The 53,987-nt window shown below is 65.4% G+C and carries 60 protein-coding genes and 1 tRNA gene (2 of these 61 cut by a window edge); 37 read left to right on the forward strand and 24 right to left on the reverse strand.

Annotation, left to right across the window (positions count from 1 at the left end; all coding sequences use genetic code 11):
* On the forward strand, positions 1-773 hold the 3' portion of the coding sequence (locus ACM61V_RS03325) for a tyrosine recombinase XerC (RefSeq protein ID WP_137786994.1). It extends 112 nt beyond the left edge of the window; the window shows 773 of its 885 coding nt (coding positions 113-885); its start codon lies beyond the left edge, outside the window; the stop codon is at positions 771-773.
* Positions 774-782: 9 nt separating this feature from the next.
* Here ACM61V_RS03325 and gshB read toward each other — a convergent pair whose 3' ends face one another.
* From gshB to rsmI, 3 genes are read right to left on the reverse strand one after another with little or no spacing between them, the layout of a single operon-like run.
* On the reverse strand, positions 783-1,745 hold the full coding sequence (gene gshB, locus ACM61V_RS03330; protein WP_137786993.1) for a glutathione synthase: 963 nt from the start codon (positions 1,743-1,745) through the stop codon (positions 783-785).
* Between the two features lie 51 nt (positions 1,746-1,796).
* Entirely contained in the window at positions 1,797-2,135 is a 339-nt protein-coding gene (locus tag ACM61V_RS03335) for a YraN family protein (protein WP_171007593.1), read from the reverse strand.
* An 11-nt stretch (positions 2,136-2,146) separates the two neighbouring features.
* Entirely contained in the window at positions 2,147-2,989 is an 843-nt protein-coding gene (rsmI, locus tag ACM61V_RS03340) for a 16S rRNA (cytidine(1402)-2'-O)-methyltransferase (RefSeq protein WP_137786991.1), read from the reverse strand.
* On the opposite strand from rsmI, the gene ACM61V_RS03345 reads away from it, so the two are divergent.
* Complete coding sequence (locus ACM61V_RS03345; RefSeq protein WP_137786990.1) at positions 2,988-4,175, forward strand: penicillin-binding protein activator; 1,188 nt, start codon at positions 2,988-2,990, stop codon at positions 4,173-4,175. The two genes, rsmI and ACM61V_RS03345, sit on opposite strands and share 2 nt — an antisense overlap.
* 2 nt (positions 4,176-4,177) lie before the next feature.
* Here the strand turns inward: ACM61V_RS03345 and hemW are convergent, their stop codons facing one another.
* Positions 4,178-5,329 (reverse strand): radical SAM family heme chaperone HemW, encoded by a 1,152-nt coding sequence (gene hemW, locus ACM61V_RS03350; protein WP_137786989.1) that lies wholly within the window; start codon positions 5,327-5,329, stop codon positions 4,178-4,180.
* Positions 5,330-5,341: 12 nt separating this feature from the next.
* On the opposite strand from hemW, the gene ACM61V_RS03355 reads away from it, so the two are divergent.
* The 6 genes from ACM61V_RS03355 to pdeM all read left to right on the forward strand — a co-directional run bounded on the left by ACM61V_RS03355 (position 5,342) and on the right by pdeM (position 12,499).
* Positions 5,342-5,917 (forward strand): CAP domain-containing protein, encoded by a 576-nt coding sequence (locus tag ACM61V_RS03355; RefSeq protein ID WP_137786988.1) that lies wholly within the window; start codon positions 5,342-5,344, stop codon positions 5,915-5,917.
* Between the two features lie 141 nt (positions 5,918-6,058).
* Positions 6,059-6,907: a helix-turn-helix domain-containing protein gene (locus ACM61V_RS03360; protein WP_171007589.1), complete on the forward strand. Its 849-nt coding sequence runs from the start codon at positions 6,059-6,061 to the stop codon at positions 6,905-6,907.
* 57 nt (positions 6,908-6,964) lie between these two features.
* The gene (locus tag ACM61V_RS03365; protein WP_419714241.1) at positions 6,965-9,355 is read left to right on the forward strand and encodes a ligase-associated DNA damage response DEXH box helicase; all 2,391 of its coding nucleotides are present in this window, start codon (positions 6,965-6,967) and stop codon (positions 9,353-9,355) included.
* Positions 9,356-9,397: 42 nt separating this feature from the next.
* Positions 9,398-10,339 carry an aspartyl protease family protein gene (locus ACM61V_RS03370; protein ID WP_137786985.1) on the forward strand — a complete coding sequence of 314 codons (942 nt, stop codon included), beginning with the start codon at positions 9,398-9,400 and terminating at the stop codon, positions 10,337-10,339.
* Between the two features lie 64 nt (positions 10,340-10,403).
* The gene (locus ACM61V_RS03375) at positions 10,404-11,801 is read left to right on the forward strand and encodes a M20/M25/M40 family metallo-hydrolase (RefSeq protein ID WP_137786984.1); all 1,398 of its coding nucleotides are present in this window, start codon (positions 10,404-10,406) and stop codon (positions 11,799-11,801) included.
* A 35-nt stretch (positions 11,802-11,836) separates the two neighbouring features.
* A complete protein-coding gene (gene pdeM / locus ACM61V_RS03380; RefSeq protein ID WP_137786983.1) occupies positions 11,837-12,499 on the forward strand; it encodes a ligase-associated DNA damage response endonuclease PdeM in 663 nt (220 codons plus the stop codon).
* Between the two features lie 9 nt (positions 12,500-12,508).
* Here pdeM and ACM61V_RS03385 read toward each other — a convergent pair whose 3' ends face one another.
* Positions 12,509-13,723, reverse strand: a complete 1,215-nt coding sequence (locus ACM61V_RS03385; protein WP_137786982.1) for a UbiH/UbiF/VisC/COQ6 family ubiquinone biosynthesis hydroxylase — start codon at positions 13,721-13,723, stop codon at positions 12,509-12,511.
* Positions 13,724-13,841: 118 nt separating this feature from the next.
* Here ACM61V_RS03385 and ACM61V_RS03390 point away from each other — a divergent pair, with 118 nt between their 5' ends.
* A complete protein-coding gene (locus ACM61V_RS03390; RefSeq protein WP_137786981.1) occupies positions 13,842-16,121 on the forward strand; it encodes an FtsK/SpoIIIE family DNA translocase in 2,280 nt (759 codons plus the stop codon).
* Here ACM61V_RS03390 and ACM61V_RS03395 read toward each other — a convergent pair.
* Positions 16,118-16,831: a dienelactone hydrolase family protein gene (locus ACM61V_RS03395; protein ID WP_419713804.1), complete on the reverse strand. Its 714-nt coding sequence runs from the start codon at positions 16,829-16,831 to the stop codon at positions 16,118-16,120. The genes ACM61V_RS03390 and ACM61V_RS03395 overlap by 4 nt on opposite strands.
* A 271-nt stretch (positions 16,832-17,102) precedes the next feature.
* On the opposite strand from ACM61V_RS03395, the gene ACM61V_RS03400 reads away from it, so the two are divergent.
* From ACM61V_RS03400 to ACM61V_RS03425, 6 genes are read left to right on the forward strand one after another with little or no spacing between them, the layout of a single operon-like run.
* Positions 17,103-17,336, forward strand: coding sequence for a DUF6489 family protein (locus tag ACM61V_RS03400; RefSeq protein ID WP_137786979.1), 234 nt, complete (start codon positions 17,103-17,105; stop codon positions 17,334-17,336).
* Positions 17,336-18,613: a tRNA uridine-5-carboxymethylaminomethyl(34) synthesis GTPase MnmE gene (gene mnmE / locus ACM61V_RS03405; RefSeq protein WP_137786978.1), complete on the forward strand. Its 1,278-nt coding sequence runs from the start codon at positions 17,336-17,338 to the stop codon at positions 18,611-18,613. The genes ACM61V_RS03400 and mnmE overlap by 1 nt, the downstream gene beginning before the upstream one ends.
* Before the next feature lie 8 nt (positions 18,614-18,621).
* Positions 18,622-20,334, forward strand: coding sequence for a tRNA uridine-5-carboxymethylaminomethyl(34) synthesis enzyme MnmG (mnmG, locus tag ACM61V_RS03410; protein ID WP_137786977.1), 1,713 nt, complete (start codon positions 18,622-18,624; stop codon positions 20,332-20,334).
* Positions 20,331-20,945 carry a 16S rRNA (guanine(527)-N(7))-methyltransferase RsmG gene (rsmG, locus tag ACM61V_RS03415; RefSeq protein ID WP_137786976.1) on the forward strand — a complete coding sequence of 205 codons (615 nt, stop codon included), beginning with the start codon at positions 20,331-20,333 and terminating at the stop codon, positions 20,943-20,945. The genes mnmG and rsmG overlap by 4 nt, the downstream gene beginning before the upstream one ends.
* Positions 20,942-21,724, forward strand: a complete 783-nt coding sequence (locus ACM61V_RS03420; protein ID WP_137786975.1) for a ParA family protein — start codon at positions 20,942-20,944, stop codon at positions 21,722-21,724. Before rsmG ends, ACM61V_RS03420 begins: the two co-directional genes overlap by 4 nt.
* Positions 21,721-22,617: a ParB/RepB/Spo0J family partition protein gene (locus ACM61V_RS03425; RefSeq protein WP_137786974.1), complete on the forward strand. Its 897-nt coding sequence runs from the start codon at positions 21,721-21,723 to the stop codon at positions 22,615-22,617. The genes ACM61V_RS03420 and ACM61V_RS03425 overlap by 4 nt, the downstream gene beginning before the upstream one ends.
* Before the next feature lie 4 nt (positions 22,618-22,621).
* On the opposite strand, the gene holA is transcribed toward ACM61V_RS03425, so the two are convergent.
* The 4 genes from holA to ACM61V_RS03445 are packed head-to-tail and all read right to left on the reverse strand — an operon-like array spanning position 22,622 to position 27,126.
* Entirely contained in the window at positions 22,622-23,644 is a 1,023-nt protein-coding gene (gene holA / locus ACM61V_RS03430; protein WP_137786973.1) for a DNA polymerase III subunit delta, read from the reverse strand.
* The gene (gene lptE, locus ACM61V_RS03435) at positions 23,641-24,141 is read right to left on the reverse strand and encodes an LPS assembly lipoprotein LptE (RefSeq protein ID WP_137786972.1); all 501 of its coding nucleotides are present in this window, start codon (positions 24,139-24,141) and stop codon (positions 23,641-23,643) included. The genes holA and lptE overlap by 4 nt, the downstream gene beginning before the upstream one ends.
* Positions 24,138-26,648, reverse strand: a complete 2,511-nt coding sequence (leuS, locus tag ACM61V_RS03440; RefSeq protein ID WP_137786971.1) for a leucine--tRNA ligase — start codon at positions 26,646-26,648, stop codon at positions 24,138-24,140. Before leuS ends, lptE begins: the two co-directional genes overlap by 4 nt.
* A 43-nt stretch (positions 26,649-26,691) precedes the next feature.
* A complete protein-coding gene (locus tag ACM61V_RS03445) occupies positions 26,692-27,126 on the reverse strand; it encodes a DUF3576 domain-containing protein (RefSeq protein ID WP_137786970.1) in 435 nt (144 codons plus the stop codon).
* A gap of 193 nt (positions 27,127-27,319) precedes the next feature.
* On the opposite strand from ACM61V_RS03445, the gene ACM61V_RS03450 reads away from it, so the two are divergent.
* Entirely contained in the window at positions 27,320-28,039 is a 720-nt protein-coding gene (locus ACM61V_RS03450; RefSeq protein ID WP_137787095.1) for a porin, read from the forward strand.
* 4 nt (positions 28,040-28,043) lie between these two features.
* On the opposite strand, the gene ACM61V_RS03455 is transcribed toward ACM61V_RS03450, so the two are convergent.
* The gene (locus ACM61V_RS03455; protein WP_137786969.1) at positions 28,044-28,553 is read right to left on the reverse strand and encodes a thiamine phosphate synthase; all 510 of its coding nucleotides are present in this window, start codon (positions 28,551-28,553) and stop codon (positions 28,044-28,046) included.
* 22 nt (positions 28,554-28,575) lie between these two features.
* Between ACM61V_RS03455 and ACM61V_RS03460 the strand changes: the two genes are divergently transcribed.
* Genes ACM61V_RS03460 through ribA form a run of 4 tightly spaced genes read left to right on the forward strand, consistent with a single transcriptional unit; the run spans position 28,576 to position 31,776 of the window.
* The gene (locus tag ACM61V_RS03460) at positions 28,576-29,250 is read left to right on the forward strand and encodes a YggS family pyridoxal phosphate-dependent enzyme (RefSeq protein WP_137786968.1); all 675 of its coding nucleotides are present in this window, start codon (positions 28,576-28,578) and stop codon (positions 29,248-29,250) included.
* Entirely contained in the window at positions 29,247-29,909 is a 663-nt protein-coding gene (locus ACM61V_RS03465) for an HAD family hydrolase (protein ID WP_137786967.1), read from the forward strand. Before ACM61V_RS03460 ends, ACM61V_RS03465 begins: the two co-directional genes overlap by 4 nt.
* A 38-nt stretch (positions 29,910-29,947) precedes the next feature.
* Positions 29,948-30,730 (forward strand): exodeoxyribonuclease III, encoded by a 783-nt coding sequence (locus tag ACM61V_RS03470; protein WP_137786966.1) that lies wholly within the window; start codon positions 29,948-29,950, stop codon positions 30,728-30,730.
* Positions 30,727-31,776 carry a GTP cyclohydrolase II gene (gene ribA, locus ACM61V_RS03475; RefSeq protein WP_137786965.1) on the forward strand — a complete coding sequence of 350 codons (1,050 nt, stop codon included), beginning with the start codon at positions 30,727-30,729 and terminating at the stop codon, positions 31,774-31,776. The genes ACM61V_RS03470 and ribA overlap by 4 nt, the downstream gene beginning before the upstream one ends.
* 464 nt (positions 31,777-32,240) lie before the next feature.
* Here the strand turns inward: ribA and ACM61V_RS03480 are convergent, their stop codons facing one another.
* The 5 genes from ACM61V_RS03480 to hemE form a co-directional block, all read right to left on the reverse strand.
* The gene (locus ACM61V_RS03480; protein WP_137786964.1) at positions 32,241-32,849 is read right to left on the reverse strand and encodes a LolA family protein; all 609 of its coding nucleotides are present in this window, start codon (positions 32,847-32,849) and stop codon (positions 32,241-32,243) included.
* A 66-nt stretch (positions 32,850-32,915) separates the two neighbouring features.
* Positions 32,916-33,638 (reverse strand): TerC family protein, encoded by a 723-nt coding sequence (locus ACM61V_RS03485; RefSeq protein WP_137786963.1) that lies wholly within the window; start codon positions 33,636-33,638, stop codon positions 32,916-32,918.
* Positions 33,639-33,886: 248 nt separating this feature from the next.
* Entirely contained in the window at positions 33,887-35,143 is a 1,257-nt protein-coding gene (gene rho, locus ACM61V_RS03490; protein ID WP_137786962.1) for a transcription termination factor Rho, read from the reverse strand.
* Positions 35,144-35,302: 159 nt separating this feature from the next.
* A complete protein-coding gene (locus ACM61V_RS03495) occupies positions 35,303-35,761 on the reverse strand; it encodes a CopD family protein (protein ID WP_137786961.1) in 459 nt (152 codons plus the stop codon).
* A complete protein-coding gene (hemE, locus tag ACM61V_RS03500; protein ID WP_283214561.1) occupies positions 35,761-36,780 on the reverse strand; it encodes a uroporphyrinogen decarboxylase in 1,020 nt (339 codons plus the stop codon). Before hemE ends, ACM61V_RS03495 begins: the two co-directional genes overlap by 1 nt.
* Before the next feature lie 303 nt (positions 36,781-37,083).
* On the opposite strand from hemE, the gene ACM61V_RS03505 reads away from it, so the two are divergent.
* The 11 genes from ACM61V_RS03505 to ACM61V_RS03555 all read left to right on the forward strand — a co-directional run bounded on the left by ACM61V_RS03505 (position 37,084) and on the right by ACM61V_RS03555 (position 43,827).
* The gene (locus tag ACM61V_RS03505) at positions 37,084-37,914 is read left to right on the forward strand and encodes a pyruvate, water dikinase regulatory protein (protein WP_137787094.1); all 831 of its coding nucleotides are present in this window, start codon (positions 37,084-37,086) and stop codon (positions 37,912-37,914) included.
* Complete coding sequence (locus ACM61V_RS03510; protein ID WP_137786959.1) at positions 37,911-38,501, forward strand: Maf family protein; 591 nt, start codon at positions 37,911-37,913, stop codon at positions 38,499-38,501. The genes ACM61V_RS03505 and ACM61V_RS03510 overlap by 4 nt, the downstream gene beginning before the upstream one ends.
* Positions 38,498-39,310, forward strand: coding sequence for a shikimate dehydrogenase (gene aroE, locus ACM61V_RS03515; protein ID WP_137786958.1), 813 nt, complete (start codon positions 38,498-38,500; stop codon positions 39,308-39,310). The genes ACM61V_RS03510 and aroE overlap by 4 nt, the downstream gene beginning before the upstream one ends.
* Entirely contained in the window at positions 39,307-39,900 is a 594-nt protein-coding gene (coaE, locus tag ACM61V_RS03520) for a dephospho-CoA kinase (RefSeq protein WP_137786957.1), read from the forward strand. Before aroE ends, coaE begins: the two co-directional genes overlap by 4 nt.
* 7 nt (positions 39,901-39,907) lie before the next feature.
* Complete coding sequence (gene dnaQ / locus ACM61V_RS03525; protein ID WP_137786956.1) at positions 39,908-40,600, forward strand: DNA polymerase III subunit epsilon; 693 nt, start codon at positions 39,908-39,910, stop codon at positions 40,598-40,600.
* Between the two features lie 54 nt (positions 40,601-40,654).
* Complete coding sequence (gene hpf / locus ACM61V_RS03530) at positions 40,655-41,239, forward strand: ribosome hibernation-promoting factor, HPF/YfiA family (protein ID WP_137786955.1); 585 nt, start codon at positions 40,655-40,657, stop codon at positions 41,237-41,239.
* Positions 41,240-41,255: 16 nt separating this feature from the next.
* Positions 41,256-41,726 carry a PTS sugar transporter subunit IIA gene (locus ACM61V_RS03535; protein ID WP_137786954.1) on the forward strand — a complete coding sequence of 157 codons (471 nt, stop codon included), beginning with the start codon at positions 41,256-41,258 and terminating at the stop codon, positions 41,724-41,726.
* Entirely contained in the window at positions 41,704-42,168 is a 465-nt protein-coding gene (locus ACM61V_RS03540) for a PaaI family thioesterase (RefSeq protein ID WP_137786953.1), read from the forward strand. The genes ACM61V_RS03535 and ACM61V_RS03540 overlap by 23 nt, the downstream gene beginning before the upstream one ends.
* Positions 42,165-42,494 carry a DUF1491 family protein gene (locus tag ACM61V_RS03545; protein WP_137786952.1) on the forward strand — a complete coding sequence of 110 codons (330 nt, stop codon included), beginning with the start codon at positions 42,165-42,167 and terminating at the stop codon, positions 42,492-42,494. The genes ACM61V_RS03540 and ACM61V_RS03545 overlap by 4 nt, the downstream gene beginning before the upstream one ends.
* Positions 42,495-42,653: 159 nt before the next feature.
* The gene (locus ACM61V_RS03550) at positions 42,654-43,295 is read left to right on the forward strand and encodes a cell wall hydrolase (RefSeq protein ID WP_137786951.1); all 642 of its coding nucleotides are present in this window, start codon (positions 42,654-42,656) and stop codon (positions 43,293-43,295) included.
* A gap of 19 nt (positions 43,296-43,314) precedes the next feature.
* On the forward strand, positions 43,315-43,827 hold the full coding sequence (locus ACM61V_RS03555; RefSeq protein WP_137786950.1) for an MmcB family DNA repair protein: 513 nt from the start codon (positions 43,315-43,317) through the stop codon (positions 43,825-43,827).
* Between the two features lie 22 nt (positions 43,828-43,849).
* Here ACM61V_RS03555 and ACM61V_RS03560 read toward each other — a convergent pair whose 3' ends face one another.
* Positions 43,850-44,446: an ankyrin repeat domain-containing protein gene (locus tag ACM61V_RS03560; RefSeq protein WP_137786949.1), complete on the reverse strand. Its 597-nt coding sequence runs from the start codon at positions 44,444-44,446 to the stop codon at positions 43,850-43,852.
* 63 nt (positions 44,447-44,509) lie between these two features.
* Here ACM61V_RS03560 and ACM61V_RS03565 point away from each other — a divergent pair, with 63 nt between their 5' ends.
* The 3 genes from ACM61V_RS03565 to ACM61V_RS03575 are packed head-to-tail and all read left to right on the forward strand — an operon-like array spanning position 44,510 to position 46,199.
* Positions 44,510-45,088 carry an SCO family protein gene (locus tag ACM61V_RS03565; RefSeq protein WP_137786948.1) on the forward strand — a complete coding sequence of 193 codons (579 nt, stop codon included), beginning with the start codon at positions 44,510-44,512 and terminating at the stop codon, positions 45,086-45,088.
* Positions 45,085-45,519 (forward strand): YcgN family cysteine cluster protein, encoded by a 435-nt coding sequence (locus ACM61V_RS03570; protein ID WP_137786947.1) that lies wholly within the window; start codon positions 45,085-45,087, stop codon positions 45,517-45,519. The genes ACM61V_RS03565 and ACM61V_RS03570 overlap by 4 nt, the downstream gene beginning before the upstream one ends.
* Entirely contained in the window at positions 45,516-46,199 is a 684-nt protein-coding gene (locus ACM61V_RS03575; RefSeq protein WP_137786946.1) for a M48 family metallopeptidase, read from the forward strand. Before ACM61V_RS03570 ends, ACM61V_RS03575 begins: the two co-directional genes overlap by 4 nt.
* Here ACM61V_RS03575 and ACM61V_RS03580 read toward each other — a convergent pair.
* The 7 genes from ACM61V_RS03580 to ACM61V_RS03610 all read right to left on the reverse strand — a co-directional run bounded on the left by ACM61V_RS03580 (position 46,166) and on the right by ACM61V_RS03610 (position 51,967).
* Positions 46,166-48,310, reverse strand: coding sequence for a transglycosylase domain-containing protein (locus ACM61V_RS03580; RefSeq protein ID WP_137786945.1), 2,145 nt, complete (start codon positions 48,308-48,310; stop codon positions 46,166-46,168). The genes ACM61V_RS03575 and ACM61V_RS03580 overlap by 34 nt on opposite strands.
* Positions 48,311-48,374: 64 nt before the next feature.
* Positions 48,375-48,767: a peptide-methionine (R)-S-oxide reductase MsrB gene (gene msrB / locus ACM61V_RS03585; protein WP_137786944.1), complete on the reverse strand. Its 393-nt coding sequence runs from the start codon at positions 48,765-48,767 to the stop codon at positions 48,375-48,377.
* Between the two features lie 47 nt (positions 48,768-48,814).
* Positions 48,815-49,339 carry a CAP domain-containing protein gene (locus ACM61V_RS03590; RefSeq protein ID WP_137786943.1) on the reverse strand — a complete coding sequence of 175 codons (525 nt, stop codon included), beginning with the start codon at positions 49,337-49,339 and terminating at the stop codon, positions 48,815-48,817.
* 79 nt (positions 49,340-49,418) lie between these two features.
* Positions 49,419-50,036: a L,D-transpeptidase family protein gene (locus ACM61V_RS03595; protein WP_137786942.1), complete on the reverse strand. Its 618-nt coding sequence runs from the start codon at positions 50,034-50,036 to the stop codon at positions 49,419-49,421.
* Between the two features lie 15 nt (positions 50,037-50,051).
* Positions 50,052-50,696 (reverse strand): PEPxxWA-CTERM sorting domain-containing protein, encoded by a 645-nt coding sequence (locus tag ACM61V_RS03600; protein WP_419713805.1) that lies wholly within the window; start codon positions 50,694-50,696, stop codon positions 50,052-50,054.
* Positions 50,697-51,016: 320 nt separating this feature from the next.
* A tRNA-Leu gene (locus ACM61V_RS03605) sits at positions 51,017-51,103 on the reverse strand.
* A gap of 114 nt (positions 51,104-51,217) precedes the next feature.
* The gene (locus tag ACM61V_RS03610; protein ID WP_137786940.1) at positions 51,218-51,967 is read right to left on the reverse strand and encodes a zinc-ribbon domain-containing protein; all 750 of its coding nucleotides are present in this window, start codon (positions 51,965-51,967) and stop codon (positions 51,218-51,220) included.
* Between the two features lie 162 nt (positions 51,968-52,129).
* On the opposite strand from ACM61V_RS03610, the gene ftsE reads away from it, so the two are divergent.
* The 3 genes in view from ftsE to ACM61V_RS03625 are tightly spaced (at most 2 nt apart) and all read left to right on the forward strand, a layout consistent with a single transcriptional unit that may run on beyond the window.
* Positions 52,130-52,834 (forward strand): cell division ATP-binding protein FtsE, encoded by a 705-nt coding sequence (gene ftsE / locus ACM61V_RS03615; RefSeq protein WP_137787093.1) that lies wholly within the window; start codon positions 52,130-52,132, stop codon positions 52,832-52,834.
* Positions 52,835-52,836: 2 nt separating this feature from the next.
* Positions 52,837-53,712, forward strand: a complete 876-nt coding sequence (locus ACM61V_RS03620) for a cell division protein FtsX (protein ID WP_137786939.1) — start codon at positions 52,837-52,839, stop codon at positions 53,710-53,712.
* Positions 53,709-53,987: the 5' portion of a YdcF family protein gene (locus ACM61V_RS03625; RefSeq protein ID WP_137786938.1), read on the forward strand. 255 nt of this gene lie beyond the right edge of the window; 279 of the gene's 534 nt are visible here — the first part of the coding sequence; it begins with the start codon at positions 53,709-53,711; its stop codon lies beyond the right edge, outside the window. The genes ACM61V_RS03620 and ACM61V_RS03625 overlap by 4 nt, the downstream gene beginning before the upstream one ends.

Here is a 53,987-nt window from a genome sequence, read left to right on the forward strand (position 1 = left end):
CGCAACATTGGGGCGGCCCGGTCGATCGCACCGCGCTCGCACGGGTGAGCGCGGCGGACCTGCGCGCGTATCTCGCACAGCGCCGCGCCGACGGGCTGTCGAACACCTCGACCGCACGGGAGCTTTCCGCGGTGCGCGGTTTCCTTGACTGGGCGAATGGCGAGGGTGCGGCCCCGCGCCTCAAGGGACCGCGCGTCAAGCGCGGGGTGCCGCGCCCCATCTCGCCCGACGAGGCGGTGTCGCTGGCCGAGGAAGTGGCGGAGGACGCGCGGCACGAATGGGTCGGCGCGCGCGACTGGGCGGTGCTGCTGCTGCTCTACGGCGCCGGGCTACGCATCGGCGAGGCGGTGGGGCTGACCGGCGCGGCGATCCCGCTGGGGGAGACCATCGCCGTCACCGGCAAGCGCGAGAAGACGCGGATCGTGCCGCTGCTGCCGCAGGTGCGCGCGGCGATCGACGCCTATGTCGCGCAATGCCCGTGGCCACTCGCGCGCGATCTGCCGCTGTTCCGGGGTGTGCGGGGCGGCGCGCTTTCCCCCGGGGTCGTGCGGGTCGGCGTGCGCGTCGCGCGGCGGCGGCTGGGCCTATCCGAGCGGACCACCCCGCACGCGCTGCGCCACAGCTTCGCGACGCATCTGCTGGGCCGCGGCGCGGACCTGCGCGCGCTACAAGAACTGCTGGGGCATGCGAGCCTGAGTTCGACGCAGATTTATACGGCGGTGGACGCGGCGCATCTGCTCGAAGTCTACCGCAACGCGCATCCGCGCGGGTAGCCGCTTCGCCTAAAGCGCGCTTGCGTGCGCGAGCCTGCGCTCCACCGCGTCCCAGATCAGGCCGGCGACATCGGTGCCGTCGAACCGCTCGATCGCCACGATCCCGGTGGGCGAGGTGACGTTGATCTCGGTCAGCCACTCGCCGCCGATCACGTCGATGCCGACGAAGATCAGCCCGCGCTTCTTGAGTTCCGGGCCAAGCGCGGCGCAGATTTCGCGCTCCCTGGCGGTCAGCTCGGTTTTCTGCGCCGATCCGCCGACGGCGAGATTGCTGCGGAACTCCCCCTCGCCCGGCAGCCGGTTGATCGCGCCCGCGACCTCGCCATCGACCAGCACGATGCGCTTGTCGCCCTTCGCCACGTCGGGGAGGAACGCCTGGATCATGTGGGGTTCGCGCCACGCCGTGTTGAAAACTTCCATCAGCGCCGACAGATTCTCCCCTTCCGGCCCGACGCGGAAGATCGCCTTGCCGCCGTTGCCGTGCAGCGGCTTCACCACGATCGCGCCATGCCGCTTCAGGAAGGCACGCGCCTCATCCAGCGAGCGCGTGACGAGCGTCGGCGGCATGAACCGGGCATAATCGAGCACGAACACTTTCTCGGGCGCGTTGCGCACGCTCACCGGATCATTGACCACCAGCGTGCGGTCCGCGATCCGCTCCAGCAGGTGGGTGGCGGTGATATAGCCCAGATCGAACGGAGGATCCTGCCGCATCAGCACGACATCGGCGTCATCGCCCAGATCGAGCCGCACGGGATCGCCGAACCGGTAATGATCGCCCACGACGCGCTGCACCGTCACCGGGCGCGCCTTGGTCCACAGATGCCCGTCGGACCAGTTGAGATCGCTCGCGGCGTAATGAAACAGGCGATGCCCGCGCGCCTGCGCCGACAGCATCAGCGCGAAGCTCGAATCGCCGGCGATGTTGATCGATTCCAGCGGGTCCATCTGGACGGCGACGGTGAGGGTCATGCGGTCATCCCAATGTGGTGCGAGCGGATTTAGGGGGCGGCGCCGAAGAAGTCACCCGATCCAGGCGTTTTCGATATGCCGGGGCCGCTCGCCGGGCGCGAGCAGGATCACGTCGACACGGATATCCTCGCCCCCGGTGGCATAGACGGGCATCAGCAGCTCGGCTGCCGCCGCGACGCGGGCGAGCCTGCGCTGATCGATCGCGAAATCGAGATCGGCGGCGGTGCGGCGCGTCTTCACCTCGACGAAGGCGACGAGGCCCGCGCGCTTCGCCACCAGATCCACCTCGCCCGCCGGCGTGCGCACCCGCTGCGCCACCACCCGCCAGCCCTTGAGCCGAAGCCACCATGCCGCCAGCCGCTCCCCGCGCCGCCCGGCGGCCTCGGCCATGCGGCGGTCACTCAACCCTTCATCTCCAGCGCCCGCGCGTACAGCGCCTTGCGATCCAGCCCGAGCCGCCTCGCGACTTCGCCCGCCGCTTTCGAGGCGGGCAAGCGGGTGAGCGCTTCGGCCAGGGCGGCGTCGCCATCTTCCGCACTGGCGGGAGGCGCCTCGCCGGGCGGGCCGACGACGATGACGATCTCGCCCTTGGGCGGCGCATCGGCATAGCGCGCGGCGAGCGTCGTCAGCGTGCCCGTCACCGCTTCCTCGAATTTCTTGGTGATCTCACGTGTCACCGCCGCGTCGCGGTCGCCCAGCCCTTCCGCCAGCGCCGTGAGCGCGCCGGACAGCCGCGGGCCGCTTTCATAGAATACCAGCGTCGCGCGGATCGCCGCCACTTCCGCGATCGCGGCCGCACGCGCCCCCGCCTTGGCGGGCAGGAAACCCATGAACAGGAAGCGGTCGGTCGGCAAGCCAGCCAGCGTGAGCGCGGCGATCGCGGCGCACGGACCGGGGATCGTCACCACCTGATGCCCCGCCGCGCGCGCATCGCGCACCAGCTTGTAGCCGGGATCGGAGATCAGCGGCGTCCCCGCATCGGAAACCAGCGCGATCGCCTCCCGCGCCATCCGTGCGACCAGGCCGGGGCGCACCGCATCGGCATTGTGATCGTGATAGGCCTGCATCGGCCGCTTCGCACCGATATGTCGCAGCAAGGTCGCGGTGACGCGGGTATCCTCCACCGCGATCAGGTCGGCGTGCGCCAGCACCTGCGCAGCGCGCGGCGACAGGTCAGCAAGATTGCCGATCGGGGTCGCGACGATGTACAGGCCGGGTTCTAGGGAATTCACGAGGGGTCTCATGGCAGAAGCGATGACCGTCCGGCAACGGGCACGCGGCATATTCCGGTTGACGGCACTCGCCGGCGCACTGCTGCTCGGCGCGTGCCAGACGATCGTGCCGCGCGGCCCGGCCCCTGCGCCGGAGGCGGTGAAGCCCCCGACCGTATCGGAAGCCGAGGTGCAGACCGGTCTGCCGCGCGACACCGCGCGCAATCGCGTCGCGCTGCTCGTGCCGCTGTCGGGCGCGAATGCCGGGGTGGGCAAGAGCCTCGCCAACGCGACGCAGCTCGCGCTGCTCGATTCACGCAACGACAAGGTGCGGATCACCAATTACGACACGGCGATCGGCGCCGCCGCCGCCGCGCGCCGGGCGATTGCGGAGGGTGCGCAGCTCATCCTCGGCCCGTTGCTCGCGGAGGACGTGCGCGCCATCGCGCCGATCGCGCGGGCGGCGAAGATCCCGGTGCTGTCGTTCTCGAACGATGCGTCGGTGGCTGGTGACGGCGTCTATCTGATGGGGTACGCGCCCGCGCAGTCGATCGAGCGGGTCGTCGCATTTGCGCGCAGCCGCGGCGTCACCAATTTCGGCGGGCTGATCCCCAATTCGCTTTACGGCACGCGCGCCTCGACCACCTTCCTGCGTGCGGTGGAGAATGGTGGCGGCAAGGTCGTGTCGCTGCAGACCTATGACCGGTCGGGCGCGGCGATGGCCGCGGCGGTCGGCCGCATGGCGAAGGACGCACCGTTCGACGGCGTGCTGATCGCCGACAGCAGCGGGGCCGCGGCGGCGGGCGCACCGCTGGTGCGCAGATCGAGCCCCTCGGCGCGCATCTTGGGCAGCGAATTGTGGAATTCGGACAATGGCGGCGGCCGCGAGGCGCTCAACGGCGCGTGGTTCGCAAGCGTCTCGAACGGTTTCTATCGACAATATGTGACCAAATATCGCGCGCGCTTCGGCGCGGCACCCTATCGCCTGTCCAGCCTGGGCTATGATGCGGTGCTGCTGACCGCGCGGATCGCGCGGGACTGGCGCGTCGGCGCGCCCTTCCCCGAATCGCGGCTTCGCTCGGGCGAGGGCTATGCCGGGATCGATGGCGCCTTCCGATTCGGCCGCGACGGCGTCGCGGAGCGAGCGCTGGAGGTGCAGGAGATCAGGGACGGCTCGACCATCGTGGTATCGCCGGCCCCGACCAGCTTCGACCGGTAGCGCTATGCCCCACCTGCCCGCACGATCGCGGGCAGGATCGCATCGAGCAGCAGCATGCCGGCGGGGCGCACGGCCAGCCGCTCCCCATCCAGTCGCACCATGTCGCCCAGCCGCGCGACCGCCGCGAGATCGATCAGCTCGGCGATCGGCCGGTTGCCGAGCCGTGCGATGCGCGCGACATCGACGCCCTCGCCCAGCCGCAGGCCCATCAGCAACGCCTCCTGCGCCTGGATCGCGGGCGGCAAGGCTTCCTCCACCTCGATACCGTGGCCGTTGCGCCCGATCGCGGCGAGCCAGTTCTCCGGCTTGCGCCGCCGCTGCGTCGCCTGGCCGAGCCGGCGACCATGCGCGCCCGGCCCGATCCCCGCATAATCGCGATACCGCCAGTAAGCGAGGTTATGACGGCTTTCAGCCCCGACGCGCGCGTGATTGGATATCTCATAGGGAGGCAGCCCCGCCCCGGTCGTCAGGGCGCGGGTCAGCTCGTAGAGATCGGCGGCCGCATCGCCGTCGGGAATCGCCAGTCGTCCCGCCGCCGCCTCAGTCGCGAAGCGCGTGCCCGGCTCGATCGTGAGCTGATACAGCGACAGATGCTCGGTGCCGAATGCAAGCGCCCGCGAAAGCTCGCGCTCCCACTCGCCCGACGCCTGCCCCGGCCGCGCATAGATCAGATCGAAACTGACCCGTGAGAACGCTCGCTGCGCGGTATCCAGCGCGCGCATCCCCTCCTCGGCATCATGCGCGCGCCCGAGAAAGCGCAGCGCTTCATCGTCCAGCGCCTGCAGCCCCAGTGACACTCGATTGACGCCTGCCGCCGCGATATCGCCGAAGCGCGCCGCCTCCACCGAGGAAGGATTGGCCTCAAGCGTGATCTCCACGCCATCGGCAAAGCCCCACGCCGCCTCCGCCGCACCGATCACCGCCGCCACCGTCTCGGGCGGCATCAGCGAGGGGGTGCCGCCGCCAAAGAAGATCGAAGACACGCGCCGCCCCGGCAGGGCGCGCGCTTCATGCGCGAGATCCGCAAGCAGCGCCGCGCGCCAATGCGCCTGATCCACCTGGGCGCGGACATGGCTGTTGAAATCGCAATACGGGCATTTCGAAACGCAGAACGGCCAGTGGACGTAGAGCGCGAGGGAGTTGTCGTCGGCCATTTGGGCGCCGATATGGCGACGATGCCAGCCAAAGGCCACCGTTTCGCGATTTGCCTGCTGCTCGCGCTTGTGCTCGCCGCCTGCGATCACGGGCCGCGGCGCGTCGTCGAGCCACGCCTGTCCGATGCACCCGCCCCACGCGGCGCGGCGCTGCTGCGCGATACGATGCTCGACGGACAGAATGCCGAGCGCGCGGCGCTTGGGTTGCCGCGGCTGACATGGGACGACGATCTCGTCGCTTCGGCGCGCGCCTACGCCCGCGAGATGGCGCAGACACGCCGCTTCGCCCACGCCGAACAACCGCAGGGGCCGGCGCGGCAGGGAGAGAATCTGTGGACGGGCACCCGCGCCGCCTATCGCTATGACGAGATGCTCGGCCACTGGCTTGCCGAACGTCAGGTATATGTGAATGCGCCGACGCCGGGCTTCAGCCGCACCGGCCGCTGGCAGGATGCCTCGCACTACAGTCAGATCGTGTGGCGGACGACCCGGCGGATGGGATGCGCCATGGCGTCAAACCGGACGGACGATTTCGTGGTGTGCCGCTATCTGCCGCCCGGCAATGTTATAGGCGAGACGGCCTATTAGCAGTTTGCGCAAGATAGTTTGCGGCAGCGCCAAAATAACAATAGATTGATTCGCATGGGGCTGAACCCGCGAACAGGGACATCGCACGACGGGAATCCCCTGTCGCTGAGCCGCACGCCGCCTGGCGATCTATCGCGATTCGTGGCCCGATTCTTCCTCGTCATCATCGAGCGTCCGGATGATTCGGTGCTGGAAAGCTTCCTGCTCCACGAGAACGCCTATATCCGCGTTCCCGTGATCGGCCATTGGGAGACGCAGGTCGGCGGGCGCTGGGTCGGCTATGAAGGGCCGATGATCTTCGGGGCGCAGCGGCGACGCTTCCCGGTGCGATGCGCCGGGCCCATGGTCGCAGCCGGATTTTTATTGCGTCCTGCGGGGTGGTTCGCGTTTTCGGACGCGCCCGCGCATCACATCGCAGACCGGCTGGAGGAGATCGACGGCGCCTGGGGCGAGGCGCTCCGGTGGGCCTGTGAGGATATCTACCAAACGGAACAGACGTTCGACCGGCTCGAGCAGGTCACCCGCGAGCGGATAATGGAGCGGCGCATCACGATCGATCCCGCGCTGGAACGGTTCGAGGCGATCAGCAGACTGGATCCGTCGCGCACGGTTGCCGATATCGCCAGCGAGCTGGGAATGATTCCGCGCCGCCTCGACCGGCATGTCCGCGCACACTTCGGCCATCCTCCGAAGACCGTTCTGCGCCGCAGCCGTTTTCTTGACATGGCGGCGTCGCTGCGCGGCCTTTCCGCCCCAAGCGAGGACGATGAGGCGGCATTACGCTTTTACGATGCCTCGCATCTCAACCGCGAGTTCCGCCTGTTCGTCGATATGCCGCCGAACAAGTTCCGCAACACCCCGACCCTGTTGTTCACGCCGGGGCTGGAGGTTCGCGAGCAGCGCAAGATGGCGGAACGGGCGGCCGGCGGAGCGGCGTTGCCGTGGATTGCCCCAGCTATCGCGCGCGGCGAAGTGGACGAGCTGGTGTAACCCCGCAGGGACACCCCATATTGGCCGGCAGTGGCCGACGACCCGCAACTTCCCGCCGTGCTCGCCGCCTGGTTCGCAGAACGCGGCTGGCAGCCGCGCCGCCATCAGCGCGCGATGCTGGCCGAAGCGCGCGCCGGCCGCCACGCGCTGCTCGTCGCGGCGACCGGGGCGGGAAAGACCCTGGCAGGTTTCCTGCCGACGCTGACCGAGCTGATCGAACGGCCGACCGATGGACTGCACACGCTCTATGTCTCGCCGTTGAAGGCGCTGGCGGTGGATATAGCGCGCAACCTCGTCACCCCGATCGACGAGATGGGGCTTGATATCCGCGTCGAGACCCGCACCGGCGACACGCCTTCCGATCGCAAGGCGCGCCAGCGCATCCGGCCGCCGCAGATATTGCTGACGACGCCCGAATCGCTCTCGCTGCTGCTCTCCTATCCCGACAGCTTCCTGATGTTCGCCAGCCTGAAGACGATCGTGGTCGACGAGGTGCACGCCTTCGCCAGCGGCAAGCGCGGCGATCTGCTCGCACTGGCGATGGCGAGGCTCCAGCGGATCGCGCCCGCATGCCGCCGCGTCGCGCTTTCCGCCACCGTCGCCGATCCCGACGATTACCGCGCCTGGCTCGCCCCCGATGGCGATATTGAGGCGGTGAGCCTCGTGAAGGGCGATCCCGGCGTCGATCCCGATATCGCGATCCTGCTGCCGGAGGACAAAGTGCCATGGGCCGGCCATTCGGGCCGCTACGCCGCACGGCAGGTGATGGCCGAGATCGAGACGCACAGGACGACGATCGTCTTTTGCAACACGCGCAGCCTGGCCGAGCTGATTTTTCAGGATCTGTGGAAGGAGAACGCGCTCCAGCTTCCGATCGGCATCCACCACGGCAGCCTTGACAAGGAGGCTCGACAGAAAGTGGAGGGCGCGATGGCGGCCGGGCGGCTGCGCGCGCTGGTCGCCACCGCCAGCCTCGATCTGGGAGTCGACTGGGGTGATGTCGATTGCGTGATCCAGATGGGCGCCCCCAAGGGATCGTCGCGATTGTTGCAGCGGATCGGGCGCAGCAATCATCGGCTCGACGAGCCGTCCGAAGCCATCCTCGTGCCCGGCAACCGATTCGAATATCTGGAGGCGCGCGCGGCGCTCGACGCCGTGGAAGCCGGCGAGCTGGACGGTGAGCCGTTTCGTGCCGGCGCGCTCGATGTGCTGGCGCAGCATGTGATGGCCTGCGCCTGCGCCGCGCCGTTCGACGAGGCGGCGCTGCTGGACGAGGTGCGATCGGCGCTGCCCTATTCGGCGCTCGATGCGCAAACGTTCGCGCGCGTGATCGGCTTCATCAGCGACGGCGGCTATTCGCTGCGCGCTTATGACCGCTTCCGCCGCCTGGTGAAGGAACCGGACGGGCCGTGGCGCGTGAGCCACCCGAAGTTCATCGCGCAACATCGCCTGAATGCCGGGATCATCGTGGAGGCGATGATGCTCCGCGTGCGCTTCAGGAACGGCCGCGCGCTGGGCAAGGTGGAAGAGGGCTTCGCCGCGACGCTGTCTCCGGGCGATACCTTCTTCTTCGCGGGGATGAGCCTGGAGGTGGAGAAGATCGACGGCGAGGATCTGATCGTCCGCGCTACCGCGCGCCCTGCGCGCATCCCCACCTATGGCGGCAGCCGCATGCCGCTCTCCACCAACCTTGCCGATCGCGTCCGCACCTTCCTCGCGTCGCCCGACGAGTGGAAGCGCTTTCCCGATGACGTGCGTATATGGCTGGAAATGCAGGAGCGTCGTTCCGCGCTGCCGCGGCCTGACCAGCTGCTGGTCGAGACATTCCCGCGCGAGGGGCGACATTACATGGTCGTCTATAGTTTCGAGGGGTGGAATGCGCATCAGTCGCTCGGCATGCTCATCACACGCCGGATGGAAACGCAGGGGCTGAAGCCGCTCGGCTTCGTCGCATCGGATTATGCGCTGGCCTGCTATTCGCTCGATCCAGTCACCGATCCCGCCGCGCTGTTCTCGCCCGATATCCTCGAACAGGAATTCGTCGAGTGGGTGCAGCAGTCGCATCTGCTGAAGCGCGCCTTTCGCGAAGTTGCGGTTATCGGGGGGCTGGTGGAGCGGCAACACCCGGGCAAGCGCAAGACGGGCAAGCAGGTCACCTTCTCCACCGATCTGATCTATGATGTGCTGCGCCGTTACGAGCCGGGGCATGTGCTGCTCGAGGCGGCATGGGCGGACGCACGCGCGCGGATGACCGACGTGGGACGCCTGGCGGACCTGCTGGATCGCGCGGCCGGCACGATGCTGCATGTCGACCTCCCGCGCGTGTCGCCGTTGGCGGTGCCGGTGCTGGTGCTGATCGGGCGCGAACGCGTGGCGACGGGGCTCGCCGACGACGCGCTTTTGCTGGAGGCGGAGGCACTGGCGCAGGACGCGATGCGGGCGGAGTGATTTCGCTTGCGAAAGGCCCGATTCGGGCGCACCCTCCGCACCATGAAACGCGTGCTCGCCATGCCGTTGCTGCTGCTTCTTGCTGCGCAATCCCCGGTGCAGCAACCAGCCCCGGCTGTTCCGCCCGCCACGGACCCCAACCCGCCGCTGGGAGACCTGCTGGCGTTCGGCGCCAATGGGGAGCGGATGACGGTGCCCGTCCACATCTCCGGGGCGGGGCCATATCGCTTCATCATCGATACGGGCGCGCAGCGCACTGTCGTCAGCCGCGAACTGGCGGGCTCGCTGCGGCTGTCGGCCGGGCCGATCGTGCGCGTGACGGCGATGACCGGCGTGAGCGAGGTTGCGACCGTCGTCATTCCCTCCATCACGGTCGGCGCGCTTGGCAGCGAGCGGATCGAGGCGCCAGCGTTCGAGGGGCGCTTTCTCGGCGCGCCCGGGATGCTTGGGATCGATTCGCTTCAGGGCCATGCGCTGGCGATCGATTTCGAGAAAGGGTCGATGCTCGTATCGCCGTCGCGGCGACGGGCATCCTCCGATCGGCATGAGCCGGACGAGATCGTCGTCAAGGCGCGCAACCTGTTCGGCCAACTGGTCGTGACCGAGGCCTATGTCGGGCGCGAGAAAGTACGCGTGATCCTGGATACCGGATCCGCAGTGACGATGGGCAATCGCGCGCTCGAACGCGCAGTCATGCGGCGCGGCAAGAAGGGCGTGCCGATCACGCTGACGGGCGTGACGGGCGAGGCGGTGACCGTGAACTACACCGCGCTCAATACGATCAAGCTCGGGTCGATGACGATCAACGACATGCCAATCGCCTATGCGGAAAACGAAGCGCCGCCCTTCAAGGCCTTTGGCCTGGAAAACCGGCCGGCGCTGATGCTGGGAATGGACGCGCTCAAGCTGTTTCGCCGGATCAACATCGATTTCGCCAATCGCGAAGTGCGGTTCATCATGCCCAGGAATGCGCTGTCGAGCTGAAGCAGTTGCGCCACGCGACTTTCGCTGCAACGATCCGCGCGTGATCGTCGCAGGGAGAAATTGAATGCGGGCTGTGCTGTTGGCCGGAATTGCCGTGCTGGGGCTCGCCCCTGCCATCGCCGAAGCGCAGGTGCGCCCGGACCAGAAGGCGTTCTTCTCGCTCTACAAGGAACTGGTCGAAACCAATACGGTGGTCGGTGTAGGCAGTTGCACCAAGGCCGCCGCGCAGATCGCCACACGGCTTAAGGCGGCGGGCTATACCGATGCCGACATCACCCAATTCTCCGTGCCCGAACATCCCGACGACGGCGGCGTGGTCGCCATCCTCAAAGGATCGGATGCCAGGGCCAAGCCGATGCTGCTGCTCGGCCATATCGACGTGGTGGCCGCCAAGCGCGAGGACTGGAAACGCGATCCGTTCAAGCTCGTCGAAGAAAACGGCTTTTATTATGCGCGCGGCACCGTGGACGACAAGGCGATGGCGGCGGTGTGGGCGGATGCGATGATCCGCTTCAAGCAACAGAATTATCGCCCCAAGCGCACGATCAAGCTGGCGCTGACCTGTGGCGAGGAAACCACCTACGCCTTCAACGGCGCCGACTGGCTGACCGCCAACCGACCGGAGCTGGTGAGCGGCGAATTCGCGCTGAACGAGGGCGGCGGCGGCCGCTTCGACGCCAATGGCAAGCCACAGGTGCTGGCGGTACAGGTAGGCGAGAAGGCGGCGCAGAATTTCACATTCGTCGCCACGAATCCTGGCGGCCACAGCTCCGCGCCGACCCCGGAAAATGCGATCTACGAACTGGATGACGCGCTCAAGGCCGTTCAGGGATATGATTTTCCGGTGAAGTTCACCGACACCACCCGCGCCTTCTTCGCGGCGACGACGAAGGCGGTGCCCGCGCCGGTAGCGGCGGCGATCAACCGGCTGCTCGCGAACCCGACGGACAAACAGGCCGATGCGATCGTCAGCCGCGACAAGGTGCTGCATTCGACATTGCGCACCACATGCGTAGCAACGCTCGTCAATGCGGGGCACGCCGAAAACGCGCTGCCGCAGCGCGCCACCGCCAACGTAAACTGCCGCATCTTTCCTGGCGAAACGGTCGACGGCACGCTCGCCAAGCTTCAGGAGCTTGCCGGCCCGAAGGTGACCGTCACCGCCAATCAGCCCGTCCGCCCGATCGCCGTTCCGCCGAAGCTCGATCCGAAGATCGTTGGCCCGATGAAGGCGCTGGGAGAAAAATATTTTGCCGGAATCCCGCTTGTACCGATGATGTCCACAGGCGCGACCGACGCCGTGTTCTTCGGCAAGATCGGCATGCCCGTCTATGGCGCGCCGGGCATTCTGGTGGAGCAGGATCTGAACGGCATTCACGGGCTGGACGAGCGGATTCGTGTCTCCGCACTCTATCAGGGCCGCGATTATCTGTTCGATCTCGTCAAGGCATATGGCGGCTAGTTGATCAGGCCGCGCGCTTCCGGCATGGCAGCGCAATGGTTCCCTTTTCGTTCGCCGGCCACAACCTGATCGCGCTGCAGGAAGGCGCGCTGTTCTGGCCGGCGCGCAAGGCGCTGCTGGTGGCGGACCTTCATCTGGAAAAGGCGAGCTCCTTCGCGCGCGCCGGGCAGATGCTGCCGCCTTATGATTCGATCGCCACACTCACCGATCTCACCGCGCTCGCCACCGCGACCGATGCGCGAGAGATCTGGTGCCTGGGCGACAGCTTTCATGACGTCACGGGCGGCGAACGGCTTACGGAAGGCGCGCGTGAGATGTTGGCGGGGCTGATGGCCCGCACGCGCTGGATCTGGATCACCGGCAATCACGATCCAGTCCACGCCGAGCGCCGTGGCGGCGAAATCCTCGCAGAAGCGATGGTCGACGGCCTGCTGCTACGCCACGAGGCCGATCCCGCCGACCAGCGCCCGGAACTTTCCGGGCATTTCCATCCCCGCTTGCGCATTCGCGTGCGCGGCCGGCTGGTATCGCGGCGCTGCTTCGTCGCGAGCCACCGCAAGATCGTGCTGCCCGCATTTGGGGCACTTACCGGCGGGCTGGACGCGACGCACAGTGCGATCGCGCGCGCACTGGGCGATCGGGGCGAAGCGCTGGTGCCGGTCGAGAACCGCCTGTTGCGCTTCCCGTTGGCGGCTTGACGCCAACGCCTAGATGTTCAGCCCCTGCAACAGCTTGGGCAGCGCCCCGCTCTCGCCGCGCGCCTCAGCCATGAAGCGCGCCTTCAGGGGCGGGATGCGGTCCACTGCGGAGATCCCGAACCGCCGGATGGCGCTCGCGGCGCGGCCCGGGATGCCGAACAGCCGGTTCAAAGCGTCGGTAGCCCCGGCTACCATCAGCGTATCGAGGCTGCGCCAGCGCTGATAGCGATCGAGCAATTGCGCATCGCCTGCCTCCAGCCCCAGCCGCCGTCCCTCGACCAGCACCTCGGCCAGCGCGGCGACATCGCGGAAGCCCAGATTGAGACCCTGCCCGGCGATCGGATGAATCCCGTGCGCGGCATCGCCGACCAGCGCAAGCCGCTCTCCGGTGATCCTCGCCGCGTGGTGAAAGCCGAGCGGATAGCTGGAGCGCGCGGCCGCGGCGGAAAGTTCGCCGAGGAATCCGCCCATCCGCTTCTGCGCCTCCGCCAGAAACGCCCGTTCGCCAAGCTTCAGCATCGCGGGCGCATCCGCCCGCTTCACCGTCCAGACGATCGCGGAACGGTGCCCGATCTCGTCATCGACCAGCGGCAGCAACGCGAACGGACCGGCCGGATAGAAAATCTCGTAGGCGGTATCCTCGTGCGATCGTTCGTGGCGGAAGGCTGAAATGATCGCGGTGTGATCGTAATGCCAGTGCGCGACATCGATCCCCGCCGCTGCACGGATAGGCGAATTGCGCCCTTCCGCCGCAACCAGCAGCGATGCCGTCACCGTCTCGCCAGACGACAGTGTCGCGGTGACGCCGCGTGGCCCACGCTCCACGCTGACGGCCCGCGTCTTCATCCGCAGATCGACCGACGACCGGCCAAGTGCCTCGCCCAGCGCCAGCCGCAACCGCCTGTTTTCGTACATCGTGCCGAGCGCGCCATCATCCGGATCGGGGATGAAATCGAGCTTCCCCGGCGCAAGCCCGTCGCTCACGCGGATATGCCTTATCTCGCAGCCGTGCCCGGCCAGCCCATCTGCCACGCCGATCGCCTCCAGCATCCGGTGGCTCGCGCTGGCGATCGCCGAGGCGCGTCCATCGAAACCGGCGGCAAGCGTGACGGCGGGATCCGCCGGATCGACGACGATCGTCGTCAGGCCGTGGCGATCCAGCGCGAGCGCAAGCGTGGCGCCTACCAGCCCGCCACCCAGGATAAGGACATCTGCGTGATCCATGCGACACGCTCTATCCGCGATCCGACGCGCTGCCAATCGCGGCGTCTTGACGCGAGACTCGGCGAGGCAGATGATTCCTGCGGGCTGATCTCAGGAAATCGTTGGGGGATTTTAGGCAATGGCGAGCCGGGCGGATGCGTCGCTGTGGCGCGAAACGGTGAAAGCGGGAGCAGTGCGCAGTGGCGCGCTGATCGTTGCGCTCGCGCTGCTGGTGGCAACCGTGCTGGCGGCACTGGCGCTGGCGACCTATTCGCCGGGCGATGCCGCGCTCAACACCGCGGCTGGCGACACGATCCACAATCTGATCGGAGCGCCGGGCGCATGGTTCGCGGATATCGCGCTCACGACCCTGGGCCCGGCGGTGTCGTTGCTTCTGCCGATCGGCCCGATCGTCGCGCTGCGGCTGTGGCGCGATCAGCCAGCGGGTGAATGGTGGCGGATGCTTCGCAATGCCGCGCTCGGCGTCTCGCTGATGGCGACCGCGCTCGGCTGCGTCGCGAACGGCGCGGTGCCGGCGCTGCCGTTCGGCTGGGGGGGCGCAATTGGCCTCGGCGTGGTTGCCGCGACGCGCTGGGCGGTGTCGTTCGCCGGGAATCCTGCCGTCACCTACTGGGCGGTGATCGTGATGGGGCTGCTCACCGGGATCGCCGGCGCCGCGTTGTGGGGGCGGAGCATCGATATCGCATTGCCGCGCGTATGGCGGGCCAGGCGTGATCGCCCCGCCGCGATCGACGACGAAGATATTCCGCTCGAGCTGATCCGCCGCCCAGTCACTCCACGCCCGGTCGCGCAGCCCGATCCCCGCCCCGGCCCGGTCATCAGCGACCGGACGCTGGCCCCCTCGATCGCACGGCCGAAATCGCAACAGCAGCAACGGCTTGACCTGCGCGACAATTACACGCTGCCGTCGCTCGACCTGCTGACGCCCGCACCGCCTTCGCAGAACGTGACGATCGACAAGGCCGCGCTTGAACGCAACGCGCGCCTGCTCGAAACCGTGCTGGACGATTTCAATGTGCGTGGCGAGATCAAGGAGGTCCGCCCCGGCCCCGTCGTCACGATGTACGAACTCGAGCCGGCGCCAGGCATCAAGGCCACCCGCGTCGTCAGCCTCGCCGACGATATCGCGCGCAACATGTCCGCGATCTCGGCCCGGGTCGCGACAATACCGGGGCGCACCGTGATCGGCATCGAGCTGCCCAACGCCAAGCGCGAGACAGTGTCACTGCACGAATTGGTCGGATCGCAGACCTTCGAGGATCAATCCGCGCAACTACCTGTAATCCTTGGTAAAAATATCGCGGGTGATCCGGTAATCGCCGATCTGGCGCCGATGCCGCATCTGCTGGTCGCCGGCACCACCGGCTCCGGCAAGTCGGTCGGCCTCAATTGCATGATCCTTTCACTGCTATACCGGCTCACACCGGATCAGTGCCGAATGATCATGATCGATCCCAAGATGCTCGAGCTGTCGATGTATGACGACATTCCGCATCTGCTCGCCCCCGTCGTCACCGACCCTGCCAAGGCGGTACGCGCGCTCAAATGGGCAGTCGAGCAAATGGAGGATCGCTACCGGCAGATGTCTTCGCTCGGGGTGCGCTCGCTCGGGAGCTTCAACGACAAGGTGCGCGCCGCGCGCATCAAGGGCACCCCGCTCGGCCGCCGGGTGCAGACCGGCTTCGGTGAAAACGGGCAGCCGGTCTATGAGGAAGAGCAGCTCGATTATCAGGTACTTCCGCAGATCGTCGTGATCGTCGACGAACTCGCCGACCTGATGATGACCGCCGGCAAGGAAGTGGAGTTCCTCATCCAGCGCCTGGCGCAAAAGGCGCGGGCAGCGGGCATCCACCTCATCATGGCGACACAGCGCCCGTCGGTCGATGTCATCACCGGCGTCATCAAGGCGAATCTGCCGACGCGTATTTCCTTCCACGTCACATCGAAGATCGATTCTCGCACCATTCTGGGCGAGCAGGGCGCGGAACAGCTTCTTGGCAAAGGCGACATGCTGTACATGCCGGGCGGCAAGGGCATCGTCCGCGTCCACGGCCCGTTCGTCTCGGACGACGAAGTGCGCGCGGTTACCGACCATTGGCGCGCACAGGGGCAGCCCGATTATATCACCTCCGTCACCGAAGAGCCGGAGCAGAGCTTCGATCTGGAAGGCGCGCCTACCGGCGAGGATTCGGCCGAGGATCAGCAATATCGCGCTGCTATCCAGCTCGTGTGCGAGAGCCAGAAGGCATCAACCTCCTGGCTCCAGCGGCAATTGCGGATCGGCTACAACAGCGCAGCGAGGCTTATAGAGCGCATGGAAAAGGACGGCATCGTCGGTCGCCCTGACCACGTCGGCCGCCGCGAAGTGCTCCGCGACGCCGACGGGCATCCAGTCTAGACATTTGTCCCGCCAAGATTTTCCTTGAAGAATGCGGCCGTCCGCGCGTCGGCGAGATCGGCTGCCTTCTCCGAGCGACGATCGCCCATTTCGGTCGCGAAGCCGTGGTCTTCACCCGGATAATCGTGGATCGTCACGCGCGGATGATCGTCCAGCCCTTCGTGCATCCGCTGCTGGGTCGCCTTGTCGACAAAACCATCTTCTCCGGCGACATGCAGCAGGACGGGGCGAGCGATCGCATGCTTCTCACCCAGCAATCCATCGATCCCGACACCGTAATAACCGACCGAAGCGTCGACATCGGTGCGACACGCGCTCATGAACGCGAGCCGGCCACCAAGGCAATAGCCGACGCATCCTACCTTACCGCCATCGCCAAGCAGAGCACGCGCGGCATGGACGGTTGCCTCGATATCGCGGATGCCGGCGTCCTGATCAAACCTGCCGAACAGCTCCAGCCCGCGCTGCAGCTCCGCCGGCACATCGGGATCGAGCTCGATTCCCGGCTCCAGCCGCCAGAACAGATCCGGCGCAATCGCAAGGTAACCCTGCTCTGCCATCCGGTCACATTTGCGCCGGATGCCTTCGTTCACGCCAAACACCTCCTGGATGACCACGATAGCCGCGCCAGGTTTATCCGCAGGCCGCGCTAGGTACGCGCCAAAGCCCCCGTCATGCTCCAGCGTATCGACCTTGATATTCTCACCCATCGCTCGGCTCCGATAATGTTCGTGGTTCAACACCCAATTCCTGGTAACCAAACCATCCTTCGCGGCATAATGTCCCGCGCGTCGGTGATCCGATGACAGGGCGCGACGCTCGGGCGCGAATTGCGGTGCATTGTCGTCGCCAGGCCGGTCAACGCGGCGGCGCCATCGATCAGTACATCGCCAACCGGCGTTGTGATAATGACGGGTTCGCGGGCATACATGCGGGCATAACGCTAACGCGCAGGGATGCCGCGCTCAAGGAGTGCTTGTAATGAAAGTGAATGTCGAGGTGGATTGCACGCCGGAAGAGGCGCGCCGCCTGATGGGTCTGCCCGACCTCACGCCGATCCACGATGCCTATATCGCCAAGATGCGCGAGGCCTTCGACGGCGGCATTCGACCGGAAATGTTCGAGAATATCGTCAAGAACTGGGCGCCGATGGGTGAGGCAGGCCTGTCGTTTTGGCAGCGGTTGTTCGAGGCGGGGACCAAGCCGGGCGGCTGATGGATACGATCTTCGCCGTTTCCAGTGGCCAGCCCCCGGCCGCAATCGCGGTCATGCGCGTGAGTGGCCCGGGCGCGCGGCTGGCCGTCGAAGCCCTTGCCGGCGCTCTTCCGGCGCCGCGCCGCGCGGTATTGCGCCGCTTGCGAGACCGGGACGGCGCGTTGCTCGATGATGCCTTGCTTCTGTGGTTCCCCGGGCCACGCACGGCGACCGGAGAGGATCTTGCCGAGTTTCACCTCCATGGCGGGATAGCAACCGTCAAAGCCGTCGAATGCTCGCTGGCGGCCATGGCTGGTCTTAGAAAGGCGCGCGGTGGCGAATTCACCCGCCGCGCGCTGGAAAACGGCCGGATCGATCTGGCGCAGGCGCAGGGGCTGGCGGACCTGCTGGAAGCCGAGACCGAGGCACAGCGCCGGGCCGCCATTGCCAGCGTCGACGGCGAAGTCAGCCGCGCGGTGTCACGCTGGCTGGCCGAGCTGGCGGGAATCGCCGCACGGATCGAGGCGGCGCTCGATTTCAGCGATGAGGATGACGTCGAAAGCGCCGACGCGGCGATGCTCGACGCGGCCATCCAGGATTGGCTGGACGATGTGAACGCACTTATCGCACGGCCAACTATCGAACGCTTGCGGGAGGGGTATCGAATCGTACTGGCAGGACCACCGAATGCCGGAAAATCCTCTCTCTTCAACGCGATGATCGAGCGTGATGCCGCCATCGTAACGCCGATAGCGGGCACGACGCGCGATCTCCTCGAGGCACGCGTCATACGCAATGGGCGATTATACACGCTTGTCGATACCGCGGGACTGGCAAAGGAGACCGCTGACCCTGTCGAGCGGATCGGCATCGAGCGGGCCCGGCGATCAGCCGAGACGGCCGACCTCGTCTTGTGGCTTGATGACGAGGCGCCCCCCGCGGGGTGGCCATGCGTAATGCTTCACGCCCGGTGCGATCTACCCGCACGAGCCAATCTGCCAATCGGTCGGTTAGCCGTGTCACGCGATAACTTTGCGAGCATCGATCGGGTCTGGGCCGCAATCGAGGAACGCACGCAATCGCTAATCACTCCCGATGGGCTGACGCTGCGAGAGCAACAGCGAGACGCGGTCATCGCTGCCCGTGATGCGGTCGCGGGCGAAGGGCTGGACGACGATCTGTTGGTACGCGCCGAGGGAGTGCGCTATGGCATGCGGCATCTGGCGGGCATCCTCGGCGCCGATGCGACGGAAGCAATGCTCGACGCACTTTTTGCCCGCTTTTGCATCGGAAAATAGTGTTTCACGTGGAACAAAACTTTGATGTCATCGTGATCGGCGGTGGCCATGCGGGTACAGAGGCTGCCGCCGCCGCGGCGCGGCGCGGCGCTCGTGCGGCATTGATTTCGCATCGGCGAGATCGCATCGGCGCGATGTCTTGCAACCCCTCGATCGGCGGCCTCGGGAAAGGCCACCTGGTCCGCGAGATTGACGCGCTTGACGGGTTGATGGGGCGCGCCGCCGACGATGCAGCAATTCATCATCGCATGCTCAATCGCAGCAAGGGCCTCGCCGTTCAGGGGCCACGTGTGCAAGCCGACCGGGGGCGCTACGCACGCTCGATCCAGTCGCAGCTCGCCAGACAGGAGCGTCTGTCGATTGTCGAGGGCGAGGTCGCCGCGCTGATCGTTGAGGGGCAAACAATATTCGGTGTGAGACTGCTCGACGGCACCGAAATCGGCGGGCGCGCGGTTGTTATCGCAACAGGCACTTTTTTGGGCGGCCGAATATTTCGCGGTGAAGAGCGGATTGACGGGGGGCGCGTCGGCGAGCCCGCCGCCATCGATCTCGCGCATCAGATACGCGCGCTCGACCTGCCCGTCCGCCGCCTTAAAACGGGCACGCCACCGCGTCTCGACGGGCGCACGATCGACTGGGCAGCGCTTGTCCCGCAACCCTCCGATTCCGATCAATGGACAATGTCGCCGATGTCGGCGCACCGGGCGCTGCCGCAATTGTCGTGCGCGATATCGCGGACGACAGAGCAGACACACGCGATCATACGCGACAACCTGCATCGTTCGCCGCTTCATACCGGCGCGATCGAGGCCGGCGGTCCGCGCTATTGCCCGTCGATCGAAGACAAGATTCGGCGATTTGGCGATCGCGACGGTCATCAGATATTTCTGGAGCCCGAGGGACTTGACGATCCGATAATCTACCCGAATGGCATCTCGACCTCGCTGCCGGCCGATGTTCAGGTGGCGATGGTGCGATCGATCCCGGGGCTTGCTGATGTAGAGATCGTCACGCCTGGCTATGCCGTGGAATATGATCATGTCGATCCGCGCGCGCTTGATCATCGCCTCGCCCTGGCAAAGTTGCCGGGGCTGTTTCTCGCTGGCCAGATCAACGGCACCACCGGCTATGAGGAAGCCGGTGCACAGGGGCTGGTCGCTGGCGCTAATGCGGCGGCTCACGCGCTGGATCTGGCCCCACTTCTGCTGGACCGGGCGACCAGTTATCTCGCGGTGATGATCGATGATCTCGTGCTGCAGGGTGTGACCGAGCCTTATCGGATGCTCACGGCTCGTGCCGAGTATCGGCTCGCGCTGCGTGCGGACAACGCTGAAACCCGTCTGTCCAACATAGCGGAGGCACATCAGCTTATGACAGGGGCACGGCGCGCCCACGTGGAGCGCCGGAAGCGAGAACGCGAAAGGCTTGCCTCCGGCGATCGCTCGGATGTCGATGCGGACTTGTTGCGGGAAGCCGAGGAGGATCTCCGTTACGCACCCTATCTGGAGCGGCAAGCAGCAGAAATCGCGCGAATGCGACGCGATTCCGGCATTGCGATTCCGACCGGTAATGCACTCAGCCGGGTGAACGGTCTTTCCCTGGAAATGCGCGAGCGGCTCTCGACCGCAAACCCGCAGACGCTCGGCGACGCATCCCGGATCCAGGGTGTGACCCCTGCCGCACTGACCGCGCTGTGGCTGCACGCGAAGGCCGGCGCATGACAGAAGACAAGGCCAGAGAATGGATGGCGGGACGCTTTGGCAATGAAGCATGCGCACGCGTCGCGCGATTTGCGGAACATGTGATCGAAGAGAGCGAGCGGCAGAACCTGATAGCGAGATCCACACTGGCGCATATCTGGGGTCGACATATCCTCGATTCGGCCCAACTGATCGATCACGCTGGCGCAATCGACGGCAAGACGCACTGGCTGGATGTGGGCTCCGGCGCCGGCTTTCCTGGCGCCATCATTGCGCTGCTTACACCGGCGAGAGTAACGCTCGTTGAGCCGCGGCGCCGGCGAGCGGAGTTTCTTTCTCAGGCGCTTGCAGACGTTTCGACCGTCCAGATCGTCACCGCCAAGGTCGAGACGATACAAGCAGCGGCGCAGGATATCGTAACAGCACGTGCAGTCGCGACCGTAGACGAATTGCTGCGGGCTACCCGGCATGTCACCAACATATCCACACGTTATATCCTGCCGCGAGGGCGTTCGGTGCAGGCGGAGCTTGAAACGGTGCACCGAGGCTGGCACGGATTGTTCCACGTGGAACCAAGTATTACCGACCCTGACTCGGGAATACTCATTGCGGAAAAGGTTCGCATCCGATGATTTGTATCGCGGTAGCCAACCAGAAAGGTGGCGTCGGAAAAACGACCAGCGCGATAAACCTCGCGACGGCGTTAGCCGCCACTGGCAAGCGCGTGTTGCTGATCGACCTCGATCCTCAAGGGAATGCGTCAACCGGGCTCGGCATCGCTCACGCGGCGCGAACCGTCTCCAGCTATCACGTTCTGGTCGATGGCGTTGCGATCGAAGACGGCGTGGTTCCCTCCGGCGTGCCGCGCCTGGAGATACTGCCAGCCACCGTGGACCTGTCAGGCGCCGAAATCGAGCTTGTCGAGCTGGAAGCCCGCACCCACCGCCTTCTTCGCGCGATCGAGGCCTGCGCCCCCCGCTGGGACATCGTGCTCATCGATTGCCCACCATCGCTCGGGTTACTGACAATGAACGCGATGGTCGCGGCGGACTCGCTGCTGGTGCCGCTTCAGTGCGAATTTTTCGCGCTCGAAGGGTTGAGCCAGCTGCTCAGCACGGTTGAGCGGATCCGCGCGCGTTTCAACCCTTCACTGTCGATCATGGGGGTGGCGCTGACGATGTATGATCGCCGCAATCGCCTGACCGAGCAGGTAGCCAGCGATGTACGCGCGGTACTGGGCCGAGTGGTGTTCGAAACGGTAATTCCCCGTAACGTCCGCCTCTCGGAGGCGCCGAGCCACGGACTTCCGGCCCTTATCTACGATCACCGGTGCAGCGGATCGGAAGCGTATATGGCACTTGCCCGGGAAATGATCGCGAGACTGCCGCGCATGAAAGAGGCCGCCGCATGACAGACCGTCGCCCACGCCCCGGCCTTGGCCGCGGGCTCAACGCGTTGCTTGGCGATTTTGCCCGGGATGAGGCTGAAACGGCCGTTGAGGGACATAGCGCTGCCGGCGTTCGGATGATCCCGATCAGTTCGATCGCCCCCCACCCAGGCCAGCCACGGCGCCATTTCGACGATACCGCATTGTCGGAACTTGCCGCGTCGATCGCGGAGCGCGGGGTGATACAGCCGATCATCGTTCGCCCGCACGGTCATGATTACCAGATCGTCGCGGGCGAGCGACGCTGGCGGGCCGCACAGCGCGCCCAACTTCACGAAGTACCCGTTGTCGTCCGCGATTATAGCGACAGCGATACGCTGCAGATCGCGCTGCTGGAAAATATCCAGCGTCAGGACCTAAATGCGATCGAAGAGGCCCAGGCCTATCGTCGCCTGGCGGAAGAATTCGGCCATACGCAGGACGCGCTGGCTCGGATCGTTCACAAGTCTCGCAGCCATATTGCCAACCTGTTGCGATTGCTCGATCTTCCGGCAGAGATCCAGTCCCTGGTGGTGGACGGCAAGCTTTCGATGGGCCATGCTCGCGCGATAATCGGCGCTCCCGATCCTATAGCACTGGCGAACGAGGTGATCGAGAAAGGCCTGTCGGTGCGCCAGACCGAGCGCCTTGCCAGCGCCGCCAAGCCCGGCACGCCACGCGCCGGAAACAGGGATCCGAACGGATACCGGGCGGATTCCGATGCTGATATCGTCGCGCTGCAACGGCAACTATCGGACCTGCTGGGGCTCAATGTGAGGATCGCGCATGGCGAGCGCGGCGGTTCGATAACGCTGGATTATTCGACGCTGGATCAATTGGATATGGTCTGCCAGCGCTTGAGCGGCGAGCGAATCTGATAGTCTAGCGGCCCATCCGGCGGGCGCGCTCGGCCAGGCCCAGCATCGCCTGATCGGCCAGTACATTTCCGGCGGTGCCACTCGCCACCATTGCGCGCTCGAGCTGGCGGACACGTCGCTGCGCGTCCACCAGCGCTTCGGGGGTCCAGCGGCGCAGGGCGATCGCTGTCGCCGCCTCCTCGCGAAAAAACACGCGATGGCGCTTGATGACCGAGCCGATATCGCCGCCCGCCGCAACGTCGGCACGCATCTCCGCAAGCGCACCCAGCCGCCGCGCAAGCTGCCGTAACCACGGGATCGGCGATCCGCCCGCCTCGCTCATCCTGCTCAGCGCCGAGCCAAGCTCGCCCGTCCGCCCCGCGATTACCGCCTCGACGATCTCCGACATCTCCGATTCGCCAAGATCCGCACCAACCGCATCAAGCGCGCCGTCATCCAGCTGCTGCGGGCGATCGAGACCGGCGTCCAGATAAAGCGCAAGCTTCTCAAGCTCTTGCACCATCACCGCGCGATCGCCACCTGTCGCCTGCACAAGCCGGCGCGCGGCGCCCCCCATCATGCGCAGCCCATGCTCGCGCGCCAGCTGCGCCGCCAGTGCCTCCGCGCCCTCACCCACCGGGACGTAACACGCGGTAGCGAGCGCCGAATCAGCCTCAAGAGCGCGCTTGACCAGCCGACTGGTCGCCTTGAGCGAGGGCGCAATCACGACCACCGGATTGCCGGCCCGCTCCGCCTCGAGCAGCGCTTCTACCGCACCAGTCGATTCATCCCCGGCCGCGGTTACGCGGATATAACGCGCGCCACCGAACAACGAGAGCGATGCCGCCTCGTCAGCGAGACGCGCGCTATCGGCCTTGAGCGTCGCACCATCGAGATCGACACGTTCGGCCTCCGGCCCCATCGCGCGGCCCAGCCTGCCCGCCAGTGCCAAAGCCCCCGATTCGTCTGGCCCGTACAGCAGATAGAGCCGGATATCCGCCGGCGGCCGATCGAGCGCCGCCTTCATCCGCGTCTCGCTGGCCTTCATTTCGGCGCGGTCTCGTTCCTCGCATACAGCGCGACGCGCGCGACGATCTGATCAGCGACGATATCGCTCAAACGCTCCAGCGCGCTCGCCTCGGCCGCGATCGTCGCATATTCCGACGTCACGACATCGATGCCGGCGTCTGACCCGGCGGTCGCATCCAATACCACCGTGCCGGTATCCAGCTCGACGAGTTGATAGCGCGCGCGCAACGTGCGCCGCTCGCGCGTGACGCTGTTGTCGCTCCGCACGGCGAGACCGACGATCTTGTCATCAAGCTTCACGTCGAGCCGGTAGCGCGCGGTCTGGCTGCCCCCGGCAGACAGCCGATCCCGCAACGCATTGGCGACGAGCCAGCCCGGTTTGCCATCGATCGGCGCGACATCCACCTGCCCCAGCACGTTCGCCACCGGCCCGGACCCGCCCGCCGTGTAAAGCGGCCGAAGCCCGCACCCGGCGAGCAGGAGCGGCAGCGCGAGCAGAACGGCGAGACGCTTCATGCGACGAGATTCACCAGGCGATCAGGCACCACGATCACTTTCTTCGGTGTCTTGCCTTCCAGGATACGGATCACCTTGTCACTGGCAAGCGCGGCTGCTTCGATCGCCTCCTTCGGCTGACCCTTGGGCAGCGTAAGCGTATCGCGCAGCTTGCCGTTGACCTGGATAGCGATCGTCACTTCGTCCTCCACGAGCAACGCCGGATCGACCACCGGCCATGCCGCGTCAGCGATCAGCCCCTCGCGTCCCGCCGCCGCCCAGGCTTCCTCCGCAAGGTGCGGCGCCATCGGGGCAACAAGCAGCATCAGCGTGTCGATCGCGGTATCGCGAGAGCCGGAGGGCGCCGCCTTCTCGATCGCGTTGGCCAGTTCATAGAGCTTGGCCACCGCCTTGTTGAAGGACAGCGCCTCGATATCAGCGGCAATCCCCGCGATCGTCTGGTGCAGCTTGCGATCCAGCGGCGCATCCACCCCGGCGCCCGTGCGCTCGCCATCGAACAACCTCCACAGCCGCTGGACGAAGCGCCACGCGCCCTCGATCCCGGATTCGCTCCATGGCAGATCGCGCTCGGGCGGCGAATCGGAGAGCATGAACCAGCGCACCGCGTCGGCGCCATATTGGTCAACGATGCCGGTCGGATCGACGGTGTTCTTCTTCGACTTGGACATTTTCTCGACGCGGCCGACGGTGATCGGCGCGCCAGAGGAAATCTCGATGCCATCGCGCACCTCGTCCGGCCCAAGCCAACGGCCATCGGCGGACTTATACGTCTCATGTGTCACCATGCCCTGCGTGAACAGGCCGGTGAACGGCTCGGTGATGTCGATCATCCCGACATGGTTGAGCGCGCGTGTCCAGAAGCGTGCATAGAGCAGGTGGAGAATCGCATGCTCCACTCCGCCGATATACTGGCCGACCGGCAGCCAGCTTTCGGCGATCGACCTGTCAAACGGCTTGTCCTTTGGCTGGCTTGCGAAGCGAATGAAATACCACGAGGAATCGGCAAAAGTATCGAGCGTGTCGGTCTCGCGCACCGCCGGCTCGCCGCACGTGGGGCACGCCACGTGTTTCCACGTCGGATGCCGATCGAGCGGGTTGCCCGGTATGTCGAAACTCACATCCTCGGGCAGCACGACCGGAAGCTGTGCGGCCGGGACCGGCACGACACCGCAGCCGTCGCAATGAATGATCGGGATCGGCGTGCCCCAGTAACGCTGACGGCTGACGCCCCAGTCGCGCAGGCGATAGACCGTGGAGCCCTTCCCCCATCCGCCATCCTCGGCACGACGGATCACCTCGCGCTTGGCATCCTCAACATCCATGCCGTCGAGGAAGTGCGAATTCACCAATGTGCCGGGGCCGCTATAGGCCTCGTCCTCGTGGAATTCCGGCGCGTCCTTCGATCCGTCGGATACGACGCGGCGGATCGCGAGGCCGTATTTCCGCGCGAACTCGAAATCGCGCTGATCGTGTGCGGGCACGCCGAAGACCGCGCCGACGCCATAGTCCATCAGCACGAAATTGGCGATGTGGACGGGCAATTGCCACGACGGATCAAAGGGATGCGTCGCTGTCAGGCCCGTGTCGAAGCCAAGCTTCTCCTGCGTTTCGAGCTCTGCGGCGGTGGTGCCGCCCTGCTTGCAGCGCTCGACAAAGGTGGCCGCCTCCGGATTTCCGGCGGCGATCGCCTGGGCGATCGGATGGTCGGCCGCAACCGCCACGAAGCTCGCGCCGAAAATCGTGTCAGGCCGGGTGGTGAATACCTCCACCCCGTCCAGCCCGCCCGCGCGCGCCGACAGGGCGAAGCGAAACGTGAGGCCCTGGCTCTTGCCGATCCAGTTTTCCTGCATCAGCCGCACCTTTTCCGGCCAGTGCTCCAGCGTATCGAGGCCAGCCAGCAGATCGTCCGCAAAGGCGGTGATCCTGAGGAACCACTGGCTCAGCTTGCGCTTCTCGACCAGCGCGCCGGAACGCCAGCCGCGCCCGTCAATCACCTGTTCGTTGGCGAGTACGGTCATGTCGACCGGATCCCAGTTGACCGCGCTTTCCTTGCGATAGACCAGGCCGTGTTCGAGAAACTTCAGGAACAGCGCCTGCTCGTGACCGTAATAGTCCGGCTCGCATGTCGCGATTTCGCGCGTCCAGTCCAGCGCGAAGCCGAGGCGCTTCAGTTGCGCCTTCATCGTCGCGATGTTGTCGCGTGTCCAGCCGCCGGGATGGACATGTTTCTCCATCGCGGCATTCTCGGCGGGCATTCCGAACGCGTCCCAGCCCATCGGGTGGAGCACTTCCATACCGCGCATCCGGCGAAAACGCGCCAGCACGTCACCCATCGTATAGTTGCGCACGTGCCCCATGTGGATGCGCCCCGACGGATAGGGGAACATCTCAAGGACATAGCTCTTCGGCTTCGGGCTGTCGTCGCGCGCTGCAAATGTGCGGGCGTCATCCCACAGCTTTTGCCAGTGGGCATCGGCCTTCAGCGCATTGAAACGGGTGTTGCTCATTATCTCTTGTCGCTGGGCCGCGCCGAGGGGTTCACCCGCAGCGTCAGCCGGTGATCGAAGCGCGGCGCAGATCGCGGGCGCGCGTAAGGATGATATCCTCAAGCTTCTGCGTGGTGGAGGCGGCGACCGGCGCGGAAATCCACTGCCCGTTCTGGTTGACCTCACGCAGCGCGGCAACGCGCAGCGCATCCGCGCGCAGATCCTGATCGAGGATCGAAACCGTCACCTTCATCCGCTCGCCCGGCACCTGCGGGTTGACGTACCAATCGGTCACGACGACGCCTCCGTTGGAATCCGTCTGCAGCAGCGGCATGAACGACAGGGTATCGAGCGTCGCGCGCCAGAGATAGGAATTGACGCCGATCGTGGTGATCTTCGAGGCAGCCAGATCGGCCTCCGGCCGGGCACGATGGTGGCCGCACGCGGCAAGAGCAAGGGCAGCGCCAACGGCTAGCGCGAGACGCAACGGGCGGAACATCGGCATCGTCCTGAAAGCTAGGGAAACAGCAGCGACAACCTCTACAGACGCACCCCGCCGCCCGCAAGCGCGGCGGCGGATGTGGGAGTCATGCAACAGTCGGCAACAAAGCGACTCTCGCGATGGTGCACGCGGATCGAATCGTGTTAGGCGCGTTATCGATCCTACTGGTTCGGAGAATATCGTGGTCGCGATGAGGGCGATTGCTGGCGGAATGATCGTGGCGCTTGTCGCTGCGGCGTCCGTCGTCGCGCCCGCGATCGGCGCCACCGAATTGGGCCAGCATGGCGCGAAGAGGGCGGCGCCCGTGGGCAGTTCCGCCAGATTTTCGAGCGGCTTCACCCCTTCGTCGGCTGATCCGCGGCTTGCCGCCGTATTCGCCCGCGGCGGGCTTGATGGCGGCGATGTCAGCGAGTTTCGTTTCACGCCCGCGGAAACGCGACAGGGCAACCGTGCGGTTACCGTTGCTGTCCGCGCTCGCTCGACTCGCGCAGGCGATGGATCGACTCGTTTTGCGTCGAATGCCCCCACCGTTGGAATCGCGCCGATCGCCTATAACCTGGGCGCTGCGATCGGCTGGCAGCGCTTTGCCGTTTCGGGCGATATCTCTCGAGTCGATGTCGGCCCACAGCCAGGCAGCCGCGAATCGGCCGATGTCGCGGTCAGCTATTCGCTCAATCGCTTCACTGGCCGGGTAAAGGCCAGTTCGGAGCATCCGCTGGCTAGCGCGCCCAAGACGGTCGATAACAATTCGAGCTATGCGATCGATGTCGGCGGCTCTTATTCGCTGACCCGAAATGTCGATCTCACCGCCGGGCTGCGATACAAGAGCGAGCGTGAACGGCTGACTCAGATCGCCGACGATCGTCGGGATAGCCAGGCCGTCTATGTGGGCACTGCGTTCCGTTTCTGACGCCTTATAGCCAGCCGTCGATCCCGGCCCAGCCGTCGAACCCGGCAAGCCGCGCGTAACTGCGCGCATCCATGCCGCCCAGCGCTATACGAGTAGCGGGCAATCCGCGCGCGATCGCTGAGGCACGGCGCGCGCCCAATGCGGGAGCGCCGGGATGCGAGCGGGTCGGGAAAACCGGCGATATGAATACCGCATCAGCGCCAACGCGCATCGCCCGCACCGCCTGCTCGCGCGAATGGGCGGGCCATGTGACGATTCCCCCGCCGCGCCGCTTATGGGTTCCCATCTCGCCAGCCAGCCGTGTGTCGCCGGCGCGCACCAGCACCAGCCCGCGCCGCCGAGAGATCCGCAACAGCGCCGCGAACAACCGCCGCCGCTCCCGTGCAGGGGTCGCATAGTGGCGAAAGACGATTCCCGAGCCGCGCGGCAACCGCCGAACAGCGCGCCACAGTCCAGCGCCCATCCGCTCATCGGTCATCAGCCAAAGGCGCGGGACGGGGTGGCGGTAGCGCATCTCGCTTCCTATAGCGCGCGCCATGCATTCCGCCGAGCCGTCTCCGCCCGCCCGACTCGCCGCGATCCACGAGCGGATCGCCCGCGCCGCCGCCACCGCGCGCCGCTCGGCCGGCGAAATCACGCTGATCGCGGTCTCCAAGACGCATCCCGTCGAAGCGATCACCCCGCTACTAGCGGCAGGACAGCGCGATTTCGGTGAGAACCGCGTACAGGAGGCGCAGGCGAAATGGCCCGTGCTGCGTGAACAATGCCCCGATGCCCGGCTGCACCTGATTGGGCAGCTCCAGTCTAACAAGGCGATGGAAGCGGTAGCTCTCGCGCATGCGATTCATGCCGTCGATCGCCCCTCATTGGTCAGCGCGCTCGCAAAGGCGATGGACGCACTCGGAAGGCGCCCCGGCTGTTTCATCCAGGTCAATATTGGCAACGAGGCTCAGAAAGGCGGCTGTGCCATCGCTGCGCTGCCCGATTTGCTCGCGGCGGCGCGCGCGGCGGATCTGCCCCTCGCCGGTTTGATGTGCATCCCTCCCGCTGACGTGGAAGCCGCGCCCTATTTCGCGCTGCTCGCCAAGCTGGCGCGCGATCATGGAATCACCGGGCTGAGCATGGGGATGTCGGGTGATTTCGAAACGGCGGTGACGCTCGGCGCCACGCATGTCCGCATCGGCAGCGCACTGTTCGGCGCGCGCGCATGAAGGTCGACGCGATCCTGTTCGATTTTGACGGTGTGCTCATCGAAAGCGAGGCGATCGGGAACCGCCAGATCGCCGACTATCTCACGTCGATTGGCCATCCGATCACGCCCGAGCAATCGATGGCCAATTTCATGGGCCTTGCCGGCGCGGATTTCCTTGCCCGGATCGAGCAGTGGATCGGCCGCCCGATTCCCGAAGATTTCCACGCGGCGCGCAAGGCCGAGGATGCGCGCGTCATGGCGGAGGGGATAGAGGCGGTGGCAGGCGCGGTCGCGTTTGTCGAATCGTTGCCGCCTGATCTGCCGCGCGCGATCGTCTCCTCCAGTTCGACGCGCTGGATCCGCCGTCACCTCGATCATATCGGGCTGACGGGCGCGTTCGGCGACCATATCTACTCGGGGCGCGAGCACGTGGCACGCGGAAAGCCCGCGCCGGACCTTTACCTCTACGGCGCGAACGCGCTCGGCGTGCCGATCGAACGCTGCGCGATCATCGAGGATTCGCCAGTCGGGGCGACCGGGGCGGTGGCGTCGGGCGGCCATGTGATCGGCCTGTGCGCCGGCAGCCATTGCGCAGCGGATCACGATCAGCGGCTTCGCGCAATTGGCGTACATGCGATCGCGCACGATTTCCTGAACGTCGCCCGCCTGCTCGCCTGATCTTCCCCAAAAGCGATGCTGCGGTTACACGCCGCCCCGTGAAGATCGTAAGCTGGAACATCAATTCGGTGCGGTTCCGCATCGCCATCGTCGAGCAGTTCCTGCGCGAGGCTTCGCCGGATATCCTGTGCCTGCAGGAAACCAAGGTGATCGATCAGGATTTCCCGGCCGAAATCTTCCGAAAGCTTGGCTACGATCATATCCTGATCCACGGCCAGCGAATGCACCACGGCGTCGCGGTCATCAGCCGGATCGCGCTGTCGGAAGATGACCGGCTGGATTGGCAGGCCAACCGCGAGGCGCGGCACATCGGCGTGCGGCTCGCCAATGGGGTGCGGCTTGAGAATGTCTATGTTCCCGCCGGCGGCGACGAACCGGACCGGACGGTGAACCCGAAATTCGGCCAGAAGCTCGATTTCGTCCAGCGGATGACCGAATGGTCGGAAAAGCTCGATCGGCCGACCATTCTCACCGGTGATTTCAACATCGCGCCCTTGCCCAGCGACGTGTGGAATCACAAGGCGCTGCTGAAGGTGGTGAGCCATACGCCGATCGAGGTGGAGGCCCTGGATCGACTCAAGGCATCGAACGACTGGATTGATCTCGGGCGGCATTTCCACCCCGCGCCCGAACGGCTTCATACCTGGTGGAGCTATCGCTCGCCCGACTGGACGAAGAATGATCGCGGCCGACGGCTCGATCATATGTGGGCAACGGGCGAGGTGGCGAAAGCCGCACGTGCGCACCATGTCTTCGAAGCGTGCCGCAGCTGGGAAAAGCCTTCGGACCATGTGCCGATCATGACCGAGTTCGATTTTTGACCGACGCGCGCCAGGCTGCCCGCGCGATTGACGCGCTGCGTCGCGGCTGGCCGATCCGTGTCGGAACACTGGCGCTGCTTCCGATCGAAACAGCCGATGCGGAGCGGCTTCATGCGTTCGATCCCGGTAATATCGCGTCAGTGCTGCTGTCGGCAGGCCGGGCGGCAACGCTGAAGCTCGCAAACCAGATCGAGGCAGCGGTGCCCGATGCGCCGGTGCTCGTTGATCGCGCGCCGTGGATCGATTTCGCCACGGCGACGGCGCTTGCCGATCCACAGCTCGATCTCGCCACTCCTCTCAAGGGCCCATTTCGGGCTATCCACAACAATGATTCGCAGGATGCAGCCGCTGCGCTTCGGCTGGCGCGGATCGCGGGATTGCTTCCCGCTTTCTTCGTCTTGTTCGACGGTGCGGGTGAAGTAGCGATAACTCCGGCGGATATCGATTTGCACGAGGACGCGATCCGCCTGACGATCGCCGCGCGCGCGCGGCTGCCGGTCGCGCATGCCGAGGATGCGGAGATAGTCGCCTTTCGCACGCCTGAATCGCCCGGCGAGCATATCGCGCTCCTGATCGGCGAACCGAACGGCTCCGAGCCGCTGGTCCGCCTGCACAGCGAATGCCTGACCGGCGATGCGCTTGGCAGCCTCAAATGCGATTGCGGGCCACAGCTCGATGCGGCGATTCGCGCAATCGAGGCGAGCGGCTGGGGCATCCTGCTCTATCTCCGACAGGAGGGCCGCGGGATCGGCCTGGTCAACAAGCTGCGGGCCTATGCCTTGCAGGATCAGGGCCATGACACGGTCGATGCCAACACGCGGCTCGGCTTTGCGATCGATGCACGAGATTTCGGTGTTGCCGCGCGTATGCTGAAGCTTCTCGGGCAAAGCGAGGTGCGCCTGCTGACCAATAACCCTGCCAAGGTTACAGGGCTCGAGAATGCAGGAATCCGTATCACCGAGCGTGTCGCGCACGCTCTGCCCGCCAATCGGCACAATGAGCGCTATCTCGCCACAAAGCGCGATCGCACCGGGCATCAGCTTTAAGGATTGGCGATTATAGCTTCAGGATGGCGCACGGGAAGCCGGCATGCCGTCCTTCCATGCCACCTGGTTCCACGATGACATCAAGGCGCTCCGCTGCGTCTGGGGCATCGTGTGGGCCAATCATGTGATTGCGATCGCTCGGCGACTGATCTCCATCGACGCTACACTGATCGACCAGGGCTCGTCGCGACGATCGCGTTGGCGCCACTCATCGCGCCGTCGTCATCCGGCGGATCATGAACGCAGGCATCTGCGAACCGGCTGGCTTCGCCCGTTGGCACAATCGCCAAAAGGTAAGGCCCCCGCTCCGGGGGCTTGGAGCGAGGGCCAACCTGACGTTCGTCACGCAGGGGAACACTGGCAGTCCCGGGCAACAGGGGGAAAATCCCGGGTGGCCTGTATTCACACCCGATCTTTACGCGCAGAAACCTGTCGCTCGGGTGAACGGTTGTAAGAAAAAGCCGCTAACTGTGAACGGAATTCCTCCGCGGGTCGTTCCAACGGAACGCTCCATCGTCCACCGGCCCGTTGAACCGCTGGTTGGACAAGCGGATTGTCGTGCGATTGCCCTGGCTGTCGAGCATCACCCAGCCCTGCAACATCAACCCGCCCGGGGCGGCCGCGTCACGTGCGAAAACGAGCGTTATTCGGCCATATTCGGGATGCCTGGCATCATAACCTTCCACCGACAGCACGCGCGGATCGGCCGAGGGAATGACCTTCGCGTAATTCCCGATATCCTTGTCAGGATTGATGAGTACGCCAAGCGGCGTGTTGCCGATCGGCCAGCGCTGCACCTGCCGCACGGAATAATCGATGAAGGTGAGCGCCTTGCCATCGCCAACGATCAGGAGCGGTACGCCCTTTTCATACTGAAAGCGGATCTTTCCCGGTTTCTTGAGCGTCAGCGTCCCGGTCAGCACTTTGCCGTTGCGGTCCGTCTGGCTGAAATCGGCTGTCATGCTGGAAACTGCCGAAAGGTGCCGCTGCACCTGCGCCAGATCCCCGGTCTGCGCCACCGCTGGGGCGGCCACAGCGACGATCGCGGACAAAACGGGCAGGACGGTCTTCACGCCAAATCTCCAGTCATCACCAGCCCCTATCCCCGACGCCGATTGAACACCCCGTGAACTCTCCGTTCATCCGAACAGCGAGATCAGTCCATGAGTGCTATCGGTGCCGATCCAGCCCTCATACACCATCTTGAACGCGACAAAGAGGATCACCGCCAACCCGAAATAGGCGATCCAGCGATAGCGGTCGATAATCCGGGCGATGAAATTGGCCGCCAGCCCCATCAACGCGACAGACAGCAGCAGCCCGACGACCAGAATTCCCGGATGTTCGCGCGCCGCGCCCGCCACTGCCAACACGTTATCGAGGCTCATCGATACGTCCGCCACGGCAACCGCCCAGGCAGCACCCGCAAAGCTCTTGGCGGGGGAGACGCCTGATTGCTGGCTGCCGTCGGACGCGTCCGCATGATGCCCGCCGCTCCTGATCTCACGCCAGAACTTCCAGCTCACCCACAGCAACAGCAGGCCGCCGGCGAAGATCAGTCCGACGATACCCATCAGCCATGTCACGATCAGCGCGAACAGAATGCGCAGCACCAGCGCCGCGCCGATGCCGATCAGTATCACCTTCTTGCGCTGTTCAGACGGCAGACCGGCGGCGAGCGCACCGACGACAATGGCGTTATCGCCCGCCAGCACCAGATCGATCATCAGCACCTGGCCGAATGCCGACAGCGCCGCCGGATCGGTAAGATTGGAGAAATCGGCGACAATATGCTGCCAGATATCGCCTAGCGAACCGGGGCCCTGCACGGCGGCCGCGGCGGCGATCAGAGTGAAGATCAACGCTGGTAACTCCCGGATTTGTTCCCCTGCCAACGGCTAACGCCGCTGCGGGTTGCAATCGGATGTTACAGCGCACCGGCGGTCGCGGCTACAGGTCTGTCACCTGGTCACCCTGTCGCCGAGCGCCGCAACCATCGAGGATACGCTGCCGGTTTCCGCCGCGCCGGCGCAAAAGGCCAACGGCGCCACAATATCGCGCCGTCGAATCGAGGTGCGCCCCATGCCAAACTGGCACAGGGCTCACACCGCTACTGGTTCATGCTGTCGAAGAAATCCTCGTTCGTCTTGGAATCCTTCATCTTGCCGAGCAGGAATTCCATCGCATCGACAGTGCCCATCTGCATCAGGATGCGGCGCAGCACCCACATCTTGGAGAGCTGCCCCTTTTCGACCAGCAGTTCTTCCTTGCGCGTGCCCGATTTGCCGACGTCGATCGCCGGGAAGATGCGCTTGTCCGCCACCTTGCGATCAAGCACGATTTCGGCGTTGCCGGTGCCCTTGAACTCCTCGAAGATCACTTCGTCCATGCGGCTGCCGGTATCGATCAGCGACGTGGAGATGATGGTGAGGCTGCCGCCTTCCTCGATATTGCGCGCCGCGCCGAAGAAGCGCTTGGGCCGCTGCAGCGCGTTGGCGTCCACACCACCGGTCAGCACCTTGCCCGACGAGGGGACGACGGTGTTGTACGCGCGGCCGAGGCGGGTGATGTTATCGAGAAGAATGACGACGTCCTTCTTGTGTTCGACGAGGCGCTTGGCCTTCTCGATCACCATCTCCGCGACCTGGACGTGGCGTGTCGCCGGTTCGTCGAAGGTGGAGGACACCACCTCGCCGTTTACCGTGCGCTGCATATCTGTAACTTCCTCGGGCCGTTCGTCGATCAGCAGCACGATCAGAAACACTTCGGGATGGTTGTGCGAGATCGCGCGGGCGATATTCTGCATCATGATCGTCTTGCCGACGCGCGGCGGCGCGACGATCAGGCAGCGCTGCCCCTTCCCGATCGGCGCGACCACGTCGAGCACGCGGCCCGACTTGTCCTTGATCGTGGGGTCTTCGATTTCCAGCTTTAGCCGCTCGTCGGGATAGAGCGGCGTGAGGTTGTCGAAATTGACGCGGTGGCGAACGCGATCGGGATCCTCGAAATTCACGCTGGTGAGCTTGGTCAGCGCGAAATAGCGCTCCCCATCCTTCGGCGCGCGGATTTCGCCTTCCACCGTATCGCCGGTGCGCAGACCGAACTTGCGGACCTGATTCGGCGAGACGTAGATATCGTCGGGCCCGGCGAGATAATTCGCCTGCGGCGAGCGGAGGAAGCCGAAGCCGTCGGCCAGCACCTCGATCGTGCCCTCACCCATGATCTGGTCGCCGTTCTCGGCCTGAACCTTAAGGATCGCGAACATCAGATCCTGCTTGCGCAGCGTGGAGGCGCCTTCGACGCCAAGCTCCTCCGCCAGCTGGACCAGTTCCGCCGGAGCCTTCTTTTTCAAATCTTTCAAATGCATATGTATCTCGTCCCGATGGGATCGGCAGGGGGAGGTAGCTCGGACGGCGGATAACGCTCGCGAACGATGCTGTAAGGAGGCGGCGGAACAGGAAAGAACCACCGTTGCGACGACCTAGGAAGAGGCCGCCGGCAAGTCAAGATACGAAGGGCAAGCAGATCAGAACGGGCGCACCATCACGAGAATCACGGTCAGTGTAGCGGCCAGCGCCGGCACCTCGTTCATCATCCGCAATGTCCGGTTGCTCAGCGTCGGCCTTCCCGCCGCCAGCTTCCTGGAATATCCGACCGCCCAGCCGTGGTAGCCCGAAAGCAGCACGACAATCGCGATCTTGGCATGGAGCCAGCCGAGACCGGGCGCACCCGCCAGCAATCCAAGATTGATCGCAAGCAGCACGCCGAACACCCAGACGAGCACCATCGCCGGCGTCAGGATAATGCTGCGCAAGCGGCGTTCCCGTTCCACCCAACGCGCGGCGTCGGCGGGATCGGCAAGGCCTTCCTGATGATAGACCAGGTAACGCGGCAACATGAACATGCCGGCCATCCAGAAGATCACGAAGATCACATGCCCGGCCTTCACCCAGTCATAGGCCGCGCCCAGAAATCCCGGCTGCATCAGTTTCTCCTCACCCGCGCCACGAGTTGCTCGACATGGGCGATCGGCGTGTGCTGGCCGATGCCGTGGCCGAGATTGAAGATGTGTGGCCGATCGCGAAATGCTTCAAGCACCCGATCGATTCCCCGCGACAGCGCATCGCCCCCCGTCTCCAGCGCCAGCGGATCGAGATTGCCCTGCACCGGCATTCCCGGCGGTAACACGGCATCGGCCCAGCGCGGATCGACCGTTTCGTCCAGCCCGATCGCGTCCACGTTCGTCCCGATGGCATAGGCAGGCAGCTTGCCCCCTGCACCTTTGGGAAAGCCGATGATCGGCGTCTCCGCGTGGCGCTCCTTCAGCGCGTGCACGATCGCCGCGTTGGGCGCGATGACCCAACGGTCGAACTGTTCAGGCGACAGGCTGCCCGCCCAGCTGTCGAACAGTTGCACCGCTTCCACGCCGGCCTCGATCTGCCGCGACAGATAGTCGACCGTCATCGAGACGATCGCCGCGATGATCGCGTCGAACGCAACCGGATCGCGATAGGCGAAGCTGCGTGTCTCGCCCTGGTCGCGGCTGCCCTGCCCGGCAACCATGTAGGTGGCGACGGTCCAGGGGCTGCCAGCAAAGCCGAGGAAGGTCGTCTCGGCCGGAAGCTGTCTCTTGACCCGCGCGACCGTCTGATAAACCGGATCGAGCCGCGCCTGAGCCCGCTCGAGCGCGCCCAACGGATGATCGATGAGCGCCGGGGAAAGACGCGGCCCCTCGCCGGCACCGAAGGTGAGATCCTGCCCCAGCGCCCAGGGCACCATCAATATGTCCGAGAACAGGATCGCGCCATCGAAACCGAAGCGGCGGATCGGCTGCAGCGTGACCTCGGCCGCTGCCGCGGGATCGGTCGCGAGTGCCAGGAATCCACCTTTTTCAGCCCGCAGTGCGCGATATTCGGGAAGGTATCGCCCCGCCTGTCGCATCAGCCACATCGGTGGAATGGCGGACTTCTCACCCTTCAGGACATTGAGCAGGGCCTTGGTCACCGGGAAGTGCATCCTTCTTCAATAATAAGGGATTCAAAGAGGTTGTTGATGCAGTAGGCGCGTGGGTTGCGGGGCTTATGCGTCAGTGCCGGAAATGCCAACAGCTTGACCGCGCGACAGTGGCTGAATCGCACGGATTCGGAAATCTCCATCCCCATAATCCACAGACTGTGGAGGAACAGCGGGGCCGTGGGCCGGTTTGTGGACGAATCACGCGTTATCCCCCGCGCCCGATCCGGGTTGGCGGACGGTTGAGCTTACGCTAGCGCTTATCCGCATGTTATCCACATGGTCGTACCGTCGATGGTGAGGCTTCACCTGCACTTGCTTTCGGATTCGACCGGCGAGACGCTGGAGAATATCGCGAAAGCGGCGCTCGCGCAGTTCGATGATGTCGAAACGGTGCGCCATTTCTGGCCAATGGTGCGCACGGAAACGCATCTCGATCGTATCCTGCAGGAGATCGCCCAGAATCCCGGTCTGGTAATCTATACGCTGGTGAACCCCGCGACCCGCGGCGCGCTGGAGCAGCGATGCCAGTCGCTTGGGCTGCCGATGGTGGCGCCGCTCGATCAGGTCACCGATTCGCTTACTGATCTGCTCGGGCAGCAGGCGAAGGGGCGACCGGGGCGGCAGCATGCGCTCGACGCGGCCTATTTCGAGCGGGTGGATGCGATCCAGTTCACGATCGCGCATGATGACGGGATCGGCGCCGAGGATTGGGAGCAGGCGGATATCGTGCTCGCGGGCGTCAGCCGTTCGTCCAAGACGCCGACGTCGATCTATCTCGCCAATCGCGGCTACAAGGTCGCCAATATCCCGATCGTCGTGGAAAGCCCGCCGCCGGCAATACTTTATTCGCTCAGGAACCCGTTGATCGTCGGGCTGACCACCAGTGCGGACCGGCTGATCCAGGTCCGTCGCAACCGGCTGCTGTCGCTCAACCAGACACCGCAGACGGCATATGTCGATCAGGAGGCGGTTACCAAGGAAATTGCCTTTGCCCGGCGGATGTTCACCGACAATGGCTGGCCGGTAATCGACGTCACACGCCGGTCGATCGAGGAGACGGCGGCGGCGATCATCTCGCTGTGCAACGAGCATCGCGGCAATCCTGGCGGGGGCGAGCAATGAAACTGGTCCTGGCCTCGCAATCGGCGTCGCGCTGCGCGATGCTGGAAGCGGCTGGCGTCCCGTTCACGGCGCAGCCGGCGCATGTTGATGAGGCGGCGGCGAAAGCGGCACTCGCCGATCGAAGTCCGCGCGATCTCGCCGATGCGCTGGCCGAGCTAAAGGCGCTGAAGGTGTCCCAGCGCGAGCCGCAGGCGCTGGTCCTGGGATCGGATTCGCTTGCCGTGCTGGAGGATGGCACGATTCTCGACAAGCCGGTAACGCGCGAGCAGGCGGCCGAGCACCTGTCGCTGATGTCTGGCAAGCGCCACGATCTGGTGAGTGCGGCGGTGGTCGCCGAGGGCGGCCGTGCGGTGTGGCGGCACGTCGATCGTGCGCGGATGTTCGTGCGGCCGCTGACCCCGGCATTCATCCATGCTTATCTCGATGTCGAGTGGCCGGCGATCGCGGGTTGCGTCGGCTGCTACCGCGTCGAAGGACCGGGCGTGCAGTTGTTCAGCCGGATCGAGGGCAGCCAGTTCACCGTGCTGGGCATGCCTTTGCTGCCGGTGTTGTCCTATCTGCGCGAACGCGGAGTGCTGCTGGTATGACGAGACCCTATGCCGAGGTGATCGGCGATCCGATCGCCCATTCCAAATCGCCGCTGATCCATGAATTCTGGCTGGAGAAGCTGGGAATCGACGCGGAGTACCGCGCGACACATGTCGTGGCGGACGATCTGCCGCGCTTCCTCGCCGACAGGCGGAATGATGCGGCGTGGCGAGGGTGCAACGTCACGATTCCGCACAAGATCGCGATGCTCGATCTGGTGGACGATCCGGGCGATGTGCGTGCGTCGATCGGCGCGATGAACACGATCGTTCGCGATGCCGAGGGGCGCGTGTTCGGCACCAATACCGATGCCGCAGGATTCTATGCGCCGATTGCGGAGATCGACCTTGCCGGTGCCCCGGTGGTGGTGATCGGGGCGGGCGGCGCGGCGCGCGCTGTGCTGTTCGCCCTCGCGCGTGCGGGCGCCGGGCATGTCACCGTCCTCAACCGCAGCCCGTTGAAGGGCGCGGCCCTGCTCGCGCGGTTCGGCCTGAAGGGTGATGCCCTGCCCCTTTCGGCGACGCTTCCGCCGGCAGCGCTGCTCGTCAACACCAGCGCGCTGGGCATGCAGGGGCAGCCGCCGCTCGAACTCGATCTGTCGCCGTTGCCGGATGGCGCGGTGGTTTACGATATCGTCTATGCGCCGCTCGAAACCGCTTTGCTGCGGCAAGCCGGGGCGCGCGGTCTGGAAACGATCGACGGGCTTGAGATGCTGATCGGCCAGGCGGCGATGGCGTTTGAACTGTTTTTCGGCCGGCCGGCCCCCCGCGCGCATGACGCGGCGCTGCGCACGTTGTTGATGCGATGATAAAGCTTGGCCTCACGGGGTCGATCGGAATGGGAAAATCCACCGTCGCGGCAATGTTCGCAGAGGAAGGCGTTCCTTTGTTCGATGCGGATGCGGCGGTCCATCGGCTGCAGGGAGCAGGCGGATCACTCGTCGCTGCGATCGAGTCCCGCTTTCCCGGCACCACCAGCCGGAACGGCGTTGACCGGCAGAAGCTTGGCGCCGCAGTGCTGGGCGATGATGTCGCGATGAAGGCGCTTGAGGCGATCGTTCACCCTGCCGTGGGGGCGGAGCGCGCGGGATTTCTCGCCGATCATGCCGATGCTGCGATGGTGCTGTTCGATATCCCGTTATTGTTCGAGACCGGCGGCGAGAAAGCGGTGGACAAGGTGGTGGTGGTTTCCGCCGCGCCGGACGTTCAGCGTGCGCGGACCCTCGAGCGCCCGGGGATGACGCCGGAGAAGTTCGATGCGATCCTCGCCCGCCAGATGCACGACGCCGATAAGCGCGCGCGCGCCGATTTCGTCATCCCCACCGATGTGCCGATCGAGGAGACCCGCGCCGCGGTGCGCGCGGTGATCGCTTGCCTGTCGCGCCAGACAGGCCGATAACGGGCGCATGCGGGAGATAGTGTTCGATACCGAAACGACCGGGCTGAGTTTTTCCGGCGGAGATCGGATGGTCGAAATCGGTTGTGTCGAAATTTTCAACCGGGTCGAGACGGGGCGCACCTTTCACGCTTATTACAATCCCGATCGGCCGATGCCGGCGGAGGCATTCGCGGTTCACGGCCTGTCCGACGCATTCCTTTCGGACAAGCCGCGCTTCCCCGATACGGTCGAAGCGCTGCTCGAATTTATCGGCGATGCGCCGCTCGTCGCGCATAACGCCGGGTTCGATTTCGGTTTTCTGAACGGCGAGCTGAGGCAATGCGGCCGTCCGCCGGTGTGCACCACGCGGATGGTCGATACGTTGAACATTGCGCGCTCGAAGCACCCTGGCGCCAAACATACGCTGGACGCGCTCTGTTCGCGGTTCGGGATCGATCGATCGCATCGCGTATTGCACGGTGCACTGCTTGACGCACAACTGCTCGCGCAGGTCTATGTCGAGCTGACGGGCGGGCGGCAGATCGGTCTCGGCCTTGTCAGCGAGATTGTCGTGGAAGCGACTGGTCAGGGACAGGCTCGGGTCAGCTCTGTCGTGCGTCCGGCCCGCGTTTTTTCGGTGAGCGAGGCGGAACTTGCCGCGCATGCTGCGTTCATGGGGAGGGTGAAGAACCCGATTTGGGGGAACGACGCGTCAGCATGACGCACATTCGGCACACGGGAAATATCCGGTGTCGCAACAAGTGGAGAAGAGAATATGGATATCCGCGTTTCTGGTCATCAGGTCGCCACGGGCGACGCGCTCAAGACCCATGTCGACGAGCGGCTCCAGGGCATCGCGGACAAGTATTTCTCGCGCGCGCTGTCGGCCGAAGTCACCTTCGGCAAAGGTCCGCGCGATGCGGGGTTCACCTGCGATATCGTCGCGCATGTAATGAAGGGCCTGGTGCTGAAGGGGCGCAACGATGCGCAGGACGCGCATCTCGCCTTTGACGGCGCGGCGGCGAAGATCGAGACGCAGCTCCGCCGCTACATGCGCCGCCTGAAGGATCGGCAGGCCGACAAGGCTGCCGAACTGGCGGAGGCCAATGGCTATGACAACGCGGGCTATACGCTGTTCGCCGAAACCCCTCAGGAAGATGAGGCCGGCGATGCGCCGCTGATCGTCGCCGAAACGCGTGTCGACGTGCCTGATGCCAGCGTTTCCGATGCGGTGATGATGCTCGATCTGCGAAACACCCAGGCATTGCTCTTCCGCAATTCCGGCACGGGCGCCTATAACATGGTCTATCGCCGTGGTGACGGGACGATCGGCTGGGTCGAACCGCAGCGAGCACGCTGAGGGAAGCAAAATATCGATGACCAGTGATCTCAGCGACCTGTTGTCGCACGACTTCATTCTTGTCGACGTAGCCGCCTCGGGCAAGAAGGCGCTGTTCCAGCATATCGCGGCCGTCACCGGGAAAGCGTTGGCGCTTGATCCGGTGACGATCAGTGCCGCGCTTGCCGAGCGCGAGAAGCTTGGCTCGACCGGTTTCGGCGGTGGCGTAGCAATTCCCCACGCCCGGATTCCCGGCATCCCGCGCATCGCGTTGCTGGTTGCGCGGCTTGCGAAGCCGATCGACTTCGCCGCGGTGGACGACGTGCCGGTTGATATCGTTGTCGCGATGCTGTCACCGCCGAATGCGGGGGCGGAGCATCTGAAGGCGCTGGCGCGCGTTTCGCGCAAATTCCGCAATCGCGCGTTCGTGGACAAGTTGCGCGGCGCGGGCTCGCGAGACGCTTTCTATGCATTGTTGACGGCGGATGAAGCGCGTGAAGCTTCCTGAAGGCGCGCCGGCGCATTTCCGCGCGCTGGAGTCGCTCTATGTTGCGGCGCCGATAAACCGATTCTTTGAATCGACGCTCGAAATTGTCGACGCCGGCGTCGCGCGCATCCGGTTCACCGTCGATCAGCGCCATTTTCATGCCGGCGGCGCGACCCACGGCACCGCGTATTTCAAGATGCTCGATGACGCGGCCTTTTACGCCTGCAACAGTCTGGTGACCGATCGATTCCTGCTCACCACGCAATTCAGCCTTTTGTTCACCCGTCCGCTGCCGGAGGGGCCGATCGTGGCGGAGGGCCGCTGGATCAGCGGCCATCGACGTGTGTTCGTTGGGGATGCGCGGCTGATCGACGCGGAGGGTGAGGAAGTGGCGCGCGGCACAGGAACGTTCATGCGCAGCAGGATCGCGCTCGCGGGTCTTCCCGGTTATCGCATGGCATGAACGCGCGGCTGCCGACACATATTCTGGTCAGTGCGCTATTACAGCGGGTGAACGACGCGGGCGGGATCGCGGTGGTTCGGGCGCGGGGGGACGCACAAGCGGGGGCGATCCTCGTCATTGACGAGCAGCAGTCGGCGGTGCTCGAGCGCGGGATCGGCCCTGATGGCGGGACGGCTTTGATCTCGACCGGCCCGGCGTCCGCGGCGGACGAATCGATCGACAATTACTGGGCACGCCGGCGGCAGCGAGACCCGGATCTCTGGGTGGTTGCTCTGGATATCCCGCAGGCGAAACGGTTCGCCGCTGAAACGATCTGCGCCGATTGACTCTGCTGCGCCGCAAAAACAGGAGCGCTACGTTCTTGTTCTAGCGTTGTGCCGATTGCGGGTGCGATCCGTTCGGTGACGCAGTCGGGGGGGAACCCGGCCGGTCGCACATTCTGACGATCGCGCATCCGCGTCCCAACCGCCCATGTCTGTTGTTGAATGCCGTTCCAATCCCGGATCGCGATCGCCGCGACCATGACTTTAGCCGCCATAGGGCTCGCTGCCGGAAGCAGCCCCAGCCTCGCGGCCGAGATAGCGCCTACGGCGCTCGCGACTATCCAGCCGGCCTATGTGCCGTCTGTTTCCACCACCATTGATTCCCCCTCCCCCGCTCCCGCGCCGACCGGATCGGTCGCCGACGATGCGCAGCCGGGGGACGTTGTGGCCTATCCCAATCTCGCAGCGGCCGTCGCTGCTCAGCCGATCAAGGGCGAAGTCGATGAGGATCTGCGCTGCCTTGCCGGCGCGATCTATTACGAATCGAAGGGCGAGCCGCTTGCCGGCCAGTTGGCCGTTGCGGAGGTCATCCTGAATCGCGCCGGCACAAGCCGTTTTGGTGACAGCGTTTGCGATGTCGTGAAGCAGCCGGGCCAGTTCTCGTTCGTGCGCAGCGGCCGGATTCCCAGCGTCGATCAATCGCGCCCTGCATGGCGCACCGCACTCGCCGTCGCCAAGGTTGCGATGAACGATGCGTGGGAAAGCGATGCGGGTGAAGCGCTGTATTTCCATGCGCGTCGCGTCGCGCCGGGCTGGAGCCGCGTGAAGGTTGCTTCGATCGGCAATCACATCTTTTATCGCTGATCTTTTTTTCGTTCCCTAGATGTTCTATACGGGCGAGGTGACAATCACCTCGCCCGTTTCATTGGTCGATGCTTCAATCGCCCCCATGGTGGCGGCGGATGTGGCGCGCGGCGTCACCAGGATGCTGTTGCGGCACGAGCTGGTGGCTATCCCCGAGGTGCCGCTGGAAGGCGGGCGCCGCGCCGATCTGATGGCGCTCGATGCGCGCGGCCGGATCACGATCGTGGAGATAAAGGTGTCGCGCGCCGATCTGCTCGGGGATGGCAAATGGCGCGAATATCTGGATCACTGCGACCGCTTCTTCTGGGCGGTGCCGGCCGGATTCGATCCGTCGCCGATCGAGACCGAGGCGTTCATGCCCGAACGTACCGGGCTGATCGTCGCCGATCGCTATGACGCGGCGGTATTGCGCGAGGCGCGGACCGATCCGCTTGCCAGCCATGTGCGCAAGCGCTGCACACTCGCCTTCGCGCGGCGCGCCGCGCGAAGGCTGATCGCCGTTCACGATCCGGAGGCGATACCGATCCTGTGAACGACGCGTTTTGCGTGCGCGATCACATCTTCGGGCCGGAGATCGCGCGCTTCGCTACCTTGGGTTTCTCATCGATCAACTTGGCGATCGCGGGCGCGCGCGAATCGGCATGGGCGTAATCGCGCGCCGACATGCCGGCCACATTGTCGGTAAGGTCGGGATCGGCGCCCGCGTTGAGCAAGGTCCGCACCAGCCCCAGGTCGCGGCGCTGCACGGCGCGAATCAGCGGCGTTTCGCCGGCGGAATTGGCAAGGTTGGGGTTCGCCTTCACCAGCAGCAATGTATCGACCAGACCGTTCTGTCCGAACTGGATCGCCATCAGCAGCGGCGTATCGCCCTTGCTGTTGCGAAGATTCGGGTCCGCGCCGCGCGACAGAAGATAGCGCAAATACGTGTCGTCGCCGCGCCGGATCACGATATGCAACGCCCCGTCGCCATTCGTCTGGTCACGGGTATTGATGATCCGCTGGCCGGGCTGGTCGAGGATCTTGGTCACCTCGTCCCCCTTGGCGTCCTTCACGGCCTGAAGAAACTTGTAGCTCTGCGATTGCTGCTGCGCGATCGCGGATAGCGGTGTGGTGCTCATCAGGATCGCGGCGGCGAGAAGGAAGCGCTTCATTGGCGGTCGGATTTCCACTCGATGTTGTGGTAACGGCTCTAACAGATCATTTCCGGCGGTGCCATGAACCTGCGTTTCTCCTTTCCGATCCTTGTCGCACTGGCGGCGTGTTCTCCCACGAAACAGGCGGAACGGCCGCCGCTGGAGGGCGCCAGTATCGGCGGCGCCTTCTCGCTCACCGATCAGAACGGGCGTGTCACGACCGATCGGGATTTCGCGGGCAAGTATCGCATCATGTATTTCGGCTACACCTTTTGTCCCGACATATGCCCGCTCGACGTCCAGAATATCAGCGCGGCGGTGAAGATCGTGGAGAAGGAGCAGCCCGGGCTCGGCGCGCGTATAGTGCCTGTTTTCGTGACGATCGACCCCGCGCGCGACAATCCGGCGGCGCTGAGGCAGTTCACCGCCGCCTTTCACCCCCGGCTCGTGGGGTTGACCGGATCGCCCGATCAGATCGCTCGCGTCGCCAGGGAATATGGCGTCTATTATGCGCGCGGACAGGGTTCGGCGGGCGGCTATCTGATGGATCACAGCCGCGCCGCCTATCTGATGGCGCCGGATGGCAAGCCGCTCGCCCTGCTGTCGCAGGAAGGGCCGCCGCGCAAGATCGCCGACGAAATCGAGCGCTGGGCGAAATGACGACGCGGTTCTGGGAAGATACCCCGCTCGACAAGCTCGATCGCGCGCAGTGGGAGGCGCTGTGTGACGGATGCGGCAAATGCTGCATCCACAAGCTGGAGGATGAGGATACCGGCGAACTGATCCCCACCAACGTGGCATGCCGGCTGCTCGATCGGCGCGCCGGGCGTTGCTCGAATTATCGCCACCGTCACGCCTATGTCAGCGAATGCGTGCGGTTGAACGCGCGCAACGTGCATGAGATCGATTGGCTGCCGTCGACCTGCGCCTATCGGCTGCGCGCCGCCGGGGAACAGCTGCCTGAGTGGCACTATCTGGTGTGCGGCGATACAGAGGCGGTGCATCGCGCCGGTCAGTCTGTACGCGGCTGGACGATCAGCGAGGATGACGCCGGCGATCTCGAACACCATATGGTCGATCGGGTGCTGTGACCGCCGAGATCGAGATCGTGCGGCATCCGCGCGCCAGGCGCGCGAAGCTGTCGCTCGATCCGGCGGATGGGCGTGTGCGGCTCGTGATCCCGCCGCGCGCCTCGGCGAAGACGGCGCTGGCCTGGGCGATGACCCAGCGTGACTGGCTGGAACGGCAGCGCGCGGCATTGCCGGAAGCGCGGCCGTTCGTAAATCGGGCGGTGGTGCCATTCGACGATGCGCAACTTGTCATCGCGTGGGAGGAAAGCGCGTGTCGCCGCGTGACCCGGCACGCCGATCAACTGGTGCTCGGCGGCCCACAGGAAACGATCCCGCGACGCATCGAGGCCTGGCTAAGGCGTGAGGCCTTGCGATTGCTGAGCGAGGATACGGCGGATTACGCTGCCCGCGCGGGGGTGAAAGTGGCGAAGGTCGCCATCGGGGATGCGCGCGGACGCTGGGGAAGCTGCGCTTCGTCCGGGACGATCCGGTATAATTGGCGGCTGGCGCTGGCGCCAGGCGCGGTGCGCCGGGCGACCGCCGCGCATGAGGTGGCGCATCGCTTACATATGAATCACGGGCCGGCATTTCATGCGCTGGTCGCCGAGCTTTATGGCCGCGATCCCGCGCCCGAACGCCGCTGGTTACGCGCCCATGGCGCGGCGCTTCACTGGTATGGGCGCGGCGGCTCACCCGAATAGGTCGTTGTGGTAGACCGATTGGCGGGCGGATTCTGCGCGGGTGCGGACGGCCGGCGTTGATCGCGGCGCGGGTCGCGCCCGGTAACGCGATCGATCCAGTCCTGATCGAGCCGCTCCTGCGGCGGCGGATTGCCGTCTTCATCGACTTGCGGGCGATCGCGCGCGGGGCGGTCATTGGCCGGCGGCGGGTTCGCGTAGTCGGGATAGCCCGGCACGCCGCCCGGCGCCGGATTGCCGTCCGGATCGACGAACATCCCGTTGTCCGGGCTGCCATAATAGCTTTCGGCATCAGGCTCGAGCTGCGCTTCGGGCAGGGTCACCTGCGTCTCGAACTGCTCGATCGGGCGCTTGGCGACGGCGCGGATCATGAAATCGTGAAATGCGCGCGCGGGCGCGGTGCCACCGTGCAGGCCTGCAATCGGCCTCGCATCATCGCGGCCCATCCACACGCCGGTGGTCAATCCGGAGGAGAAGCCCAGGAACCAGCCATCCTTCGACGAGCTGGTCGTGCCGGTCTTGCCCGCGACGGGTCGACCGATCTGTGCGGCCCGGCCGGTGCCGGTATTGACGGTCGTCTGCAGCAGATCGATCATCTGCGCGGCGACTTGCGGTGCGACGAGCACCCGGCTGCGATCCACCTCATGCTGATAGATGGTATCGCCATTGGTCGTCACCTTGACGATGCCATACGGCGTCACCGCGACGCCCTGATTGGCGACGCTGGCGAAAGCGCGGGTCATGTCGATCAGCCGCACGTCAGACGTGCCGAGCACCATCGACGGATGGGTATTGACGGTCGTGGTGATACCGAAACGTCGCGCCATATCCGCCACGGTGGCGAAACCCACCTGCTGGCCAAGCTTCGCGGCGATCGTGTTGAGCGAATAGGCGAAGGCCGTACGCAGCGTGACCTGCCCGGAATTTCGGCGCGAATCGTTGCGCGGGCTCCAGCCGTCGATCGTCACCGGCTCATCAACTTCGGTCGATTCGGGCGTCTTCCCCGCCTCCAGCGCGGCGAGATAGACGAACAGCTTGAAGGCGGATCCCGGCTGCCGCTCCGCCTGCGTCGCACGATTGTAGATGGAGGCGACATAATCCTTGCCGCCGACCATCGCGCGCACCGCGCCATCGCGATCCAGCGCGACGAGCGCGCCCTGCGCGCCGTTCGGTGCATTCTGCCGGATCGCGGCATCGGCATCGCGCTGCATGTTGAGATCGAGCGTCGTCCACACTTCGAGCGGCTTTTCGGTTTCGTCGATCAGCAATTCGAGCTGCGGCAATGCCCAGTCGGTGAAATAGCGAACGCTGTTCTGCTTCGGCTCCGGCGCGAGCGCGACCGTTTTTGGATCTGCGGCCTGTGCCTCCCCGGCCGAAATCATGCCGGCATCTTCCATCGACCTCAGCACGACGGAGGCGCGGCCCACGGCGGCGCTCGCGTCGGCTGTCGGGGAATAGTTCGACGGGGCCTTGACCAGCCCGGCGATGATCGCGGCCTCGGCGAGCGAGAGGTGATCGGCGCCATGGCCGAAGAACTTCCGCGACGCCGCATCGATGCCATAGGCACCGCCGCCGTAATAAACCTTGTTCAGATAAAGCTCGAGAATCTCGTCCTTGCTGAACTTGCGCTCCATCGCGAGCGCGAGGATCCATTCGCGGAACTTGCGGCCGAACTTCTTCTGATTGTTGAGGAATACGTTGCGTGCCAGCTGCTGCGTGATCGTCGATCCGCCCTGCACCCAGCGCCCGCGATCGAGCCGCACCTTCACCGAGCGCGCGACGCCGATCGGGTCGACGCCGAGATGGCTGTAGAAGCGGCGGTCCTCCACGGCCACGGTGGCCTCGCGCATCACCTTGGGGATGCGGTCGCCCGACAGCCATTCGCCATAGCTCGGGCCCATCGAGACGATCACCGTGCCGTCGGCGGCATGAACACGAATCATCTGCCCGTTGGGGGATGATTTCAGTTCGTCGTAGCTCGGCAGTTGTGCCCGCGTGACATAAACGGCGGTAACGAGCGCGCCGATCGCAAGAACCGCGAGCACCAGCAGCAGCTTGATTGCAAGCGAGAGGCGACGGCGCCAAGGCGAACGGGGTCTAGGGGCGCGGGCCATCGGATCGGCTAAAGCGAATAGAGGCTTAGCCGCCGCTTAACAAGCGCGGCGACCAGGCGGACGTTCACCGCGGATGAAAATCAAGACAGATCGAGTTGATGCAATAGCGAAGGCCCGTCGGCGGCGGTCCGTCGGGAAAAACATGGCCGAGATGGCTGTCGCAGCGTGCGCAGCGCGTTTCCGTGCGCGTCATCCCGTGGCTGGTATCGGTGTGATCGGTGACGACGCTTTCCGATACGGGCTGGGTAAAGCTCGGCCAGCCGGAGCCGGAATCATATTTGTCCGCTGAATCGAACAGCGCCAGGTCACAGGCGGCGCAATGATAGGTGCCATCAGCCTTGTTGTCGGTAAGGCGGCCGGCGAAGGCGCGTTCCGTGCCGGCCTCGCGCAGCACATGATATTGCTCCGCCGTCAGGCGACGACGCCATTCGGACTCGGAAAGATCCAATCGCTCCATGCGCATGAATTTCGGGTGTCGAGGGCGCCGCGTCAAGCGGAGGCTGATCAGAAAGGGCGCTCGCCGATATAATTGCCCGCGTCACTGTATCGGCAGACCAGCACATCCTCGGCCCGGCCCCGCGCGATCGCGCAGCCGACTTCGCCGGTGTCGCGCCACATCAACTGGGTATAATGGCCGATATCCTCGACGTTGCCGGTCGAGCTGTTGTTCGGGAACAGGCCGGGCGTGAAATAGCGCTTTTCGCGGACCCAGGCGTCGACCATCCGCTCGAGCGTGAACGCCCCCTTGGTGCCGGCCCAGAGATTCTCGCCTTGCGGATCGCTGGCGCGTTCGGGCGCATGCTCGAAGCGGCCAGTCTGGGCGAGATGGTTCGCCCAGAGCTGCGCGGAGCCGGCGAGGCGCTGATCCCATTGCAGCGCGGGGATGCCCATCATCGCGCGCTCGCGGTTGTGCCGCGCCAGAAGCCGGTCGGCGAAGTTAGACGAAGGATCGGTCGCGCCAACCAGCAGCGGCGTGGTCAGCAGAAGCGCGATACCCGCGAACAGCGATGTCAGTCGATGATGCGACATGATTGACCCATCCCAAGGAACGGGTCGTTTTTCTCACGCGCAGGTCAGCAGGCGATTGAAAGGGCTGGTTAGTTTTAGGCTAACTATGTTTCGGCAATGGCCCCGCGGAGGGCGGCATGATAGCCACGATATCCCCGCGCCGCACCGCGGCGAAAAGCAGCGCCGCGAAAGAGCGGGGCACGCCGATGCAGCCATGGGTCGCGGAGCCGCGCCGCACATTGCTGGCATGCACAGCCACCCCATCCCCGGTGAGGCGAAGCATATAGGGCATCTCGGCATCGTAGAGCGTGGAGCGGTGCTCCTGCTGCTTTTCCAGGATCGGAAAGACGCCGCTCGGCGTCGGCTTGCCATCGGTGCCGTAGAGGATCACGGCCGAACCGATTTCATGCCCATCGCGAAATACCGACAGCAATTGGCGAGCGAGATCCACGCGCACCCACGTCTGCCCGGTTGCCGGCACGTGCTGCTCGTTCCACACATAATCGCCGAACTGCATCGATTGGCGCACGTTCAGCAGGCTCTTCACCTGGCGGGTTTCGCCATCGGGAAGCGCGAGTGCCGGATATTGCCCGACGGGATACCAGATGCGCGGTCCGGTCTCGACGCGCTTCACCGGCTGCGCGATGCGGTCAGGCTCCGCGTCCTGGCAACTTGCCAGTGCGACGGTCAGGGTCAGCGCCAGCAGGATATGCCGCATGGGCGGGTGGACGCGCTAGCCCCCCGCGAGTGGCGCCGCAGCGCGAACGCGCCGCCGCATCGCGATGCCGATCCCGAAGAAGCCGGCCAGCAGCATCGCCCATGTGGCCGGTTCGGGCACCGGCGTCACGGGCGGGGTGGGGCTTCCGGTAGGAGTCGGCGTCGGCGTGACGATGATCCCGCCGCCACCGCCGCCGCCGCCACCGCCGTTGTTGACGGGGGGGATCGGCAGGATGTTCGTGCCGCCCGGCGTCTGCGTCGGGCCGAGCACCTGGGCGGTCGGGGACGGTGCCAGATCGGGAACCGCGGTATTGTTGAACGGAATCGGCTGCGCATCAGGTTCGCCGACCAGCGGGCGCTCGCGCAGCGAGGTCAGCACGCGTTCCGTCGGCGAGCCTGGCGGGGCCGCGCGGGTCCGACTGCTGGCGAGTTCGCGTTCGCGCGCCGGCTTGGTCTGCGTCAGAGCGCCAGCCGCCCGATCGCCGGGAGAGCGATCGCTGAGCACGGAGAGCGGATCGGCGATCGCGTTGACAACGGCCGCGCTGGCCTTTCCGAAACTGTCCAGCCCGGCTTTCCCGTTCACCACATAGCCCGTGCCGGTGCCGGTCGCGACCAGCACTCCAAGGATCACCAGCAATTTACGCATCTTGCCGATCTTCATACGCCTGCCTTCGAACCGCCCCCTCGCTCTATTTATCAGTCGAAAACACTAACGTTTGAGCCGGATATTCGCCGCATAGCCGCGAATGTCCCGGAATGCGACAAATTCCGGGTGCGCAGACTTACAAAAGCGTTGCCAGAATGCACCAGTTCGGGCGATTAAGGTTAATAGCTGTCAATGCGCCCGTTTTCGGTCGTGAGATCCATGCGCCGCCGGCAGCTGCCGATCTTTCGATTCGCCGGCGGCAATCAGGTCTGTTCCCGGCGTTTTCAGCATGAACTTCGGCGTGGCAGGGGGATGATCCCGCCGATCAGCCAAAGTGGTGCGGTCGAGAAGACTCGAACTTCCACGTCCTTTCGGACACAACGACCTCAACGTTGCGCGTCTACCAATTCCGCCACGACCGCACGTGATATTCACCGGGCTGGCCCGGCGATTGGCAGGACGGCGCCCCTAGCAAAGCCTTTCGGGGCTGGCAATGCCTGTATTGCCGATCGCGCCGCGAAGGCCGGCTCGCGCCGCTATTTGCCGTTTTCGCCGACGAAGCTCAGCTCCAGCCGCTTCGAATTGGCGGGCACGTCCAGCTTCGCCGAATTGAAATCGATCGATCCCTTCGGGCCGAGCGAGCGCTGCTGCGGCGTGATCGTCCAGCTGAAGACGATGCGGCCCTGCGCATCGCGCAGATCGGCGCGGATATCGGGCACGCGCTGGCGGTCTCCCGACGGGTTCAGCACCTTGCCGCTCACTGCGAACAATTCGCTGCCATTGGCCATCTCGCGCCGCTCGATCGGATTGTCGACCAGCCGCAGCGGTGATTCCGCCGGGCCGAATGACAGGCCGAGCTGTTGCGCCAGCCCCGGCGCGCTCATCCAGATGATCGCCGCGACCGCCACCAGCATCAACAGCCCCGCCGCGACGGCGGCGATCGTCCAGCGACGTGAATGGTTGCGCCGCGGGCGAAACGGCGGGCGATGCGCGAATGCGTCATAATCTACGTCTGCCGCGGGTTTCGGCGCGCTTTCGACCGGCGGCTCTGCGGGCGCGAGGACAACCGGCGCATCGGCTGGCGCCGGTGCGGCGGAAGAAGGGGCGGCGGGCGGCGGCGCGGGCTCGGCAGGCGTCTCGGTCGGCATCGCCTCGATCGCGCGCGCGTCTGCGTCCTGAAACCAGCTATGCCGGCAATTGGCGCATCGCACGACTCTGCCCGAAACCCCGATCGCACTGTCGGGGACGAGATAGCGTGTGCGGCATTCGGGGCATTCGAGGATCATGTCGCGACAATTGCTCGCACGGGGCTTGAATCCATGAATCTAAGCATGTCCGGGGACCAGCTGGCAAGCGATGAGTGCAGGATCGCGCACCGGCCTTGAAGCGGTGCCCCCGCTCGTGCGATGGCGATTGCCTTGGTGTGGGGTGAGGCGGAAGACGCCGCGATGGCGAATATCGTGCAGTTCGAGAATGTGGGGCTGCGCTATGGCACCGGCCAGGAAACGCTGTCGGACCTCACGTTCACGCTGGCGAGCGGCGCATTCTATTTTCTCACCGGGGCGAGCGGGGCGGGGAAGACGTCGCTGCTCAAGCTGCTTTATCTGGCGCAGCGGCCGAGCCGGGGCATCATCCGCCTGTTCGGCGAGGATGCGGTAACGATGCCGCGCAGCCGCCTGCCGGGCTTTCGCCGCCGCATCGGCGTGGTGTTTCAGGATTTCCGGCTGATCCCGCATCTGTCGATCGCCGACAATATCGCCTTGCCCCTGCGCGTCGCGGGTGTGCCCGAAGCGGACGTCGTCGGCCCCGTCAACGAAATGCTCGCATGGGTCGGGCTGGGCGATCGCGGCGCGGCACGCCCGGCGACCCTGTCCGGCGGGGAGCAGCAGCGCGTCGCGATCGCGCGCGCGGTGATCGGGCGACCTGAAATACTGGTCGCCGACGAGCCGACCGGCAACGTCGATCCGGACATGGCGGATCGCCTGTTGCTGCTGTTCGATTCGCTCAACCGGCTGGGCACGACCGTGCTGGTCGCGACGCACGACATCCACTTGCTCAATCGTGTGCCCGATGCCCAGATGATGCGGCTCGACAAGGGGCAGTTGCAGGATCCGACCGGCGCCCTGCGCCATCCCCCCGCAAGGCGGACATAGCGATGGCGAATGCAACCGCGCGATTGCTGGACGACGCGCGAGACGGGCGCGCCATGACGTGGGTGATCGCGATCATGCTGTTCCTGACGGTGCTGGCCGCGGCGATGGGGCTGGCGACGCGCAACGCGGCGACCACGCTGGAGCGCTCGCTTGGCGGCCGGCTGACCGTGCAGCTCACCAGCGGCGCGCCGGCGACGCGCGAGGCGCAGGCGATGCGGGTCGCCGCGCGGTTGCGCGCGACGCCCGGGGTGACGCGGGTGTCGCCCGTGAGCCGCGCCGCGCTGGCCGAGCTGCTGCGGCCGTGGCTGGGATCTGACGGCGCCGATCCCTCGCTGCCACTACCGGTGATGATCGACGTGGACCTGGCAGACGGGACGGCGGCCACGCTGGCGCGGGTGCGCGCCGCTATCGGTGGGGTGGCGCCGGCGGCGCGCATCGATGCGCATGCGAGCTGGATGGCCTCGGTCGGCGATATGCTGTCCTTCGCGACGTGGCTTGGCGCGGGGCTGGTCGCGCTGATGGCGACCGCGACTGCCACGGTGGTGGTGCTCGCCGCGCGCGCCGGGCTCGATGCACATCGCGCAACGATCGAGGTGATGCACATGCTGGGCGCCACCGATGTGCAGGTGGCGCGGCTGTTTCAGCGCCGGATCGCGCGCGATGCACTGATCGGCGGGCTGGTGGGCGGCGTGCTGGCGCTCGTGCTGGTCGCGCTGATCGGATCGCGCGTGGGGGGGCTTGGCTCGGAGCTGCTCGGCGGGGCGGGGCTGGGTATCGGCGGCTGGGCCGCGCTGGCGCTGTTGCCGCTCGGGTTCGTGCTGGTGGCGATGATGGCGGCGCGTTGGGCCGTCACGCGCGCGCTGAGGCGCATCCTGTGATCGGGCGGCTGATCGGGTTCGCCGCCGTCGTCTGGGGGCTGGGATTCGCGACCTTCACGCTGCTCCTCGCGCAGCCGTCCGCCGTCGCGCGCACCGACGCGATCGTCGTGCCGACCGGCGGGGCGGGGCGGATCGCGCGCGGGCTGACGCTGATCGAGGAAAAGCGCGCGCGGCGGATGCTCGTCACCGGGGTTGCCCCTGGCGTTGCCAAACGCGATCTGGCCGCCGCGTTCGGGCACGCGCCGGCGATCGACTGCTGTGTCGATCTCGGGCGG

The sequence above is a fragment of the Sphingomonas sp. TX0543 genome, assembly GCF_048565505.1.
In the GTDB taxonomy this organism is placed as follows: domain Bacteria; phylum Pseudomonadota; class Alphaproteobacteria; order Sphingomonadales; family Sphingomonadaceae; genus Sphingomonas.

What these genes read in the sequence shown, in the direction of transcription:
- gshB (WP_137786993.1), bottom strand. Translation starts at nt 1,745, where the DNA reads ATGACCCTCACCGTCGCCGTCCAGATGGACCCGCTGGAATCGATCAAC.
- ACM61V_RS03335 (WP_171007593.1), bottom strand. Translation starts at nt 2,135, where the DNA reads ATGGCCGAGGCCGCCGGGCGGCGCGGGGAGCGGCTGGCGGCATGGTGG.
- ACM61V_RS03345 (WP_137786990.1), top strand. Translation starts at nt 2,988, where the DNA reads ATGGCAGAAGCGATGACCGTCCGGCAACGGGCACGCGGCATATTCCGG.
- rsmI (WP_137786991.1), bottom strand. Translation starts at nt 2,989, where the DNA reads ATGAGACCCCTCGTGAATTCCCTAGAACCCGGCCTGTACATCGTCGCG.
- hemW (WP_137786989.1), bottom strand. Translation starts at nt 5,329, where the DNA reads ATGGCCGACGACAACTCCCTCGCGCTCTACGTCCACTGGCCGTTCTGC.
- ACM61V_RS03355 (WP_137786988.1), top strand. Translation starts at nt 5,342, where the DNA reads ATGGCGACGATGCCAGCCAAAGGCCACCGTTTCGCGATTTGCCTGCTG.
- ACM61V_RS03370 (WP_137786985.1), top strand. Translation starts at nt 9,398, where the DNA reads ATGAAACGCGTGCTCGCCATGCCGTTGCTGCTGCTTCTTGCTGCGCAA.
- ACM61V_RS03375 (WP_137786984.1), top strand. Translation starts at nt 10,404, where the DNA reads ATGCGGGCTGTGCTGTTGGCCGGAATTGCCGTGCTGGGGCTCGCCCCT.
- pdeM (WP_137786983.1), top strand. Translation starts at nt 11,837, where the DNA reads ATGGTTCCCTTTTCGTTCGCCGGCCACAACCTGATCGCGCTGCAGGAA.
- ACM61V_RS03385 (WP_137786982.1), bottom strand. Translation starts at nt 13,723, where the DNA reads ATGGATCACGCAGATGTCCTTATCCTGGGTGGCGGGCTGGTAGGCGCC.
- ACM61V_RS03390 (WP_137786981.1), top strand. Translation starts at nt 13,842, where the DNA reads ATGGCGAGCCGGGCGGATGCGTCGCTGTGGCGCGAAACGGTGAAAGCG.
- ACM61V_RS03395 (WP_419713804.1), bottom strand. Translation starts at nt 16,831, where the DNA reads ATGGGTGAGAATATCAAGGTCGATACGCTGGAGCATGACGGGGGCTTT.
- ACM61V_RS03400 (WP_137786979.1), top strand. Translation starts at nt 17,103, where the DNA reads ATGAAAGTGAATGTCGAGGTGGATTGCACGCCGGAAGAGGCGCGCCGC.
- mnmE (WP_137786978.1), top strand. Translation starts at nt 17,336, where the DNA reads ATGGATACGATCTTCGCCGTTTCCAGTGGCCAGCCCCCGGCCGCAATC.
- rsmG (WP_137786976.1), top strand. Translation starts at nt 20,331, where the DNA reads ATGACAGAAGACAAGGCCAGAGAATGGATGGCGGGACGCTTTGGCAAT.
- ACM61V_RS03420 (WP_137786975.1), top strand. Translation starts at nt 20,942, where the DNA reads ATGATTTGTATCGCGGTAGCCAACCAGAAAGGTGGCGTCGGAAAAACG.
- ACM61V_RS03425 (WP_137786974.1), top strand. Translation starts at nt 21,721, where the DNA reads ATGACAGACCGTCGCCCACGCCCCGGCCTTGGCCGCGGGCTCAACGCG.
- holA (WP_137786973.1), bottom strand. Translation starts at nt 23,644, where the DNA reads ATGAAGGCCAGCGAGACGCGGATGAAGGCGGCGCTCGATCGGCCGCCG.
- lptE (WP_137786972.1), bottom strand. Translation starts at nt 24,141, where the DNA reads ATGAAGCGTCTCGCCGTTCTGCTCGCGCTGCCGCTCCTGCTCGCCGGG.
- leuS (WP_137786971.1), bottom strand. Translation starts at nt 26,648, where the DNA reads ATGAGCAACACCCGTTTCAATGCGCTGAAGGCCGATGCCCACTGGCAA.
- ACM61V_RS03445 (WP_137786970.1), bottom strand. Translation starts at nt 27,126, where the DNA reads ATGTTCCGCCCGTTGCGTCTCGCGCTAGCCGTTGGCGCTGCCCTTGCT.
- ACM61V_RS03450 (WP_137787095.1), top strand. Translation starts at nt 27,320, where the DNA reads ATGAGGGCGATTGCTGGCGGAATGATCGTGGCGCTTGTCGCTGCGGCG.
- ACM61V_RS03455 (WP_137786969.1), bottom strand. Translation starts at nt 28,553, where the DNA reads ATGCGCTACCGCCACCCCGTCCCGCGCCTTTGGCTGATGACCGATGAG.
- ACM61V_RS03460 (WP_137786968.1), top strand. Translation starts at nt 28,576, where the DNA reads ATGCATTCCGCCGAGCCGTCTCCGCCCGCCCGACTCGCCGCGATCCAC.
- ACM61V_RS03465 (WP_137786967.1), top strand. Translation starts at nt 29,247, where the DNA reads ATGAAGGTCGACGCGATCCTGTTCGATTTTGACGGTGTGCTCATCGAA.
- rho (WP_137786962.1), bottom strand. Translation starts at nt 35,143, where the DNA reads ATGCATTTGAAAGATTTGAAAAAGAAGGCTCCGGCGGAACTGGTCCAG.
- ACM61V_RS03495 (WP_137786961.1), bottom strand. Translation starts at nt 35,761, where the DNA reads ATGCAGCCGGGATTTCTGGGCGCGGCCTATGACTGGGTGAAGGCCGGG.
- ACM61V_RS03505 (WP_137787094.1), top strand. Translation starts at nt 37,084, where the DNA reads ATGGTGAGGCTTCACCTGCACTTGCTTTCGGATTCGACCGGCGAGACG.
- ACM61V_RS03510 (WP_137786959.1), top strand. Translation starts at nt 37,911, where the DNA reads ATGAAACTGGTCCTGGCCTCGCAATCGGCGTCGCGCTGCGCGATGCTG.
- aroE (WP_137786958.1), top strand. Translation starts at nt 38,498, where the DNA reads ATGACGAGACCCTATGCCGAGGTGATCGGCGATCCGATCGCCCATTCC.
- coaE (WP_137786957.1), top strand. Translation starts at nt 39,307, where the DNA reads ATGATAAAGCTTGGCCTCACGGGGTCGATCGGAATGGGAAAATCCACC.
- dnaQ (WP_137786956.1), top strand. Translation starts at nt 39,908, where the DNA reads ATGCGGGAGATAGTGTTCGATACCGAAACGACCGGGCTGAGTTTTTCC.
- hpf (WP_137786955.1), top strand. Translation starts at nt 40,655, where the DNA reads ATGGATATCCGCGTTTCTGGTCATCAGGTCGCCACGGGCGACGCGCTC.
- ACM61V_RS03535 (WP_137786954.1), top strand. Translation starts at nt 41,256, where the DNA reads ATGACCAGTGATCTCAGCGACCTGTTGTCGCACGACTTCATTCTTGTC.
- ACM61V_RS03540 (WP_137786953.1), top strand. Translation starts at nt 41,704, where the DNA reads ATGAAGCGCGTGAAGCTTCCTGAAGGCGCGCCGGCGCATTTCCGCGCG.
- ACM61V_RS03545 (WP_137786952.1), top strand. Translation starts at nt 42,165, where the DNA reads ATGAACGCGCGGCTGCCGACACATATTCTGGTCAGTGCGCTATTACAG.
- ACM61V_RS03550 (WP_137786951.1), top strand. Translation starts at nt 42,654, where the DNA reads ATGCCGTTCCAATCCCGGATCGCGATCGCCGCGACCATGACTTTAGCC.
- ACM61V_RS03555 (WP_137786950.1), top strand. Translation starts at nt 43,315, where the DNA reads ATGTTCTATACGGGCGAGGTGACAATCACCTCGCCCGTTTCATTGGTC.
- ACM61V_RS03560 (WP_137786949.1), bottom strand. Translation starts at nt 44,446, where the DNA reads ATGAAGCGCTTCCTTCTCGCCGCCGCGATCCTGATGAGCACCACACCG.
- ACM61V_RS03565 (WP_137786948.1), top strand. Translation starts at nt 44,510, where the DNA reads ATGAACCTGCGTTTCTCCTTTCCGATCCTTGTCGCACTGGCGGCGTGT.
- ACM61V_RS03570 (WP_137786947.1), top strand. Translation starts at nt 45,085, where the DNA reads ATGACGACGCGGTTCTGGGAAGATACCCCGCTCGACAAGCTCGATCGC.
- ACM61V_RS03580 (WP_137786945.1), bottom strand. Translation starts at nt 48,310, where the DNA reads ATGGCCCGCGCCCCTAGACCCCGTTCGCCTTGGCGCCGTCGCCTCTCG.
- msrB (WP_137786944.1), bottom strand. Translation starts at nt 48,767, where the DNA reads ATGGAGCGATTGGATCTTTCCGAGTCCGAATGGCGTCGTCGCCTGACG.
- ACM61V_RS03590 (WP_137786943.1), bottom strand. Translation starts at nt 49,339, where the DNA reads ATGTCGCATCATCGACTGACATCGCTGTTCGCGGGTATCGCGCTTCTG.
- ACM61V_RS03595 (WP_137786942.1), bottom strand. Translation starts at nt 50,036, where the DNA reads ATGCGGCATATCCTGCTGGCGCTGACCCTGACCGTCGCACTGGCAAGT.
- ACM61V_RS03600 (WP_419713805.1), bottom strand. Translation starts at nt 50,696, where the DNA reads ATGAAGATCGGCAAGATGCGTAAATTGCTGGTGATCCTTGGAGTGCTG.
- ACM61V_RS03610 (WP_137786940.1), bottom strand. Translation starts at nt 51,967, where the DNA reads ATGATCCTCGAATGCCCCGAATGCCGCACACGCTATCTCGTCCCCGAC.
- ftsE (WP_137787093.1), top strand. Translation starts at nt 52,130, where the DNA reads ATGGCGAATATCGTGCAGTTCGAGAATGTGGGGCTGCGCTATGGCACC.
- ACM61V_RS03620 (WP_137786939.1), top strand. Translation starts at nt 52,837, where the DNA reads ATGGCGAATGCAACCGCGCGATTGCTGGACGACGCGCGAGACGGGCGC.